This is a genomic window from Saccharothrix obliqua (genome assembly GCF_019375475.1).
Lineage (GTDB): Bacteria > Actinomycetota > Actinomycetes > Mycobacteriales > Pseudonocardiaceae > Actinosynnema > Actinosynnema obliqua.
Genome location: NZ_JAHXGQ010000021.1, coordinates 1 through 51249, shown reverse-complemented (window position 1 = coordinate 51249; position 51249 = coordinate 1). Strand labels below are relative to the sequence as shown.

Below are 51249 nucleotides of genomic sequence, written 5' to 3'. Positions count from 1 at the left end.
CGGTGCTGGCCCAGCTCGTGGGCAACACGGTGGAGAAGTTCTGCCACACCGCGGACATCGAGATCACCACCCACCATGTGCCCAAGGTCAACGGCGTGGACGGCGCGGCGCGACAGGACCTAGCCGAGTGGGTCGTGCCGTACGCGCAGGCGATGTGGCGGGACCTGCAAGGCACGTCCGGCCGGCTGAACTTCCGGCACGACCACTACCTGAAGATGTGGGCGCTGACCGAGCCGAGCCTCAACGCGGACGTGATCTTCTTCGACGAGGCGCAGGATGCCGACCCGGTCATCGCCAAGGTGGTGCAGTCCCAGCGCGACGCGCAGCTGGTAGCCGTAGGCGACAGTAACCAGGCTATTTACGGATGGCGAGGCGCGATTGACGCCCTGGCCAACTGGCCCGCCCAGGCCCGGCTGCGGCTGACGCAGAGCTGGCGATTCGGGCCTGAGATCGCGGACGAGGCGAACAAGTGGCTGACCGCGCTGGAAAGCCCGTTGCGCCTGACCGGCACGCCCGGCATCACCTCGAACCTGGCCCCGTTGTCGCACCCGGACGCCATCCTCTGCCGCACCAACGGCGAGGCGATGGGGCAGGCGATGAAGGCCCTGGACCGGGGCGAGCGGGTCGCCCTGGTGGGCGGTGGCCGGGCCATCGGAGACATGGCCAAGGCGGCGCAGGCCCTCCAGTCCGGGAAGGCCACCCAGCACCCCGAGCTGGCCGCGTTCACCACCTGGGCCGAGGTCCAGGACTACGTCGAACAGGACGACGCCGGGTCGGACCTGCGGGTGTTCGTCCGCCTGGTCGACGACCACGGTCCCGACGAGCTGATCCGTGCGACCCGCCGCCTGGTGGGCGAGGAGACCGCCCGGCTCACCATTTCTACTGCACACAAGGCCAAGGGCCGCGAGTGGCATCGGGTGCTCATCGGCGACGACTTCCGCCAGCCCACGGCCACCGACGACGGCAAGCCCGGCAAGCTGCCGAAGGCCGACGCGATGCTGGCCTACGTGTCGGTCACCCGCGCCCAGCACGTACTCGACCGCGGTGGCCTGGCGTGGATCGACGACCACCTGGCTGGTGTTCCCGGCCCGCCGCCGCGCCGCGCTCGGCGCATGACCGACGACGACGCGATGGCCTGGTCCTGACCACAACCGGACACCGTCATGCGGAAGCGTCACGTCACACCGGTGTGACGCTTTCCGTGTTCCGGGCGCGATGCGCGGGCCGGTCTATCCTGACCTGCGAGTACAGCGTGCGAGACGGAGGTCGGGGGATGGCGGACGAGGACAAGGGCACGGCCCGCAGGCCGCGCAAGAGCGCCGCGACGAAGGACGTGCTGGCCCGGTTGCTCGAAGGCCGGGACAAGGCCGACGCCGACGCGGTGAAGCGGCGCCAGGAGGAAGAGGCGGCGCTGACTGCGTTCGCCGAGGCCGAGGTCGAGGCCCAGGAGATCGCCGCCGAGACCGATCGGCGGGTCAAGAACCTGGAGGCGCAGTTGGCCACGGTGCGCAAGGACGGTGAGCGCAAGCTGGAGGGCGTCGAGGCACGCAAGGCCGACGCCCTGCTCACGCTCCAGGTCACCGGTCTGCGACGCAGCGCCGAGGAGCTGTCGACCATGACCGGCATCGGCGTGAAGCGGGTGCGGGCGATGCTGCGTGACGCCCGCGAGGCCCACGAAGCCCGAGGACAGGGCGTGGCTGAGGCCGAGGACATGCCATCTGCGGACACCGAACCGGGCACGGATGCATCTCCTGATGTTGTGTCCACCGCGCTCCAGCTCTCGCTCGCCAGCGACCGCGAACCGGAGCCCGAGGAGGCCAGCGCCACGCCCAAGGCGTGAGCGCTCCGGCTAGCCGCGGGGCTAGCCGGTTCACGGCACGGGTCCGCGCCGTGGGCACCGCCCGACGGGCGACGTGCCAGCGATGCATCACCTGATGTTGTGTCCCCTGACCTACGTTCCCCGGTCGCCAGCGACCGCGAACCGGAGCCGAGGTGAGGAACATAAGCGCGCCCTGTGAGGGCCGCGTGACGAAAACCGGGCGGAGCGGTGCCGGGCAGGCGCTGTTCCGCCCGGTCGCGTTTCCGCTTCCGTAGGTCTGGGGGAGAAGGCTCTCCCCCAGACCCCCTCACATCGTCCGCCGCCGGGTGGAGCGCCGCTGGCGGACCGCGTGGCACCGGCGAAGGATGCATCGCGGATGTCGAGTTGTGGAGGCCCCTGGCCGCGGCACGGCCAGGGGCGAGGTGTGGCGGGGCGCGTGGCGGATGATGGGTGGTCGCCACGGCAGAGCCGAGCGGACGGCCGGGAGGCGAACCCGGCCGCGTGTTCATGACCGGGCACGAGCCCTGGACGGCCTCCTGCCCGTGACCCGGTCACCTTCCTCCGTGGTCACCACAGGCTCACCCGGCACCTTCCTTCTCCTACCGCACTTCCTACTCCCAGCCCACTCGACTCAGCCTTCCACTTACTCCTCTGCCCACTCACTCGCTGTCACCTCACCTCGTTTACTTGCCGCAGCCAACCATCCACACACCTATGCATTAGTTAATGATCATGGTTGGGTCGTGTCCCGTTCCTGTCCACTTTCTGTCATGATCTACCCATGCTCCGTATCACTGCGGTCGGCGCGAACGCGGTGGATTACCTCGTTCGCGGCTCGGGCTGCGCGGAGCACGAGCACGGCCGCGAGCCTGGTCAGCAGGCCGGTCCGGAGCGCGATGGAGCCGACTACTACCTGTCCGCCACCTCGCACGGCGAGGCCGCCGGCCGGTGGATGGGCAGCGGCCTGGCGATGCTCGGTGTGCGCGACGGCGACGTGGTGGACGAGGAGGCCGTGCGCGCCGCGTTCGGCCGCTTGGAGCACCCCACCGAGGTCGACGAGAACGGCGAAGCCAAGGCGTTGGGGCGTCGGCCGCGCCGGTTCAAGGACTACGAGCAGCGCCTGGCCGAGGCCCTGGAGCGCGAGCCCGACGCGACGCCGGACCGGCAGCGCGAGATCGCCGACCAGGTGCGCGGCGACGCCCGCCAGGCGGTGGCCTACTACGACTGGACCTTCTCCCCGCCCAAGACGTTCAGCACGCAGTACGCCGCGTTGATCGAGGCCGGTCGGATGGAGGAAGCGGCCGTGCTGCGGCGTGTCCAGCACGAGGCCGTGCAGATCACCATGCGCTACGCCGAGGGGCACGCCGCCTACACGCGCACCGGCTACCACGGCCGCACCAAGAACGGCCGCAGCGTCGGCAAGTACGAGAAGGTCGACGGCCTCACGATGACGGTGTGGGAGCACTCGACCAACCGCGAGGGCGAGCCGCAGTTGCACACGCACGTGGCCGTGTTGAACCGGGCGGTGACCAGCTCGGACGGCAAGATCCGCGCGCTGGATGGCAGATCGTTCCGGCCGATCAAGGAAGCCGCTGCCGCTGTCTACGAGCGGGCGGTGGAGGACCTGTCGCGGTTGTACCTGGGGTACGAGTGGGTCACCCGACCCGACGGCAAGGCCCGCGAGATCGCCGGCGCGGACCTGGAGTTGGCGAAGCAGGCGAGCACGCGGCGCGAGCAGGTCGAGGAGCGCGCGGCCGAGCTGGTCGAGGCTTACATCGACCGCCACGGTGTGGCGCCGTCGGCCGCCGCGTTGAAGGCCATCCACCAGGCCGCGACGCTGGAGACTCGCAAGGCCAAGCAGGCCGAGCAGGGCCCGGCGGCGGTGAAGACCTGGGCCGAGCGGCACCGCGGCGCGCTGCTGGCGCAGCTCGACAGCGTCGAGGCCGCCGCCGCCGAGATCGCGCTGACCGGGCACCCCGACGCACGGTGGCTGCCCGACCAGGCCGACCGCGAGGCGATCCTGGCCCGCGCGGTGTCGGAGGTGCAGCACCAGTACCCGACGTGGACCGTCGGCAACCTGGTCGCCGCCATTGACAAGCAGCTCCTGAGCGTCCCCGGCCTGCCCGAGAACCGCTTCAAGGTCCTGGAAGCGATGGCCCGCGAGGTTCTTCAGCCGGGCAACAAGTTCGGCGTGCTGTCGCTCACGCCGCAGGACCCGGTCGAGGTTCCGGCGGTGCTGCGCCGTACCGAGGACGACCGCAGCATCTACCGCCCGCACATCGACGAGGTGTACTCCACCGAGGAACACCTGTCGACGGAGCGGCGCATCGTCGCCGGCGCCGCCCAGCGCACCGCGCCGAGCATCACCGGCCCCGAGCTGGAACTGCTGCGCACCGAGGTCGAAGCCATCAAGATCGGCACCAAGCCCATCGGCAGGGACCAGGTCAACGCCATCCTCGGGATCGCCTCCTCCGGCCGCGCCGGTGACGTGCTCATCGGCCCCGCCGGCGCGGGCAAGTCCACGGTGGTCGGGGTGCTGTCGAAGACCTGGGAGTCCCGGTTCGGCGGCCGCGTGCTGGGCCTGGCCACCTCCCAGCGCGCCACCCAGGTCCTCACCGAGGAGGGCCTGGAGGCCATCAACACCAGCCAGTTCCTCATGCGGTTCGCGCCGGACGCCGACGGCGTCGCCCAGGACTACGTGCGCCCCGGCGACCTGATCGTGGTCGACGAGGCTGGCATGTCCAACACCTACGAGCTGGCCAGGATCTCTCGGCTGGTCGAGGCCGGTGGCGGCAAGCTGCTGTACACCGGCGACCACCAGCAGCTCAGCGCGGTGGGCGCGGGCGGGATGCTCAACCTGCTGGCCACCGACAACGGCAAGTTCGAGCTGGACGAGGTGCACCGCTTCCGCGACACCAAGGACCCCAGCAAGCCCAGCACTTGGGAGGGACAGGCGAGCCTGCGGCTGCGCGCCGGCGACACCTCGGTCGTCTCCGAGTACGAAGACCGCGGCCGACTTCACGGCGGCACCATCGAGCAGATGCACGCCGAGGCCATGCGCGCCTACCTGGCCGACACGATCGCCGGACGCGAGTCACTGCTGATCGTGGGCACCAATGCCGAAGCCGCCGAGCTGTCCCAGGCCATCCGCCGCGAGCTGGTCATGATGAACCGCGTCGACCCGGTGCCGATCGCGGAGCTGAAGGACCGCACACCGTTGAGCGTCGGCGACGTCATCCAGGCCCGCCGCAACGACTGGTCGATTCAGGTCGACGGCGAGGGTTTGGTGACCAACCGGCTGACCTACAAGGTGCTGGGCCGTGACGAGCGGGGCCGGCTGCTGGTCGAGGACTCCAACGGCGTCACCGCGCACCTGCCCGACTCCTACGTACGCGAGCACGTGACCCTTGCCTACGCCTCGACCGTTCACGCCGCCCAGGGCCGCACCGTCGACACCGCGCACGCGGTGCTGGACGGCCGGTCGCTGCGCGAGGACGCCTACGTGGCCCTTACACGCGGCAAGGCGCAGAACACCGCGTACCTGGCCACCGAGCGCGCTCCCGACGCGCACGAGCAGGCGCTGGACGTCACGCCGGGTGAGATGATGGCCACGGTGATGGAGCGCACCGGCGCCGACGTCGCCGCCGAGCTGGAGATGCGCGCCAGCCAGGACGAGGGCAAGAGCCTGGCGTGGATCGGCACTCAGTGGGACTTGGTGGCCAAGGAGTACAGCGCCGACCGCTACACCGACGCCCTGGCCAGCCTGGTGGGTCCGGAGAAGGTCGACGAGCTGCTGGCGGAGGAGGCGTACCCGGCGCTGATGCGCGCGGTGCGCTCCGCCGAGCTGGCTGGCCACAACGCCGAGGCGCTGCTGGCCGAAGTCGTCACCGAGCGGGAGCTGGGCACCGCCGACAGCTTGTCGGCCGTGCTGCGCTACCGCCTGAACAAGCAGGTCGACCAGCGCACCCCGGAGCAGCAGGTCGACGGCCGCGACTGGACCACCTTCCAGGCCCCGGTGGACGGCCCGGTCGGTGAGTTCATGCAGGGCCTGGCCGTGGCCAGCAGCGACCGCCAAGACGAGCTGGCCGCGCAGGTCGCCGCCGACATGCCCGCGTGGGCCCAGCAGTACCTGGGCGACGTTCCGGACGAGCCGGGGCAGCGCGAGGAGTGGATGCGCCGCGCCGGTGTCGCCGCCGCCTACCGCGAGCTGCACGCCATCCCCGACGAGCAGGTCAGCATCGGCCCCGCGCCGTCCCCGGAGAACGAGTTCCACAGGATCATGTGGCGCGAGGCCCACCGCGCGCTGGGCAACCCGGCCGACGCGATGGACTTCCAGTCCGCCAGCGAGGCGGAGCTGCGCGAGACGCGCGCCCGCTGGGCCCGTGAGCAGAACTGGGCACCGCGGTTCGTGGCCGAGGAGCTGCGCGAAGCCAACCAGCAGGCCGCCGAGTTCAGCCAGGACGCGGTGCTGTTCCGCGCCCGGCTCGACTCGCTGCCCGCCGACAGCCCCGAACACGCGCGCACGCTGGCCGACGTCGAGCGCGCCGAGCGCCTGGCCGCCCACTACACCGAGCTGGCGTACCAGCTCGACGAGGTCCACCGCGCCCGTCAGGGCTGGTACGCCGCCACCGAGCCCTATCGGGTGGCTGACCAGCTCGCGGCCGAGGAATTGGAGCGGCGCAACCTGCCGCTGAATCCCGAGCCCGCGCCCGAGCCGGTGCAGACGTCGTTGTTCGACGTCGTGACCGACGACGAGGTGGGCTCGGCTCCGGAGCCCGAGGACGTCGAGCCGCCTCGCGCTTGGGAGCTGGACCCGGTCAACCAGCCCGGTGTCGACGCCGAGCCGATCGAGCACGTCCGGTGGTGGCAGCGGTGGGCCGAGGCCCTGCGTGGCCCTTCCGTCGAGGAGCCCGGCGTCGACCCCAACCAGGGCGTGCTGTTCCGCGTCGAGCGCCCCGCCGGTGTCGCAGCCGTGACGGCCGTCGAGCCCGTCGCCATCGAGGACCAGGCCGTCGCGGTCGACCAGGAGCAGACGGCGCTGTTCACCGCGGCCAAGGTCGAGGAGGCGACCCGGACCTGGGACTTCACTCCGACTCCCGAGTCGGACCCGCAGCTGCGCCTGTTCGAGGTCGACCAGGCCGTCACCGCGAAGACCGGCGAGGCCGAGCAGGAGCTGGCCATCGACCAGCCCCGGGCCGAGGTGGACCCGGATCAGGGCGCGCTGTTCGACGACGAGGTCGACCACGCTGCCGACGCGCAGGGCCCGCAGGCAGAGGTCCCAACGTCCGCGTCGGTGGTCGACGTCGAGGTCGACCAGGACCAGCAGCTCGCTGTCGACGATCCCGACCAGATCGACCTGTTCGCCCTGCCCGAGTCGGCGGTCGTCGAGCAGCGCGTGCTCCGCCAGCCCGTGGACGACGTCCAGGTCGAACGGGTCGAGGTCGCCGCCGAGATCACGGCCACCGTGGACGAGGGGATCGAGCCTGCGGCCACGCCGGAGCCGACGCTGGAGGAGCGCGTCACCGTGGCCGAGGCGCTGCGCCAGGCCCGCGCCGCCGACGCACAGCGGCTACGCCGTGAAACCGCCGAGGCCGCACGCCAGGGCCGCCAGGAGCAGGCGGAGCACACCGCCGAGCAGCAGGCCGAGGCCGAGCGCACCCGCTACGACCGCGACCGTACGCAGGACCCCGGCCCCGAGCGCACCCGCCAGCCCGAGCGCGAGGTCGACGAGCCGCAGATCGAGCTGGTTCCCCAGCCAGCCCCGCAGCGCGAGGACCCGGCCCAGGCCGCCTCGCGCGAGCGCACACGTGAGCTTCAGCGGACCATCGACAACCAGCGCCGCCGGATCGACTCCGAGCGTGAACGCCGCCTGCGCGATGACTGGCACCGCCCTGGTCCCGGGCACGGCGGCCCCGGCATGGGCCGCTGACCGGTGCCATCAGCCAGCCTGGCGGCGCTCCGCCTGAACCCGGACCTGGGACTCGGCGATGCCGATGCGCCACTGATGGTCGGCCAAGACACGCTCCAGCGGCCCGTACCGGCCGGGGCACACCACGGCGTTCGGCACGGCGTGCTGCGCCACGTGCGGCGCGAACGGCGGCTCGACGATCTCGCGATCCGCCGGATGGTTGTCGGGCAACGCTCCCCAGACCAGGCCGAACTCCTCCGACGTGGCCTCCTCCAGCTTGCCCAGGTAGGTCGTCCACACGTCACGGACGAACTGGCGCAGCCAGGTGAGGTTCACCGGGTGCTGCTGGCCATCGGCCAGCGAGGTGGCGGTGCGGCCGACGTAGAGGTGGCCGTGAATCCGCATGATCGACTCATTGGGCACGGAGTTCTCGCTGATCGCGGTGATCGCCAGGCGAGCCGCGGCGCGCTGGCCGTAGGTCGGGTGCACCACGTAGCCGCAGACCCGCTGGACCTGCACCACCGTGGCCAGCAGGACGTTCTCGTAGACCTGGCCGAGCTTGGGCAGCAGGTGAGCCATGTCCGGGGTGCGCGCGACCGCGTCGCCGAACAGCGACAAGCTGGTCGGCACCGGGAAGTGCAGGTCCAGCGCGTCGGCTGGCGGCACTTCATGCTGCGGGTCGAACAGCCGCACCGGGTCGACGTGGTTGTCGCCGTACACCATCGGACCGACCTCCTGGTGGCACCGTGGCGGTCACGGGCTGGCTACTGATGGTACGGGCACGTCCAGTCCTCGCCGAGGGTGAACCAGAAGGCGCGATGCCGAGAACCGCAGGTCAGCCCGTAATAATGCGGGTTGGTGCCCCTCCCCCGTTGGTCACGGTGCGATGACTGTTGGGCACACTCTGTTCCCATGACCGACTCCCCACCGGCAGCCGAGCAGCAGACGCTGCCGTTCGAACTCCAGCCCACGACCCGGTTCGGCCAGTGGCCGTCGGTGCGCAACCGCGTGCGCGACGCTGTGACCTGGCCGGGCCTGTTGTCACCCACCACCGGCATCCACCCCGAACCCATCGGGCTCGCCACGCCGCACGGGGACCTGTTCGGTCTGGAGTGGTTCCTCGGGCAAGCCGAGGACTTGCGCGTCGGTGTCGTCTACGCCCAGGTCGTTCCCCCGCCGGGAACGAGCCTGGACCCTGACGAACAAGTCGTGGTCGGGCAGGACCTGGTGGTGCAGTTCATGTACGCCGGGGTCGTGCACACCTGGTCCGGGGCACCGCACTACCGGCTGCCCAACACCGCAGCCGAGGCTGCCGTCGACCCGCACCCGACCGGTGAACAGCAGGAGGTCATCGACCGCCTGGTCGCCCAACTGGTCGACGACCCCGAGTACCGGCGTCAGCACCGCAAGGGTGTGCGCGACGGCTACGCCCGCACCACCCTGCCGGACCTGGCCGAAGCCGCTCGCGGAATCCACCCCATCCTCCCGGCCCGGCTGGTGTGGCGCGTCCTGCAGGGCGCGCACGACCAGGTCGAGCACGACACCCGTCAGGCGTACACCGACGCCGACCTGGACGGCTTCGCCCAGCAGCTCGACGACGACCGCGACTTCCGCGCGCTCTACGACAAGCCCGCCCGTCGCCAGTACGTCCGTGACGCCCTGTTCGAGCACACCGGGTACGCACCCACCCCGGCGCTGGTCAGCCAGATCCTCGACGAGACCACGCCTCCACTGCGGCGCTGACCCGAGCATCCGCCGGACCGGCCTAGAACGGTGGTTCGGTCTCGCCCTTGCGACGCGGTTGGAGCGCGGCCTGGTCAACGTAGTGCTGCACGGGCACGGTGTGCAGGTTGGGCGAGGGCGCGTCGTAGGTGACCAGGCCCAGCCAAGTCCCCGCCACCGTGCAGGCCCATGCGTGCAGCTCGCCACCCGCCTGTCGGTCCGGTGCGCTACGGTCGGCTCCGGCTGCCGCACGTCGCTGCCGGAATCCGAGACGCCCGCTTCCCCACGCGGAGCGACGTCGACGAGGACAAGGGTCGATGCCCACCAGGTGGTGCTGGGGACTCACGTGCACATCGTGACCGTCCTGACCGTGGTCGATCGTGCCGGTTGGATGGCGTGGGTTCCGACCGTGGAGAGGCGATCATGACCAGCAACGCGGGCAGCAAGCGCAGGCGGCGGGACCGGGCGCGCGGCTCCGACGTGGCCTACAGCCAGGCCCGACCGAGCACCGCGGCCGAGAACGGCACGCGAGTGAACTCGCTCCTGTCCGGCCTCTCGCGGGAGGACCTGGAGCAGCGCCTGGACCAGGCCGAGGCCGCTTACGGGCAGGCCGACGACCCGTGGCGCAAGCAGGCCGGGTACGACGCAGCGTCCACGCTCTACGACGAGCTGGCCGTGCGGGCTCAGGACCCGACGACCAAGCACGCGATGAAGCTGGCCGGGCTCATGATGCGCACGTTCGGCGCGCGGACCCGGTGGGCCCACGGCATCCCGACCATCCACCCGCAGACCGAGGCCCACCTGCTGGGCCTGGCGTGGTGCACGAGCTGCGGGCGGGCGAGCAACGCTGTGGACGGCACCACGCCGTGCGAGAAGTGCCCGCAGCTCCGGTTCGGGCCGACGCCGTACGACGCACAGGACGCCGATCAGTACGGACCAGGCACGCCGGTGGACCTGGAGGCGGTGCTCACCGCGCTGTCCGGCCACGGCCGCCCGGCCGAGGAGAACTGACCGCCGCGCCCCTGGCGACCCTGCTGGCATCCAGGTAGCGCACGCGGAAAACCAACGCTTCGCTGGTTTACGGTGGCGAGTTCGGCCGTCCGCGTGGTCTCGTCGTGGCGGTGCGGCCAGCGCGGCCCCGACGAGGTCCGCGGGTGGTCGGTCAGGACACCGGCCGGACCGACCACCCGGACGGTCAGGACACCAGGCTGCGACGCCACCCAGGGCGGCGGGTCACCTGAGGCTCCTGGACCTGTTCGAGATCGTGTGTCCGCCAGGGAGACCAGTGCAGAAGGTGGCCCCGCGCGGGCCGTCATGCTTTCCCACCTGTGATCAGGAGAAGCGCGATCGTCTATCGAGCGCCTGGCGGAGGTCGGCGGCGAGTGCCCGACCCTTTGAGTGAGGGACCAAGGTTCCGCCTGGCTGGTGGTCCATCAACTCGGCGAGTGTGCTGTACATGGTTTCGGCAAGGGGTGCAGGCCAGGTGAGGATGGCCGAGGTAGCGGTGGCGTGATCGACGTCGAGCAGGTGTCTGGAGGCGCTGTCGAAGTAGCCGAGGTCCGACAGGAAGCGGGCAGCGAGAGGCGACGGGAGCGTCTTCAGGGCGTGGACGCCCCACCAGCCGTAGCGAGCTCGCGGGTTTCTGCTGAGCCGCAGTTTCCTGTTGTCCTTGTCCCCGATGCGGTACGCGAGGGCGATGTGGTGGCGGTTCATGGCGAGCATGAGCACGGCGACCCTCGCGGGTTGGGCACAGTTGTCGAGGATCGCGTGGACCAGGTGCGGGTCGGTGCTGTCGAGCAATCGGGCGGCCCATGCGGTCGGCAGGGACTCGACCAGTGCCGCAGCGGTGCGGGGTGTGGTGCGGGCGATCTCGGTGAAGGGCCAGACGGCGTAGTCGAGTCCCATCGGCTGGAGGCGTTCGGCGGCCGCGACGGGGTTCATGGCCTGGAGTACGAGAGCGGCGGTTCCAGCGGCCAGGGGCAGCAGGTGCTCTGCGGCTTGGAGCGGCGGCAGGCGGGCCAGTGCGGCGGCGATCTCGACCGGGTCCTTGGTGTGCAGCTCGTATCCGAATGCGTGGTCGTCCCGTTGTGCCCGCGCGGTGTCGAGTTCGGCGCGCGCTGACTCCAGCTCGCCGTCGACGTGTAGTAGCCGGACCTGCAGGTCCGTGACGAGGAGGCGCGCCTCGGCGAGTTCCCGCCGGGTGTCGTCGTGCCGATCGCGTTCCTCGTTCAGCTCGGCCAGCACCTGGTCCGCGGTGACCCGCAGCGGCAGTTCCCTGGCCAGTCGTGCCCGCACGGCCAGCCACGGGCCAGCCTCCTGCTCGCAATTCGTGACGATCTTGGTGACGGTGTCCGCGCTCGGCCGGTGGTTGGTCCCGCCGTCGGGCCGATCGCTGGCCTCCAGTGCGCCCAGCGCCGACAGCGTCGTGAAGGAGACTTTCACGAGAGGGGCCAGGTCGCGCAGCGAGAGGTGGCCATGAAAGCCGTGGTAGAGCCGCCGTAGTTCACGGGCGAACGCCGGCCAACTGGTGGCCGCCCTGTCCAGATCCGGACGTTCCTCGTCCCCCTCCACCACGCCCCCCAAGCAACCTCTGACCCGCTGTTCGACGCCGTTCGACGGATTCGTCGAACACCGTACCCGACCAGGCACGGAGCGTGTTCGAGGTTGGATCCCGTGCGATGTCGATCGAGACCGCGACTTCTCCGTGCCCAAGGGGCGACTCTCGTGTCCATGACCAATAACGACGCTGGCGGGGCGCGGAGCAGCGGCCGGGACACCGCGTGCCCGTGCGGGAAGGAGCACCCGCACGGCTGGCTCGGCTACGTGGTGTCCGACCCGTATCGCACGGCCAACACGGTGCGCCTGCTTCGCCCGCTGGTCGTGGTGGCGGTGGTACTCGTCGTGGCGGCGGCGGGGACGATGGTGGTACTGGGCATCGCCGCGCCGATGGCACTGGTGGGCCTGGCCGGCGGGGGAATAGTCGGCACCGCCAGCCACGTCGTCATGCGGGCACGACGCGCGGCCCGCGGGACGCGGACGACTCGGCGACGCGGGTAGGCCCCAGGACATAAACCCGCTCCCACAACGGGACCGCACGCGGATCGGGATCACTTGGGCCACCCTGACGACACCGGCGCAACACCGCCCGCAAGTCGATAGCCAGCACCAACCCGGCTAGACATTGTTTTCTGCACGCCTGCTACCGGAAGGCCCTGCTGGCCGTCGATCACCGGTTCGGCCGGTGGCCGTGCAGACAACAGGCCCTCGACCGGTGACCGGTCGAGGGCCTGTTCGTGCTGGTCCGGCTACGTGCTGGACGGGTCGGCGACCGCCGCAGCGGCCAGGCGGGCATCCCGCTCGCGCCGCCAGGCCAGGTCCAGTTCGCGCGCCTGGCGCAGGTACTCACCCCAATACTTCGGGTCGGTGACCTCGTCCTCCGCCGCCACCCCGGTCCAACCCGCAGCCTGACCCGCCGTGGCCGCGGGCTGCGCCGCCGTGCCTGCCGTTCCCGCGGCGTACTGGGGGATCGAGTACGGACTGCCCGCACCCGGTTGCCCGGCCGCCGCAGCCGCCGCAGCAGCTTCACGAGCCTGGCGGGCCGCCTTCATCGCTTGGGCCTCCGCGATGACCTGGGGAACCTTGCGGGCCGCCGCGATCCGCGCCTGCTGTTCGGCCTGCTGACCGGCCACCAGGTGCTGACCGGGTCCGCCTGCCACCGCCCGGCACATCGTGTCCGGGATGGCGTCGGCGATCTTCTTCAGCGCCGCGTCCAGCCAGCGGGTGTTCCACTCGATCATCCCCAGCGGCGAGGCCCGGCCGCTGGTGTGCGCGTCCTCGTACATCAGCCGCAGCGCCCACAGCTGCAACAGCGCCGAGCGGTGCAGCGGCCAGCAGTCCGGAAGCTGCTTGCGGGTGACCTCGAACCAGTAGCCCATCGTGGTGTGGACCCACTGTCCGAGCTGGTCCCAGGCTTCGGCGGCCTCGTCGGCGGTCAGGTCGGGCCAGTGCAGCACGACCTCTTCGGCCGCGCCGCCGGGTTCCTCCATGAGCGCGTCGACCAGGCCGCGCAGCTCCGCGACGTCGGCGCGCAGCGTGCCCAGGTCCGGGCCGATCACCTCGGACACGTCCCGCACCAGCCGGCCGTGCTTGTCCTGGAACTCGCGCAGCTCGGTGCGCATGGCGCGCAGTTCCTGACCGAGGTCGATCAGCAGCCGGTCCCGGCTGGGGACGCCCGGACCGGCGGTTCCGGTGTCGGGACCGGTCATGCGCGGACCCCCGCGCCCAGGCCGTGCTCGTCGACCAGCTCCACCTCGCGCGCCGGCGCGTCGCCCAGCGCCCGCCGCAGCCGCCGCTTCTCCCGCGCGACCCGCTTGTGCCCCAGCTCGAACCGCACCACGCCACCGCGCGCACCCTCGTACGCGCCGTGGACGAACGCGTAGCCCAGCGGCATCCCCAACAGCACGTTCTCGTGCATCACGGGCTCCTCGACCGTCTGGGTGTGCCGGCTACGGGACTTGATGATGCCCTTGCCGTGCGTCGACTCGCCCTCGCTGGTCCGCGCCACCCGGCGCGTGCCCGCCAACGCGGCGGTCTCCCGCCGTGCCGCCGGGTCGGCGATGCCGCCCATGAACACCTTCGTCGGCAACGACTCCTTGATCGTCTGCGCCCCGTCCGGACCCCAGGTGATGCGCGGCTGCGCCTCGCTCTGGAACACCGCGGCGATGGTGATGTTCGCCCCGCGGCTGTCGGCCGCCATCTTGTCCAGCTCCACCGGGGTCTGCTGCGCGATCTCGTCCATCAGCATCGCCGCGCCCAACGGCAACCGGCCGTCCTTACCGATCGCCTCACCGTGCTTGTTGCGCGGCGCCACGTACTCCGCCGCCACCCGCTTGATGCCGTCGAAGATGTACTCCGTCAACGCGGTGAGCAGCGGTGCGAGCTTCGTGCTGTTCTGCGAGCCCACGGCGTAGAGGGTGCCGCGCTGCGCGATGAACTCGCGCACGTCGAAGGAATCGGCGGCCCGTGGCCGGCACGCCGCCGCGACGATCGGGTTGTCCATGAAACCGACGCAGGAGGTCACGGTGGCGATGTAGCCGGTGCGGGTGTTGTGCGAGGCGTCCATCGAGGACTCCAGCGTGCTGACCCAGCCGTGCGGCACGTGCATCGGGTGCGCCTGGAGGATGCCGACCGGGGTGCGGTCCTCGAAGTTCGTCGCCCAGTAGTGCACCGCGCCCATGTCGTAGCCCGCCAGCGCCGCCGCCATCAGGTAGCAGCGGATGATCTCCACGCCCTTCTTCGCCCAGAAGTCCGACCGGTTGATGCCTTCCGCACCGCCGCCGCCCCGGACCAGCGCTTCCGCCCGTGCTTGGGCGACCTCGCCGTTCATGCAGCCCGACACCGGGTCCCAGCCGAACGTGCTGGGCACGTTGCCCAGCCCGGTCGGGTTGAACAGCCACGTCGGGCCGAGCAGCCCGCGCACCGCCGCCGTGGCCTCCCACAGCTCCAGCTTGGTCGACGTGATCACCGCCGCGCCCGGGAAGTCCAGTGCGAGGTTGGTCAGGTACTCCGACTTACCCGAGCCGGGCCGGCCGATGATGCGCACGCCCCGCCCGTAGGGGCTGTAGATGTGCTGGCCGTGCCGCCCCAGCGGGTGCCGCCAACACCGGCCGGTGTGGCCGCTGACCAGCCCGCCCAGGTCGAACCCGTACTCGGTGGGCACCTGGTGGCGGCGGAACGACCGCCGCGCCGGCAGCTCGGGCCGGTGGTACGACGCGTTGCGGTACAGCGCCGCGGCGCCGACGGCCGCGCGCAGGTCGTGCTGGTTGATCCACCCGTCCTCACCCAGCGCCCGCACCAACTGCTGGTGTTCACCGAAGTACCAGCGCCGGTGGGCGTAGGCACCCGCGATGGCCAGGCCGCCTGCGGTGTAGCCGGGCACGACGAGGTAGTCCAGGGCGTTCTCGATCCCCGAGCCGTCCTCGCCGATGGTGTCGAGCAGGTAGGCACCCGCAAGGCCCGCGACCCCCAGGGCCGTAGTCTTGCGTTGTCCCCACCTGACAGACTTGTCCGTACGCACGTGGAGTCCCTTCGCTTTAGGACGTGCTCCGTGTGCCAGCGGCCGGGGACGGGAGGCCGAATCCTGTCCCCTGCCGTGCTCCTGGCCGGTGCAGGCGCACCCGGCACGGTTCCCCCGGTCAGGGGAACCGCCCCGCCTACGCCCAGTCCAGTGCACTCGTTCGCACCGTACGTGCCGACCCCGACACCCCGCGGCGCTTTTCACTCGGTGACCAGCGCTGATCACGAGACGTGTGCGGGTCGTCACCATGATGCCAACGCCACCAGCCACCTGAAATATGTCCAGGTCCGGAGGCGAACAGCCCAGCCGCCCGCCCCCACCGACCTATAGGCGGTCAGGCCCGAGCCGGGGCCGGTCGGTTGATCACTTCGCGGACCAGACCGGCGTCGCCCTTGCGGATGTTGAGGTATGCGGCGATCTTCGTCGCCGAGGGCGAGACCTTGCCGTCCTCCGGCTTCAGCTCGCCCCGCTCCACGGCCGCCTTCACCAGCTCCACGTTGTCGAGCAGCCTGGCCGTCTCGTCGCCCAGCCGGCCGCCGTCGACCTGGCCGGGGAACAGGTCGACCAGCAGGCCGCTGAAAAACCTGTTGGCCAGCGTCATCAGCACCACCGCGACCACGATCAGCATGGGCGGCAGCAGCTTGCCCAGAAACACCGGCGTGCCCCCCCAGGTGCCGCCGACCAGCGGGAGGACCGGGCTGACGTTGACCGCCACGATCGCCACGCCCAGGCCGATCTCCAGACCGTGGACCAGGATCTTCTGGCCCGTCTCCCCCTTGGCGGGGAACTGACGGCCGAACATGGCGGCGATGGCGTGCAGTGCCATCAGGACCAGGAACGACACGCTGGCCAGCGGTTCCACCACGTAGGCCACCGGGTTGCCGCCCTCGCCCACCAGGGCCACCTTCACGCCGTGCGCGGTCCAGGCGATGCCGCCCAGCGCCAGCAGGCCCAGGGCTCCCATGACGATCCACTGCGTGCGGTACAGCAGGGCGAGCTTGCTGGCCGGGTCGGTCAACCGCTCCCACTGCGCGGCCGCCCGCGCCTTCCACAGCTCCACGCCCAGCGTCAGGTCCGCCATGCGGTCGTCGAACCGCTGCCTGCGAACCTCGCGGCCGATCTTGGCGTTGTCGGAGGCGACGTCCTGCTTGGTGCGCTTCTTGCGGACCTTCTCCTGCTTCCCGATCCGCGCCAGGTCGACCTTCTTCTCGCTGGCGATGCGGGCCAGCTCAACCTCCAGTTCGGCCGCGCGCCGCGCGTCCGCGATCTGGTCCTGGACCTTCCGATCCTCGTCGAGTTCGTCGTCCAGCTCCTGGCCCCAGCGGGCTTCGCGCAGCGCCTTGTCGTTCTGCAGGGCGACGCGTTCCTGCGCCGCGGTCACCCGCTCCCGCAGCCCTTCGTTGTCCTCGCGCAGCGAGGACGTCGGCTCCCCCTGCGTGGTCACCACCCGGCCGCGCGCCGCCGCCTTGTCCACCGCCTCGAACGGCGCTGTGTCGTCCAGCGTGGTCACGTAACCGCCGGGGCTACCAGACGGTCCCCCGTTGGTGACCAAAGGAGTGCTGTTTGCGGTGGCCCCGAGGGCCCTACCATTGGTGTCGGACATAGGGTGTCAAGATCCAATCTTTGTCCACTCGGCCCCGGCCGGTGTTCGCCGCACCGCCCGGGGTCGCTTTGCTCTAACGGTCCTTCTGCCTGCTGTTCTTCCTGGTCCCAGCCTTACGGCCGGAGACGCGGACCGGCGCGATCGTGTAGATCCACGCCTTGGTCACGCTCCACATCTGCGCCAGGTCCTCCGTGGAGACCCCGGCAGCCCTGGAGTCGAGGATCGCCTGGAGGTTGCCTTCCGCGATCTCCTTGTCCAGCCGGGCCCGCAGCCTGCGCTTGCGGGCCAGCGCTTCCCACGTGGTCTCCCCCGCCACCGGCACCGCGTCCGGCTCGACCCCACCGACCGCGGCCTCCTGGTCGAGGTCTTCCCCTCCGTCCGCCGGCTGGTCGCCCACACCTACCCCCTCAGTTAAGTCAACTTATCTTATGTGTACTCGCCGGGGTGAATCGCGCAACCGCCTAGCGTGCCTGCCGGCGTTGCCCCAGCAGCGCCCGGACCTGCGGCGAGAACGACGCACCGGCCCGCGCTTCGGCCTGGACCAGCGCGGCCGTGATCAGCTCGACCGGCGTCCCCGCGGCCAGCGCCTCGCGGATCGAGTCCATGACGTGCTGTTCGCGTTCCGCGATCTTCCGGACGCTCGCCGCCCAGCTCAGCGCGTCGACCTCGACCTGCTTGCGCTCCTCTTCGCCGCGCAGGCTTACCACCGCACCCGTGGCCGGCGCCGGTTGACGTCCTGCCCGACTCCGCCCGGCCGCCGTCGTCCGTCGCCGTCCGCCGTCGCCCGCGGTCGGGTTCGGGACCTCCGGCTTCGGCGCGGGGATCTCCGGCCTCGGCGGCGCCGGAACCTCCCTGGTGTCCGGTGCCGGAGGCGACTCCTCGACCGGGACCGCGGGCTGCTCGACCACCAGGACCTGGGGCTGCTCCGCCGAGCCCGGCGTCCCGGTCGTGTCCGCGTCGGCGGTCTCTGGTGAGGCCGGCGGTTGCTGGCCGGCCGGCGGGTCTTCCACTTCGCCCTGGTCCGGGCCGGTGTCGGTCCGGGGGTGACGGGGCTTCGGCTTGTTCCGGGCCCGCTCCGCGCGCTGCTGGCGCATCTTGTCCAACCCGTTACCCGACACGGTCGGCCACCTCCGTCGTCACGGCCAGCATGGCCCGGATGAACGGCTCGTACCGCGGCCCAATCTTGCCCTCGCCCCACAACGACATCGACGACACCGCCGTGCGCGCCCGCCGCCGCTCGATCGCCACCGCGTGCGGTACCGGCGAGGTCACCGGCAGGTCGTGCTCCTTGGCGATCTTCTCCAAGTAGTCGAGCTGCCCCGCTGGCGGCACGCGCGGCACCATGTTCGGCACGACGATCAGCGGGTAGCCGGCCATCAGCCGCACCCATCCGGCCAGCGCGTCCAACTCCTTCTGCCGCAGCGGGACCGGCGTCACCACCGCGTGCGCGGCCTCCGCAGCGCCGTTGGCGGCCTCACCGCCGCCCGGGTGGGTGTCCACCACGATCGGTCGGCCGTAGCTGGCCGCCCACGCCGTCAGCGCGTCCGCCATCACGGACGCGGGCGGCTGGTTGTGCTCAAGCTCCGGACCTGCGGCGACAAGGTCCGGCCGCATCGTGCCACCGCTGATCGGCCGCGGCACGAAGCCGCCCTCGATCGCCCGCAGCATCGGCGACTGCGCCCTGGTCTCGTGACGCCAGCCCAGCGAGCGCGCCGCGTTCCCGTCGTGCCAGTCCGCGTCCACCAGCACCGCGTCCAGGTTGTAGGCGAGTTCCACCGCGATCGTGGTCTTCCCCAGCCCGCCCTTGTCCGACTCGACCGCGAGGATCTTCCCCGCCAACGCCGTGCGGAAATGGGCCCGCATCGCGGGGACCAGCTCGAACAGTGGAGCCTCCTCCACCTCGAAGGTCTGCATCCGGGCCCGCCCTCCCACTCCGGTGCCCGTCCGACCGGGGGCACGCGTGCACGTACCTACACCCATACGTGCCCGCGATCAAGCACGGACACGCGCTCGGGCCCGCATTCGCGCCCGGACTCGGGCTTGACCCCAGGCCCGCAACCGCGTACCCGCGCGGACGCGCGTACGGGCGCGCGTACGGACGCGCGTCCGTACGCGCGCCCGAAGGCGTACCTGGTCGGGTGTCCGTAGTTGACCAAGGACGCTATATAACCTAACTCGCCTTATATATCCGAGAACAGGCCCGGACCAGCATCTTCCCGCTAAGAACGCCACTGGCCGGGCCTGGACCCCTGAAAGAGTTCGACACATGTAAATCACCGCCACCCTTCTCGTCACCGCCGCCCCGACCGCCAACGACGACGACGACGCGATCGGCTGGACGGCCACGGCCGAGATGCTGGGCAAGAAGATCGACGAGAACGGCCTCACGGCCGACTGACCGCGGATCCGGTGCTCGGGTCCGGGGGACGACCTGGCAGTGGACGTCCCCCAGACCCTGCCGCAAGTGCCCCGGACCAGCGTAAGGGGCCCGTCTGCCCACGCCTCCCAGACCACCTCGCGGGTGCGGCCGGCGCAAGCCCCCGACCCGCGCCGGACCCCGGGAACCCCCGGGACACCTCCCCCGCACCAGCTCATTGAAACACCCGAACGGACGAAAATCTCTCGATCACGTCCGGCGTGCCTCCGTCGTTCCTGACGTCAACCACGGTATGAATCCGCACATGGCGAAGAAGAAGACCTACAAGGGAGAGCGCGACAGGCACACGCTGCGCCTGCCGGTCGACTTCTCCGCAGCCGTGCGCGCCAAGGCCAGGGCAGCGGGGATGTCCCTGAACGACTACATCGGGACCCAGCTCGCCGGCGTCGTAGGCGTGCCCTACGACCCGCAGGAGGGACTTCAACTGAGCGCCTGACAACCAGCGCCTAGACACGACGAAAGGCGCCCGGCGGAGTAGCTGCCAACTACCCCACGTGCCGAACGCCTTCGTCACAACCGAATACGACCGTTGCGACGTCCTGTGGTTTAACGGGCCCAGACGTCGCGGTGGTCAGTTCCACTGGGAGAAATCATCGCACAGGTCTCCCGGTGCGGCGAAGCACTGCCTGGCGACACGCCGGCCGTGTTCACCCCACCGGTCTCATCTTCACCCGCTCGGAGCAGCGTTTCCGCTGGTCCCGACGTTTCCTCGCGTTCGCTGCGGGCCCGCTACCTCAAGCTCGACGTGTCCTTGTTCACGGGACCGTTCGTGCTCATCGACCCGGACAACCGGGCTGTCGGCACCGCCGGCGGTCGCGCGCTGCGCGACCTGTTCGACGCCCTGGCCGCCCTGCGCAACTCCCGGCTGGCCGTCGCCCTGGTCGGCACCCTGCGCAGCGAGTTCGCCGGGGTCGACGTCGACCTGCGCCCCGACGCCGAGCCCGTCGCCGGCCAGGCCGCGATGGACCGCCTGGTCGCCTGGTGCGTCGACCACGACGCCCCATACCTGGTGCGCGAATCCGGCCGCCCCGGCAATGGCCACCTGATCGTCCACCTGGGCCGGGACCAGGCCAAACGCCGCGCCCTGCGGCTGCTGTGCCGCGAGCTGGAACGCGCCTTCCCACTCACCGCCGAGCCGCGCCGCCCGCTGCGCGTGCTGTCCACCGGCCACCGCCACGGCCTGCCCGACCGCGTTCTCGGCGGAACCCTGACCGCCGCCACCGCCGCGGCGTTGCTCGCCGACGTCGACGAGCACCAGGACCACAGCCAGGAGCACGTCGACCGGCCACGCCGCCGCAGCCGCGCGGGATCGTCCCGGCCGCGCCGAACCGCCCCGGACCAGCAACGACAGGCCACCCGAAGCGCGGCCGCGACCCAGACCCGCACGCCCGTGCAGCCGGCCGAGGACGTCGAGTTCGTCGAGCCCGCCCCGGACGACACCCCGTCCGGCGAGGCGTTCGGCATCGCGTGCGCGATGCTCCGCGCCGGGTTCACCCCGGCCGAGGTCTGGGCCGCCACCGAGACCTCCGGCGTGGCCGAGCGCGGCGAACGGGACTGGCGCGACTACCTGCTGTTCGCCGCCTACACCAAGGTCGCCGCCGAGAAGGCGCTCAAGACTGGCCGCGACCTCGACGGCACCGCCGCCTGGACCTGGCTGACCCGCGAATGCCCAGGTAGGACCGCCAAGGACACGGGGGAGTGGGTCGCGCGCACCTGGCCGCTGGCCCTGGCCGAGGCCCGCAGCGAACGCCGCCGCCGCTACCGCCTGCCCGGCACCGCCCAGGCCCTCCGCCCCAGCCACCTGGACTCCGTCCAGCACGAGCTGGTCCGCGAAGCCGTCCACCAGGCCGCCGCTGCCGACCCCGAGCTGGCCGCCCGCCGCCCGCAGGCCCGCCGATCCCTCGCCGCGCTCATCGACACCGTGGTCGAGGCCATCGCAACCACCGCGGGCCGCATCAGCCGCCGCCGCATGGCCGTGGAGAGCCGCCTGTCCACCACCACCGTCCAGGCCCGACTCGCCGACGCCATCGCATCAGGGCTGGTCCGGGTGGTCGCCAGCCACAAGCTCGACGGCCAGGACTGCGACGTGTTCACCCTCGGACCCGCCGCCCAACGAGTGCTCAACAGACTCCGCGAGCAGGCCGCTGGCGAAACCTGGCACAGGTCTTGTACACCCCCCCGCCCCCGCACCCACGGGCACTCCGACCCCTCCCGCCTAGCCGCCCGCCACACCCTCGAACGCACCCGCTGGCCCTCCCCGGCCCCGACTTCAGCTCACTCTGAAGGAATCAAGGCGACTTACCCTGAAGCCCCCCGCGAGGTGGCCGCCGTGGCCTCCAGTCGATTGCGCCAACGTGCCTGGTGGGCGGCTCTGGCCCCCGGCGAGCAGGAGCAACGTCGGCAGGTGTGCCGCGACCGCCTGGAGGCCATGAGCCCCGACGACGTCGACACCTGGCGGGCCTGGCTCGCGCGCCGCGACGAACTCGACGCCACGATCGACCGCTTGGTCGACGGCACCGGTGACAACGACGACCTGACCACCGTGGCGAACGCGCCCATGACCGTCCACCACGGCCGCCAGGACCCCCTCTGGCGCGTTGGCGGCACACCCGCCCGGACCAGGCACGCCAAGTCCTCAGCGGGTCGCTCAGGACGTCCGCCACGAGCGACCGCACCCAGCGGCCGATAACGTCACAACGAACGCCGTGACGCTAACCATGCAGGTCGTACGGACGCCCCGACGCCGCCAAGTCGACCAGCTTCACCAGGTGAGCCACCAGCGCGTCCATCTCGTCCCACAGCTGCGGATACCGCTCGCCCTGCCGATGGGCGTTCTGCGCCAGATACTCCAGTTGGCGCCCCATCTCCGGCGCGACCAGGTACGGCCGGTGGTGGGCGTTCCCGACGCCCGGGTGCATCGCGTACAGCGGGAACCGCCGCGCCGCCTCTACCAGCCGCTCCATCTGCTCCGCGGTCGTCCGCAACGCCGTCGCGGCCCGACCCTCGCCCAGCTCGGCCGCCTTGGCCAGCGACCGCTTCGCACGCCGCGCCCACGAGTTGACCTCCGCCAGCTCCGCCTTCGTGAACGCACGCTTGCGTTTGCCCAGGTCCGACCGGTTGCCCTGCCCCGGCCGAGCGGCCAACGCCGCCTCCGCCTGGTCCCGCGAGTACAGCTTCGCCCCGGTCTCCATGTCCCGGTCGACCGCCGCCAGGCCCAACGAGCGCACCAGATCCCGCGCCGACTGCGGCGCCCGCCCGGCCGCCACCGCGACCTGCTTCGCCGTCCACGTCTCCACGGCCCCGGAGAGTACGACCCCCCGTAGGGAAGTCGCCGGGTGCCGACCCGGCCCGCCCAACGGCCGCTCGGTGAATCGCACTGCGCCGATCTGTTCCGGCCGAACACCGGCGCACGACTAACACCGTTCGGGCAACGGTCAACCCGTTCCCGTCGGCCGGCCCGGTGGCCGAGGGTGAAGCCATGGCCCGACCAATCACCGCGACATGCTTCCCGACCCCGCACCTCGCGCTCCGCACAACCTCCCCACAACGCCGCCGCCTGGTCGCCGAGTTCGCCCAGCACCAGGCCACCGAGGCCGAACGGCTGCGCGTCCGCCTGGCCAATGATCTCCGCGACACGACGTCTCCCCAGGCCCGGGCCATGCTGCTGTGGACCGCCTACGCCGAGGCCCACGCCTGGCGCTACTCGCTCGCCCTGAACACCCCCGACTCGCGCGGCACCCTCCTGGAAGCCCAACGCGTACTGCTCAGCCTCGACAAGGCCGGCTCGAACGCCGACCGGTTGGGCTACGTCGGCCGCCACCGCGACGGCGCGGACTGGGACGACCAACTCCGCCAGTACGTGGGCGGCACGCCGACCCCCGCCCACGACGTCCTGCTCCACTACGGCCAACTCGCCCACGCCCGGTTCGCCGCCGAACACGTCCACCGCGACGTCCTGCGCAACCCCGTCCAGCTCCCCGACGGACACACGATCACCGGAAACGCCCTGGTCCGAGGCCGCGTCGCCACCCGGATCGCCGAGCACCTGGCCGCCCGCCGAGCAGCCCGCGGCCACGACGTCTCCCGCATGGAGACCGGAGGCCAACCCATCTACGCCGTCAGCGCGCCGACCTGGTCCCGCGACCTCTGCTGGGGCGCCGGGATGGGCCTCCTGGGCGCCGCCGAGCCGGAGGACACCACCGCCTGGTGGAACGCCGCCTACCTGCTCTACCAGGGCATCCGCCACAAGCGCGGGTCCGACGCGACGCTGCGCGTGTTCCTCGTCGCCGCCGGCGCGGTGCTACTCGACCAGCCACCCGTGCTGCCCCACGACCTCGACCTGCGGTGCATGGTCCTCGACCAGGAGACCGTCACCTCCGATGGCGCGTTCGCCCAGGTAGACGCCATGATCGGTTAACGTCACGGCCGGTCGCGTGACGTCGGCGAGGCTTCTCGAACCTTCCAAACTCAAGATCTTTATTGGCGTACTACCAGCCCACCGGACCGGCGTCGCTCCCGCCGTCTCCCGCGCCCGGCAACACCGGACGGCACCACTGCCCGCACCCGTCCCGAACGTGGCGCGGCCGGTCGACGCGGCCGGCGGCGGGCGGACCGCAACGCCCACTGGTTAGCGTCACACGGCATCCGGTGACGCTAACTGTGCTGGTCCCCGCGTTGTGCACGCAGCTCCGCCAGGGCTGCGGGTCCGCCGAACACCGCGGCATCGCAGTGGCGGCACAGCAGCCGCACGCGCCGACCCCGGCCGGGAAGCCGTTCCCCGGCCACCGCCGGCCGCCCGTCCATCCAGCACCGCCCGCCGGCGCTCACCTCCACCCGCACCACCCCGGCCACCCGACCGTCACCTCCCGCCCCGAGCCCGTCGACCACCACGGCGATCGTCCCCCGCCCGACGCCGCCGACCAGGCCGCCGCGCGGCACAACCACCCGGTCCGGCGACACCCGCCAACCCACGTCCGCACGGCCGGGACCAGGCAATACACCGACCATCCACAATCCACGGACACCGGTGTGCCGCGACCCGGGCCGGTGCACCGGACGACCGCGGCCACGCGATCACCGTCGCGCGAAGCGGAGCTTGCGGCGCCGACCTGCGCGGTACCAGGGGGCTCAGCGCCCCCTGGACCCCGCCAGGCCCGGCGGCACGGCCCGCGCACCCCGCTGCGTAGCGGCGCAAAACCCGTCGCGCGGGCCGCACCACCGCGAACGCAACCACCACCAGTCACCTGGACACCGACAGGGGAAGAACCCGTGGGCCCTGCCGCCGTCGGGCGCGGCCGATGCGGTGCTCACCGGTCGACACAGCAGGGGACCAAGGAGGTTCCGGCAAAAGGTTCCCGCTGGTCCGGGGCTTGAGCAGCGTCCTGCCGGCCGGGAACGAGCGTTCTGCAGGAGGAGGTCGACGAACGAGCCGGGAGCCCCACCGGCCAGGCGGGCGGGCGCGGCCGAGCTGGTGGTCGGCGGCGGGCACACCGGAACGGCAGGGCCGTCTCCCCGCGGCGCAGGCGAGCCTGCCACACCCCGGACCGCTCCACGCCAGGGAACGCGCCTGGCGCTCCGGGTCCGGGCCGCGGCAGCCCCTTCGGGGTGCGCCGCGAGGAGACGACCCACCACACACCACCCCGGTGTGCCCGCCGCCGGGTTCAGGACACCGGCCTGCCGGCCGGACGGGCTCTGCCCGAACCCGCCGGGCGCGGCCCGGACCCGACACCGCTCGAAGACCCCCAACCCATCCCGCGACCCTCGGGTCGCCCGACCGACGTCACCCGTTCGCGCACCCCTGACCCGCACTAATGCGTTCATGTTCAAACGCTAAAACCAGTAGACTGGGGGCTACAACAGGAACACCGCCGAGATCACCGGGAGAGGCCATGGCCACCAGCACCGCCACCCGCACCGCCACCCGCACCATCGAGGACATCCTCCGCATCCGCCGCCGCGCCGCCGAGGTCCGCGTGGTCGAGCGCGCGGCCGCGGCGGCACGGATGCGGCAGCAGGTCGAGACGGCCATCGTCAAGGAGGACCGGGAGAAGGACCTGGTCGAGCTGGTCAACGCGCTGCGCGTCGCCCGCGAGGCCCTGGCCCTGGTCGACCGGGAGATCGCCGCCCAACAGGGCCTCGACGTCGAGCCCGTCCCGTACTCGCCCGCCACCTCCCAGAGCGTGGACCGCTACGCGGGCGTGCTCATGCTCGACGACCCCGAGCTGCCCCTGGACCAGGCCCGCGCCCAAGCCCAGACCGACGAGAACACCCGGTTCGAGGACTACTACGCCCGCTACCACGCCGACCGCGACGACGACGAGGACACCGAGAACGACGAGGTCTGACCACCCGTCGGGGGCGCGCCGGAACGACCACCGGCGCGCCCCCGACGCCGGACCAGCACGAACACCCACACGAGAGAGGCCCGCATGAACACCACGATCGTGCCGCCCGCGGGGCACAGGGCGGCCGCCGCCCTGTACGCCACGCTGGTCGGCCTGTACCTGTCCGACCAGGACGACGCCGCCCGCTACCTGCTCGGCCGGCTCGACCCCGACCTGGTCGCGCAGCTCAACGCCCTGGCCGACCGCGACATCGACCGCGGCCTCGCCAACGCCGTGCGCGCCGCGTCCGCGACCGACACCGCGGGCAACCCCGCCCCGCACGCCGCCGCCGGCGAGCCGACCTGGGAACAGCGCACCCGCGACGCGCTGCGGCGGGTGCTGACCGGCATCACGCCGGAGACCGTCACCGGGTCCGCGGCGTACGGCGCGCTGGTCCACCGGGTGCGCGAGGCGTGCGACCGCGACGACGTCGACCCCGCCGAGGTCCTGACCCGGCTCGGGACCGGCAGGCTCGCCATCGCCGCCAGGGTCGACGACCCCGCCGCCTACCTGGCCGCCAAAATCCGGGACTGGCACCCCGACGACCCCGACAACGCCTGAGCAACCGAGGAGGAACGACATGTCCGTGCTGATGGCCCTGACACCGCCGGCGGCAGCCGGTGTGGTGCTGGGCGGGGTGATCCTGTGGGACCGGCTCCGCGAACCGCACCGCGACCCCGCGAAGCCGTTCGCCGTGGTCGACGCGCGCACCTTCCGCGACGGCCGCCGCCGCTACGACCGCCTGGTCGCGGCCGGGGACTGGTCGCACGCCCACGCCGTGGCCACGGCGATCTGCGTGTGGCTGCGCCACGAACGCCACCACGGCCGCGCCGCGCGCAGGCGACGCCTGGACGCCCAGTTGGGCGTCTGGACGGCCCGCGCCCAGGAAGCGAAACCCTGGTGACCGCGCGGGAGGGGACGGGCCAGGGACTAGCTGGCCCGTCCGTCCGCGAGTCTAGGACCAGGACCGACGCCGGACGACGCCGGCGACCGAGGACGGGGAACACCCTGGGCGCCCAGGGCGCGGACAACCGGGCCGTGCGGGCGCTGGCCGTGTACGCCGCGGTACAGGCCACCTGGTCGGACGTCCACGCCGCCTGCGACCAGATCCTCCAACGCGACGCGGATGCCCGGCTCAAGGGCGGCCACGGATGGAGCGCCCGGAAGGCGTGTGCCCGCCACGTCGCGACCTACTGCGCCGGGCAGGCCGCCGCCACCGTCGCCGTGACCCGCGCGCTGGGCTACCGGCTGCCGTGGTCCGGCCTGATCGTCGGCACGACGATCAACGGGCTGACCCACTACGTGATCGACCGCCGCGAACCCCTCAAGCGGCTGCTGCACTGGGCCGGGAAAACCTCCTACCTGCGGCACGCCACCGTGCAGCGCCGACCGGGCGTGGTGGACGACGCCGGACCCGGAACCGCCCTCATGGAGTGCGACCAGGCGGTCCACCGGATCATCGGCGTAGCCGCCGCGGCGGCCGCCACCTGGTGGTCGATGCGGCGGCCACCATCATCCTGACCACCCCGCGTCGTCCCTGGTCCCGATCCGATCCAGGGCCGGGACCAGGGACGACACGCCCCGGCCGACCGGGCCGGCGACGAACGAGGGAGAAGGACACCGCGATGCGATTTCGTGTCACCACGGTGAACGAGGCCGGGAGCACCATCACCGAGCACGACTCGGAGACCGACGCGTACACGACGAGGGTCACCCCCGCCGAACGGGGCGGCACCGCCGTGCGCGTCGAGCAGGACGTCCACGAGGACGGGCCAGTCGGTACCTGGCCCGTCCTCCCGGCACCCTACTGTCAGCCAGAACGGGAGAACAGCATGATCAGCAACGTGTGTCGCCACGTCGACGAGATGCAGGTGCTCGTGGCCACCAGCAACTCGCGCCTGCGCCGGCGCGCGCCGGTCGTGTCGATGGAGTCGCTGGTCGACGTGGCCGAGGAGGTCCGGCGACGGTGCCGGACCGAGTGCGGCGACGCCAGCCCGTACCTCGCCGACATCCGCCACGTCGACGAGGGCCAGGGCGACCAGGCCGAGCAGGAGGCCGGGCGATGACCAGCGACGACACCCTGGAGACGCTGCGCCTGGCCCGCCACCTGATCGCCGAAGGCGGTGCCGAGGCGCTGCTCGCCTAGCCCGACGCCAGCGCGGCCACCGGCCCGGCGATGCGCCACCAGGTGCCGCCTGCCGGGCCTGGTGGCCGACATCCGCACCGCGCCGGCTCTGATGGTGCAGCAGGGCACCGCCCCGCGGTTCGCTGCCACCGAAGCTGCGCGACATCCGACCCCGAGGAGCACAGGTGACCCCGACCCCCGAGACCCCGGTCGCGCCGGGGGAGTCGGTCAGCGAGCGCCTGGTCGCCGCGCTGGCCGGCACCTGGCGCGCCATCCAGGCCCGCCACCCCGACGTGCCCGACGTCGCCATCGTGATCGGCTCCGGCACCGGCGGGCGCCGCAAGGTCGCGAAGTTGGGCCACTTCGCCAGCCGCAGGTGGCTGCGCGCGGCCCAGGCCGGGCGGGACCAGGCCGCCGGCGTCGAGGGCCAGGAGCAGCCCGAGCAGTACGTCCACGAACTGCTCATCGGGGGAGAGGGCCTGGCCCGGGGCCCGCTGGCCGTGCTGGCCACCTCGCTGCACGAGGCCACGCACGCCCTGGCCGAGGCCCGCAGCATCAACGACACCAGCGGCCGGGGCGTCTACCACAACAAGCGCTTCAAGGTGCTGGCCGAGGAGCTGGGCCTGGAGGTCGCCGAGGCCGGCCACCGGGGCTGGGCCGTCACCAGCGTCCCCGACACCACCGCCGCCCGGTACGCCGAGCAACTGGCGGCCCTGGAAGCCGCCCTGACCGTCTACCGGGTGCCCGAGACCACCGGCGCCCCCGGCGACGCCCCCGTCGGCCGGTCGCTCGCCGCGGTGTGCGCGTGCACGCCCGTTCGCCGACTGCGCATCGCCCGCGCCACCTTCGAACTGGGACCGATCATCTGCGCCGTGTGCGAGCAGCCCTTCACCCTGACCGGATGACGCTGTTTGCGCTGGTCCCAGCCATGCGATAGCGTCAACGACCACACCACGGCGGACCACCGCGAACGCGGCTGACACGCCCCACAACTCCACACGCGCGGCACACCGACCGCCAGGACGTCGACCACCACGTCGACACCGGCGAGTCACCGGAACCGCGCACCAGGTCTCTTCGAGAAGCCCCCTTGCCACCACCCGGCGAGGGGGCTTCTTCGCGTCCCAGTTATGGCGTTTAAACACTAGATCCGATTCATTACATTACTTACATTCGTTTGATAACATGAGTGAACGTAATGTTTGACATGTTTGGTATGATTTGGCCATGACGATGAGCCCGGTTGCCCCTCCGGTCGACACCTGGACCCTGGACGCGGCCCGCGCGGCGGTGCTGCGGGCCCTCTCCGACGCCCACGAGGCGGGCGCGGTCACCGACGACGCCGCCGAACGCTGGCGCGAGCAGGTCGAGCAGGTGGCCGACGTCGTCACGCTGCACACGCTGGTCGGCCAGCACGCGGCCCTGGACCAGCGCATCTGCCGCTACCCCGTGTGCTTCCACCCGCCGAAGCCCTACTCCGGGTCCGGCCGGCGGGCGAACTACTGCGAGGTGGTGCGCGACGGCAGCGGCCACGACGCGCACACGCCGCAGACCTCCCTGCGTGAACGTCGCCGCCTGGAGCGCGCCGCCGGCTCCGGTGTCGAGGTGGCGGTGGTCAAGCCCGCCGGGCCGGTGGAACCGGTCACCGCGGCCCGCCGGACGCTGCCCGAACGGGCCGCGCGCCTGGAGGCCGTGGTCCGAGACGCGGTCACCAGCATCAGCGGCGGCATCGAGGAGCTGAAGACGCTGGTCCGCACCATCGGCGACGAGGAGTCGCTGGTCGAGGAGATCGAGGCGATCCGGGAGCAGGCCGACACCAGGGTCAAGGACGCCGAGACCAGGGCCCGCGCCGCCGAGCGCCGGCTGCGCGAGGTCGAGGCGGCCGCGCAGGGCCTGGCCGGTCAACTGGAGGAGGCCAAGGGCGCGGCCGAGGAAGCCGACGAGACGTCGCAGCGCATCGAGACCGAGGCCCGCGAGGCCGCCGAGCGGCACGCGCGGGAGATCGACGCCGCGCACACCGCCGTGCGCACGGCGCACGACGAGGCGCAGGCGGCGATCGAGCAGGCCGCGCTCGACCTGGAGCAGCACAAGGCCGACCTCGACCGCGAGTACCGGCAGAAGCTGGACCAGTGGAAAGCCGACCACGACGCCAAGATCAAGGAGATCCGGGACGACGCCGACGCCAGGGCCAAGCAGGCCGAGGAGACGGCGTCGCACCGCGTCCGGCAGGCCGAGGACGCCGCGGCCCGCAGGGTCGAGCAGGTCGAGCACGACGCGGAGGCGAAGGTGGCGGCCGCCGAAGCCGACGCCGCCGACGCCCGCGGCGAGGTCGACCAGGTCACGCAGGAGATCCAGCGGGTCCGGGAGACCGCCGCCGCCGACCGGGCCACCGCCCAGGCCGCCCACGACCTGGCGGACAGCCTGCGCGCCGAGCTGAGGACCACCCGCGAGACGCTCACCGACCTGCGCGAACGTCTCGACACCCAGGCCGCCGAGCACCGCGCGACCGTCGACCGGGTCGAGCAGCGATACGAGAAGCAGCTCACCGACCTGCGGGAACGCCTCGACACCCAGGCCGCCGAGCACCGCCAGACGATCACCGCCCTGGAGACCCGGCACACCCGGCAGATCGAGCACGAGCGCGCGGCGGCCGAGGAACAGCGCGCGCGGGTCGACACCGCCACCCAACAGACCCTGGACGCGCTGCGAGCCCAGGTCCGAACCCTCACCGAGGCCCTGGACACGGCCCGGACCAGCGCGGACGCCACCAGTGGCGGGCCGGAGAAGAAGGGCGCGAAGCGATGAGCCGGACCGTGACGATCGCCGAGGAGGTGGCCGGGCAGCTCGGTGACGAGCAGGTCGCCCGGTTGCGCGGCCCGCAGTGGGCCCGCCGCGTGCAGTGCTGGGAGTGCGCGGAGTGGCTCGCGGCCGACGAGGACGCCGCCGTGCTGCTGCTGCGCGTGGCCGATCCGGAGAACACCGGCACCGGTGCCGGGGCGTCGTTCGTCCTGCACGTACACCCGTCCTGCCGGTCCTCGCAGGTCCTGGAGCTGACCCGGGACCAGATCGCGGCCCGTGCGGCCGCCGCGCCGACGCACCGGGACGACGACCCCGGGCAGGTCGACGTCGTGGCCACCGTGTTCGACACCGGCCGTGGTTCCGCGTTCCCGGTGGTGATGCTCAGCTATCGCGCCGACCTCATCGCGGACCGGCCCGGCGCGGACCGCGTCGACCTGCTGGCCGGCGAGCTGCTCCGGATCGGGTGGCACCCGATCCGGAGCCTGGACGAGCCCCCCGCGGCCGGTCCGGCCGGGTACCGGCTGCGGTTCCGGCACGACGAGCCCCACGCCGCCGCGCCGGGCGTGCTGGAGGTGCTCGACCCGCACGGGCGGGTCGAGACCGTGGCCACGGTCGACCCGGCCCGGCTGTGGCGGCCCGCGGTGGTCCGCACCGGACGGTGCGCGCTCATCCAGGGCAGCCAGTACCTCACCGACTGGGCCGCGCGCGGCCGGGCCGGGGTGAAGCGCGCCGTGCGCGCCGGCCTGTTGGTCGGCGGGTCCGTGCCGGTCCACCTGCACGGACCCGGCAACGCCGTGCGCGGGTCGGTGTACCGGTGAGCCTGACCGGCCAGCTCCACCACGGCGAACTGGGCCGCTGGTGCGAGACGACGTTCACCGGCACCGCCAGCGTGGTCAACCACGTGCGCACCGTCGCGGCCGCGGGGGGACCACCGGTCCGCCCGGTCGGCGCCGTCGGCGAGGACCACTGGGCGGACGTCGGCGGCGCGGCCGGCCAGCGCCTGGCCGACCTGGTCGACCCCGCCCCGCCCTACGGCGCGATGCTCGGGATGATCCGCGCTGGCTGGCTGTCCTGGCCCCAGGCCCACGCCCAGGCCGCCGCCTACCCCAGCCACGCCCGACTCCCCGCCCCGCAGCGACGCCGGGCGCTGGCCCTGCGCCGCACCCCCGACGGGTGGATGGACCTGGGAACCGCCGAGCACCGCGACCCGGTCGACCCCCACGCCGAGGCGGTGATGGTCGACCTGCTGGAACGCACCCGCGCCTACCAGGCCGCGCACGCCCCCCACGGCCGGTGGGGCGCCTCCCCCGGCGTCGAGGCGGGCCTGGCCCGATCGGCGTGGGTCCTGGGCGTGTGCGAGGGCGTCTACCGCTCCGGCCGCGTCGACCCGCGGCTGGCGTCGGTGCTGCGCGCCGGCGGCGGCGTCGCCGAGCTGCGCGCCCTGGCCCCCGACACGGCGGTGGCCGACCTGGTCGACCTCGCCGCCCGCGCCCGCCACGCGCGCCTGGTCGACAAGCTGCGCGCCACCGGCCACCCCGACGGTCGCCACGACCTCCGCGCACCGCTCGGCGTGGCCGCTCCCGTGCTGGTCCCCGGATGGGCCGACGGGGACCTGCTGGCCGGCACACCCGAGACCACCATGCTGATCGACGTCAAGACCGTCCTCACCCTCGGCGACCCGCGGCGGGTGGCCCGATGGTGCTGGCAGATCCTCGCCTACGCCTGGCTGGACACCCTCGACCTGCACCACATCCGGTCGGTGGCCCTCTACCTGGCCCGCCACGGCACCCTGGTGACCTGGAGCGCCCGCACCCTGGCCGGCGCGCTGCTGGGCAACAACAACCCGGAGTTGGTCGCCCGCGCCCGCGACGCGTTCCTGCAGACCGCCACCCGCGTCATCCGCGCCGAAGGCGGCACGTTCCCCATCGCATAGGAAGTCCGCGGTGACGCCGCACTGGTCCGCACGGGTTGCTTCGCCGACACGCCCGACGCCCACACCCGGACACGTGTAATAAAGCCACTTGTCGTTCGCCGGTGACGTGGCGGTTTCGCAGGTGACGTGACGGTCCCCGAGGGACTGGCCCGCCCTGCCGAGTTGGCGGTGCCAGCGGACGGAGTCTCACGCGCCGGCGACGCCGCCACCGGCACCCGCCTGCCCGGTCGCGGGTGGGGCTCAGCCGTCGGCGGGGTCGGTGGCCGAGTCCTGGACGCCCGACGGGAACGTCTCGCGGTCGACGTGGACCAGGCGGTGCCAGACACCCTCCAGGCCCTCGAGCGGACCGTGCTCGCTGGCGGGCTCCCAACCGCGCGGCCAGGTCGAGCGCTTTGGCACCGGATGGATGACCAACGCCTCGTCGAAGATGGCGTGCCCGGTGAACGTCGCCTCGCCGAACACGGTGTGCCCGGTGAACGTCGCCCCGTCGAACACGGCGTGCCCGGTGAACGTCGCCCCGCCGAACGTCGCCCCGTCGAACATGGCGTCCTCGGTGAACGATGCCCCGCCGAACATGGCGTGCCCGGTGAACGTCGCCCCGTCGAACATGGCGTGCCCGGTGAACGTCGCCCCGTCGAACACGGTGTGCCCGGTGAACGTCGCCCCGTCGAACACGGTGTGCCCGGTGAACCTCGCCTCGCCGAACATGGCGTCCTCGGTGAACCTCGCCTCGCCGAACATGGCGTCCTCGGTGAACGTCGCCCCGTCGAACACGGCGTGCCCGGTGAACCTCGCCCCGCTGAACATGGTGTGCCCGGTGAACCTCGCCCCGCTGAACTGGGTGTGGCGTGGTTGGCAGTGGCTTAGGTCGAGGTTGATGAGGGTGGCGCCGGTGAGGTCGAGGTCGGTGTCGGGCCAGAAGGTGTCCGCGGGGTGGTCGGGGTCGTTTCCGGGGTGCAGGTGGGTGGCGAGGATGCGTTGGGCGGTGAGCCGGACCTCGCGTTCCTGCACCTGCTGCTCGTGGCGGGTGCGGGTCGGCTCGTCGGCGTCGTCGGCGGGTGGGGCGCCCGGCACGGCGTACGGCATTCTGAGGTAGGCGCAGAGGACGTCGACCACGGTCTGGCGCAGCATGGGCCGGTCGAGGTTGTCCTGGGTGGCCAAGCGTTCCAGAGCGTAGAGGCCGCCGAGGCGGACCGGGGCCTTGTCCGAGCCCAACTGCTCGACGCCCTTGCCATACAGCTCGGTGACCCGGCGCGCGGCGGCGTCCCGCTCGGTCGCGGCGGCGACGCGTTCGGCGTGGGCCCGGTTGTGCTCGGCGACCTGCTCGGAGTGGGCCTGGACGCGGTCGCGCTGGGCCAGTTCGGCCTCGCGGTGGGCCAGTTCGGCGTGCCGTGCCCGCAGCTCCAGTTCCTGGGTGCGTTGCCGCCGTGCCGCGAGGTAGAGGGCGAACAGTCCGCCGCCGCCCACCGCGATCGAGGCCGCGAGCTTGACCGCGTCCAACTGCGCCGCGGCCCGGTCCTTCTGCCCCGGGTCGGCCAGTGCCAAGCCGTCGATCCACCGCCACAACAGCCAGCCCGCTGCCGCCGCCGCGAGCAGCACGACGGCGGCCACCACCGGCACCGTCCAGCGCGGCAACGGCTCCCGCTGCGACGGTGGTGTGGGTCGGGGTAACGGGTCGGGGTCCGTGGGACGGCCGGCGTTCATGGTGGAGATCATGGCCGCCGTCCCGCTTGTGCGTCCCGCACCACGCCGGGCCCCGCTGACACTGGAAGTTCCGCACCACGCCTACTGGTACCTCGTCGTCGACGGGTACGACGACGACATCACCGTCACGTTCCGGGAACTCGACTGACCTGCGGGATCGGCGCGCCGGGTCGGGGGTCTGCCCGCCGCTCAGGTACGCAGGTCGCGGACCTCGGCGAATCCTTCGCGGTGGAGCCGGTCCGGTGTGAGCGTCCGCACGGCACACCACATCCGCACCAACACCAGCGTCGGAACCCGCCTTTCCCGACCGCGGTTGCGACGCAGCGCAGTCCACAGAGGACACCGTAGACGGATCGCGACCGGCACCGCCCCGTGCGCGGCGGCCAGGACAAGCCATCGGGCACGATCCCGGCGGCGGGCGCCGGTGGCGTCGATCGTGACGTCCCGCCCGGCCGCCAGGTGCTCGGCGGCGCGCGACGCCACGAGATCGAACACGCGCGCCGAGACACCTTGGTCGTGTTCTCCGGCACCGATCTCGGCACGGGTCCGGTCGGTCGACAGCACCACGCCCAGGAGAGTGTTCTGCCTGCCGCACCACGTGGTCTTCCCCGTCGCGGGCGATGCGACCAACACCCTCAGCCGAACCACATCGGTGCCCTCTCCGTTCGCATCCAACGTTCACTCCGCAGTCCGAAGCCGACGACGATCGAGCATGGCCGCCTCTTGCCCGCGGCTGTTCGTGGTGGGCGCACAGCCACCTGTTCGTGGTGGGCCGGGGCGTGGATCACGCCACGCGGGCCGAGTGCGGGACGTGCAGGTGACCCGCGACGTCGCGCAGTTCGGCCAGCAGGCTCCGGCAGGAACCGCAGATCGGCAGGTGGCCGTGGACGACCGCGGCGGCGGGTCCGACGAGGCTGCGGCGGACCAACGTGCCCAGTCGTTCGACCACCGGTCGACACGCCGTGGCGGAAGCCGCGGCGCGATCGAGGTGGGCTTGCAGGTATGCCAGGCGCAGGCCCTCGCGGGCACGGTGGGCCAGCGCGGACACCCCGTTGGCGCTCAGCCCCAGCACCGGGGCGATCTGCGCCGGTGTGCGGCCCAGCACCTCCACCTGCCACAGCACCGTCTGCCAGCGCGGTGAAAGCCGGCCGAGCGCGGCCGCCAGCAGCGACCGCTCCAGTTCTCCGATCAACCGGCTGTCGTCGAACGGCACCCGCACCGCCGCCGGTGCGGCCAGCTCCAGGTCCTCGACGGTGTCGACACGGCCGTCCAGGCGCGCCCGGTCACGCAGGGCGTTGCGCACCACGGTGAACAGGTAGGCGCGGAAGCCCGCGTCGTCGGTCGGTCCGTGGCCGCGGCGCAGCGCGTCGAACACGCGGAGGAACGCGTCGGCGACCACGTCCTCGGCGTCGGCCGCCTGGCGTGCCTGCCGGCGGGCATGTGCGAGGGCGGCGGACCGGTGCAGCAGGTACAACTGCGCGTAGGCCGCGGTGCTGCCCGCCCGTACCCCGTCGACCAGTTCGTCGTCCTCGCGCGCCTGCTCGGGCGTCCGGGGCATGACGACCACACCTCTCCACTCGATCCGCAAAAAAAGGGGGGGCGGCACCCGATTCCGAGGGGGTCGGTGGAATCGGGTGCCGCGAAAGGAGGGGGCGCGTCCGGCGGGAGCGTCGCGCTGCCACACCCTCCGGGTCAGACTGGGTGGCCGCGCCGGCGCTCGGGGTTCACGTCCCACCCCGAGCCGTGCGTCCACCTGCTGCTCTCCGGACGCATGACGCCCGGTTTGGCAAGCCGCTGTTGCAACATCGCGGTCACCGCGGCCGGGTTCTCCTCCAGCGCCTTGAGCAGCGCTGCGGCCTGCTCCTCGGCGGGCATCTCGTCGAACTCCGCCAACCCGCCGTTCACGACGTCGTCCCGTCGTCGCGCTGCACCGGCGCGAGAGCCAGGCCCGCCAGGTCGACCAGCCGACCGGGTTGCCACACGAGCATCTCGCCCAGCAGCCGGCTCGGTTCCTCCGGCACGCGGAGCACCTCGGTGCGCAACCACGCGCACGGTCCGAACGTCGGCACCACGATCTTGTCCACCACGTCGGAGCGCCACCGGAACAACCCGAGCGCCACACCGCCGTTCCAGAACACCGGTGCGGGTCGGAAACCGTGGGCGCCCAACCGTTGGATGGTGCGGTCGCGCCCGGTGTGCGGTCTCGGCCGGGGCACGGCCGCGTTCACCGGGTCACCTCGTCGGTGGACGCCGTCGCCGCGGCCTCCTCGGCGACGAGCAGCTCGGCCGACTCGAACAGCGCCGCTTGGAGGCCGGCGCGCAACCGGCCGACTTCCAGGGGGCTCAGGATCAGCACCCCCAGAGGGGTTCGCAGTTCGACGCCACAGCCGCCTGATCTCGGTACCGGGATGATCACACCCCGGTACCCGTACTCGTCGCGGCACGCCACCTTGGTCCGCCGGGCGCGCCACCGTTCACGCAAGGTCATGACCGCCTCCGATCCGCTTCGGAGGGACGGACGGAACGGGCCGCGTCCCGCACGGCCCAGGCACCCGCCGCGAGGGCGAGCGCGAGCGCGGGCCAGTGGTGGACCACTGCCTGCCACATCCCCACCACCTCCAAGCCGTTGTCGGTGTGGAGGCGGGCCCCGCCCCAGGGGGAGATGGAGCGGGGCCGCCAGCACGTTGCGCGACCCCGGCTGACCGAATACCGGGCCGAAGCCCGAGCCGGGGGCGCTCCCCAGGGACCGGGACGGCCGCCCTCTGCCCCTGAGGGAGGATGAGCGGCACGTGTGGTCGGACATACGAGCCGCGCGAGGTCGACCGTCCCGGCCAACTGCGCCGGTACGGGCGATCCCGTCCGGCGTATGTAGACACTACAGTTAGGGAGTGTCTACAGGTACGCGCCCGTTTGGGTGGAGTCGTGCTACTGGGAGTGACGTCTGCTCTGTCGGCTCCCGGGAACGGCGCTGCCTGGCTATCGGAAGGGGTGAGGGTGGGAGAGCAGTCGGCGACACCGACGTTGTGTCGGCGCCGCGTGGCGATGGAGCTGCAACAGCTGCGAACGGCCCGAGGGCTGAAACTGTCCACGGTCGGCACGGAGTTGGGCTGGTCGAAGTCCAAGGCCGGGCACTTCGAGACCGAGGAGCGGCTGCCCTCCTACGAGGACCTGGAGAAGCTCACCAGCCTCTACCGCGCGCCCGAGGGACGGCTGGAGGTGCTGTGGCAGCGCGTCGGTATCGCCCAACGCCCCGGCTGGTGGGAGGACCAAGGCAGTCCCGACCAGTACGGTCCGGCCAACTTCGGCCGGTTCGTCGGCCTGGAGCAGGGTGCCGAGCAACTGCTGATCTGGGAACCGTTCGTGGTCTCCGGGCTGCTCCAGACCCAGGACTACGCCTGGGCGATCATCCGGGCGCTCAGCCCGGACCAACCCGAGGTCGTGATCGACGACCGCACCGCGCTGCGGATGCGTCGTCAGGCCGTGTTCGACGTCGCCCGGGTGCACGTCGTGCTCGGCGAAGGCGCGTTGCGTCTGCTGGTCGCGGACCCGGCCGTGATGCGGAGCCAGCTATCGCGCCTGGAGGAGCTGCTGGGGCACCCCAACATCACCATCCAGGTGCTGCCCTACTCCACAGGACCGCATCCCGGCCTGCACGGACCGTTCACCGTCATGGCCTTCCCCGACGACCCCCAACTCGCCGACCCGGGCGTGGTCTACCACGAGGGGCTGCTGCGCGCGTCCTGGTACGACACGTACCAGGAGGTCAAGCGCTACACCGAAACCTTCGCCGAACTCGCCGACAGGGCCGACAAACCCGACCACACGGCAGCCACCATCCACAAGGTCATCAAGGAGCTGTCGCAGTGAGTACCGCCAACCCCAACCCCGAAGGCGCCACCGGCAGCCCCACTGCCGCCGACTTCGCCGCAGCCCGATGGCGCAAGAGCAGCCGGAGTTCCACCGGCCAGTGCGTCGAGGTCGCCGTCCTCGACCACCACGGCCGCACCTACATCGGGGTAGGCGACACCAAGGCCCACGAACCCGATCACACGCCCGCCGAGGTGCTGGCGTTCCCCAGGGCACAGTGGGCCCGCTTCATCGCCAGCCAGCAAGAGCGCTGACCGACACGGCGACGACGGCCGCTGCTTCTCCAAAGAGGGCCGCGGCCGTCGCCTTCCCGCCGGGCGTCGTCAGGTGGACATCGGTCCCCAGCGCCCGTCGAGGCGTTAGGTTGCCTGAGGCGGGTCGGATACCGGATTATCCGGGTCGAACCCGATCTCCAGGTTGAGGGAGTGTCGATGCCGACCGTGCGTCCGCAGGCCAAGCGCCGTCGCGAGGACGGCCAGTGGGTCTACGACGCGCGCATCCCGGCGGAGGTGACGTTGGAGCAGGCGGCGACCGCGATGGCGCTGGTCGAGGGCGCGCCGACTCGGGCCCGGCTGGCGGCCGACGCGCTGCCCCGCGCGCTCCAGGGGATGGTGCGGCTTCTGTTGGCCGGTGAGACGGTCGCGCCGCCGCCGTCGCTGGTCGAGGCGTGGTGTGAGCGCCTGGTCGCCGCCGGCGTCTTCCCCGGCCCCGGCTCCTGACCCGCTCCCCGCGGCGACGATCTCCACTCTCGCGGCCCCGACCTGTCCAGGTCGGGGCCGTCGCGCGTCCGGGGGTCGGCTTCACCCAATCTAACTAGGGTTCAACCCTGGTTTTTCGGGGTTGAACCCTAGTTAGATTGGGTTGTCGGTGGACCCCGCCCGGCTTCCTTGGCCGGATCGGGCGGGGTCCTTCTCCCCTCACGAGGAGCAGGAGATGGGTACCAGGAGAACCACGGAGTTGACCACCGGGGACCGGGTGACCACCCCGGACGGCGGGCGGACCGGGATGGTGCGCCGCGTGCACGAGGGCGGTCCGATGGGCAACCAGCCCGGGCGGTCCGCCGTGCAGTTCCAGCGCGGGTCGGTCGAGGTCCACGACCCGGACACGGTCGGCGGGACCCGCCACTGGGTCACCGAGCCCGACGACGCCGAGTGGACCGTGCGGTGAGCGCCGGCCGCGTGACCGGGCCCGAGCAGCCCGACGCGGGCGAAGCGGCCGAGGGCCGCGCGCTCACCGACGGCATCACCGCCGACCAGGAGTCCGGCGACCTCTACGAGTAACCCCGCCCACCGGCCCGGCCGTGTGGGCGGGCCGCCCCCGAACGGAGAACACGATGACCACCTCCCGTCCCGGTGCTGCGGAACTGCGCGCCGCGCTCACCAGGGCTGGCAACGCCACCGGCGCCGACAAGGCCCGCGCGGTCTCCGACGCCGGCCGCCTCGGCATCGAAATCACCCGCGACGTCCAGCAGGCCGCCGGCCGCGACACGGCCAGGCAGTTCAGCGACGCCTTCGAGGACGAACTGCGCCAAGCCTGACCGGCGGACACGCCGGCCCGGCCGCGCACCACCACCCGGCGGGGTGCGTCCTGGATGATCGGGAGGCACCCCAGCCGTCGTCGCATCCCGGAGGCCCCGTCGTGGACACCCCCATCGAGGTCGGGCCCCGCGACGACGCGCCCTTCGGCATCACCGAGATCCGCGAGCAGGTGGCCGCCCTGCGCCTGGCGCACCCCGACAGCGAGCCCGTGCAGGACGTGCTCAACGTCGTCGACGCCATGCTCGCCCTGCACGACTGCGACCATCCGGAACCTCCCCGCCACGGCCTGGCCCCGGTCCTGCCCCTCCATCGCGCCTGACCGGCCCCCACCGGCCGCCCGTCGACGTCCACCGCAATGCCACCACCGCGGTCCGCGCCCCTCGCCTGCCCCGCGCTCGCCCCGCACTTTCCCCGCGCCGTGCGGCGAGGCTGACCTTCGCCCGTCTCGCCGACCCGGCGTACCGACGACTCCGACCCCGGAGGACACCGTGGACACGTCCACCACCACGCCCGAGCACGTCAACCCGTTGATGAACCCGTCCGCCTGGCCGTCCGCCTGGCCGTCCGGGTGGCCGCCGCTGCACCTGGTCGCCGACCACCACATCGAGCCCGCGGTGCGCGCCGGCATCCAGGCCCGCGCCGCCGAACTGGCCGCCGTGCGCGACAACCCCGAACCTCCGTCGATGGCCGATATCGTGGCCATCGAGCTGGCCCACGACCGGCTGTGGACGACCCGCCAGGTGTGGTCGGTGCTGTTCAAGACCGCCGCCACCCCCGCCCGCCGGGCGGTCGACGCGGTGGTGTCGCCGCTGCTGGCCGACGCCGACACCGCCGCCTGGCTCGACCCCGCGCTGGCCGCCCGGGTCGCCGAGGTCCACGGCCGCCGCGACGAACTGGGCCTGAACCCCGACGACGTCCGCCTGCTCGACCGCGTGCACCGGCAGTTCCGCCGCCACGGCGCCCACCGCGACCCGGCCGCGCGGGAGCGGCTGCGGGAGCTGACGACCCGGGCCGACGAGGTGGGCGCCGAGATCGAGGCCCGCCTGGCGGGCGCGCTCGACGCCGCCGCGGTGCACGTCATCGACCCCGCCGAACTGGAGGGCCTGGACGACACGGAGCTGGCCCGCGCCGTCCGAGCCGCCGCCGACCACGGCCTGGCGGGGTGGCTGCTGCCCCTGGCCGCCACCACTGTCCAGCCGGTGCTGGCGCACCTGGCCGACCCTGGGCTGCGCCGCCGTGTCCACACCGCCTCCACCACGCGCTGCTCCCGAGGCGACGAACACGACACCCGCGAGCTGGTGGTGGAGCTGCTGCGGTTGCGCGCCGAACGAGCCGACCTGCTCGGCTACCGGCACCACGCCGACTACGTGCAGGAAGTCCAAACCGCCGGATCGGTCGACGCGGTGCGCCGGCTGCTGCACGAGCTGGCCCCGCACGCCGTGCGCCTGGTCGCCGACGCCGACGCCGCCCTGCCCACCGGCGGCCGGCAGGTCACCGCGTGGGATCGGCCACGCCTGGCACACCTCGCCGAGCGAGTCCGCACCGGCGAGGACGACGGCACACACGGCGTCGACGCCCGCGACCACCTCTCGTTCGACACCGTCCTGCACGGCGTGCGCGACGTGCTCAGCGACTTGTTCGACGTGTGGTTCCGCGAGCGCAGCGACCTCGCCGCGCACGTGCCCGACGCCTGGGTATGGGAAGCCGTCGACAGCGACGACCAGCACCTGGGCCTGGTCCTGGTCGACCCCTACCGGCGCCCCGGCAAACGCCCCGGCGCGTGGACCACCGAGATCGTCGCCCAGTCCGGGCTGCTGCGCCGACGCCCCGTCGTCGCCCTCAGCCTCAACCTCCCCGAGCCCGACTCGACGCTGTTCGGGGACGTGCTGCTGACCCCGGCGCAGGCCGCGCAGGTGTGGCACGAGATGGGCCACGTCGCCCTCGCCATGCTCTCCAACGTCCACTACCCCGGCGACGCCGGCCACGCCCGCCTGCCCTGGGACATCGTCGAGGTCCCGTCCGTGGTGGTCGAGACCTGGGCAATGGAGCCCGACGTGCTGCTCGACTACGCCCGCCACCACACCACCCGCGACACCATCCCCGCCGCCCTCGCCGACCGCCTGGGCGCCGCAGGCCCGGCCCGCGGGCTCCAGCTCCACCAGGACGTCGCCGCCTCGCTGGTCGACCTGGAGCTGCACAGCCTCACCCCCGACCAGATCCCCAGCGCCGACGAGCTGGACGCGTTCGCCGAGCGGGTCCTGGCCGAGGTCGGCCTCGACGCCGTCGACGCCCCGCTGCGCTACCCGCTTCCCGCCTTCCGGCACGTGCTGGTCGGCGGCTACGACGCCTCCTACTACAGCTACCTGTGGGCCGACGTCCTGGCCGCCCAGATCCACGGGCACCTCGGGCCGATCGACGTCCCCGCCGGCGAACGCCTGCACGCCGTCCTCGCGCAGGGCAGCGCCCGGCCCGAGCTGTACCTGGGCCTGGCCGGCGGTCGACTCGACCCCCGTCCGCTGCTCGCCCGACTCGGCGCGACCACGTAGCACCGCCGACCTGCTGTTCCCCGGCTGGGGCCGCCACGCGCGGTCCCAGCCGCCGCGTCTCTACCGCCCCGGCCGGAACCGCCGCCCGCGCAGCACAATGTGATGCTCATGATTACCTCAGTGTTGACCAAAATTACGCGGCACCGGCGACAACCGCCGGTGCCACACCACCTAGCCCTGCCGGGCCTGTCCGGCAGGGGCGATGCTGACCGGCCCGAGGTCCAGCCGAACCGGGGCGACCAGCATCAACGTGACGAGCAGACCCGCCACGACGACCAGGACCAGGACCAACCTCAGCGTGCCCGGCCACGTGCCGAGCTGGCGGAGGACCGTCCGACCTGGGGATTCGCCGCGACCGATCGGAGCCTGCCGGTCGTCGCACACAGGTGTCGCGTCGGCGCACCGACAGGTGCCGCGGCGGCGGGGTCGACCTAATCTCATTCTCGCGTCCTCGAATCGTTGATCGGTGAACGCGGGGCGACCGGACCTTCCTGAACCGGTTGACACCGGCCGCCCCGCCGGTACCCGGAGACGCGACCGACCGGCCCGTTGCAGCGGGTCCGGATGGCAACGGGCGGCTCCCTCGCGGGGCCGCCCGTTGGCGTTGTGCCAGGTACCGGAGTCGACGCTAAGGCCGGCGCGCGCGGTGACGCAGGGTGGTGGCGTCCGGCGGTCCCCGTCCCACGGTAAGCGGTCAACGGTGTTCGGCCGGGCCGATGACGATCGTGCCCACCCGACGCTCGTGAGCGTATTTCCCCTGGTGGCAGGCCGAAGTGCGCCCGCGACGGGGATGACGGTGGGCCACGCGTGCGATCGACCGGTCGCGGTCGCGGCCGCTGCCCCGCGGTGCCCGTGGAGGGCGGGTCATCGTTCGAGGGTGGCTGTGTCGACCCAGCGTGCGAGGACGCTCAGGGCGGCGAGTTGTTCGAGGGCCTGGTCCTCGGTGAGGTCGCCCTTGGTGTGGGCGACGGGGTTGCGGATGGCCGCGTAGCAGCCTTCTGCGAAGCATCGCACGCCGCGGTGAACGCTGGAGAAGGTCTTGGAGCCGTCGTCGGGCAGGACCCGCAGGCGCGGCTTGCCGGGCTGGGCCGGGTCGACGCTGAACGCCTGGTTGAACAGGTCGGTCTCGGAGATGTCGCGACGGTCGACCTTGTTCTGGGTCTCGGCGTTGAGCTTGACGCAGGCCGCGTGCACCGCCTCCCGGTAGTGGCCGCTCTGCCAGAGCGAACGCGCTCCCTCCCAGATCCAGGGGTGCAGGCGGGCGGCGTCGAGTTGAGGCGCGTTGTCGCCCAGCCTCTCCCGGATCTCGTCCTGCCGACGCAGGGCCGTCCGCGCGCGTTGGGCGGCTTCGATGTGCTGGCACCAGCGGTTGACCGACTTGTTCCGGCTGTCGGGCACCTCCGTGCGCCAGTTCGGCAGGACCCGGTCCAGGATCTGCTCGACCACCTGCGCCGACGCCACGATCTCCTCGAGCCGGCCCCGGTTGCCCTTGGCGGCGCCCATGAACCCCGCGTACGGCTGGAGTTCCGCGAGCGTGAGAAAGCCGTCCAGTTCCTGCATCGCCCAGGTGGTGTCCATGGTCATGAGCGCCATTGTGCGCCGTTTCCCGGGCGGGCGGAAGCGCGGTCCGGGCGTGTCGAAACAGGCCCACGCCCGGACCGGCTCGCCTTTGACGCGCCGAGATTACCCGGCTATTCTTCGGTTGCGCGACGACCTGCCAGGAGGCACCCTGGTCAGGCCATCGGGCTGGGTTCGGTTACGCGCCGAGCGCCCAGTCCCAGCCGTGGCCCTCGGCCAGTTTCGCCAGCTCGTGAAGGAGGCGGGCGAGGGCGCGAGCGGCTGAGCACCAGCGTGTGAAGCGTCGCATGCGAGTCCTTTCGCTAGTGATGTCAGAGATCAGGGTCGACCCTCCCGCTTTTCCCGGAAGGGTCGACCCTCCCCGCTTTCAAAGAAAGTCGGGGAGGTGGTCCAGTATAGCGCGCGCGAAACCCCCGCCCCTGCGGGTATTCACGAACCGAGTTATCTCGGTAATTCTTTCCGCGCGGAGCCTGGCGCTTTTGTGAGTGTTCCTGTGCCATTCGACGGCCGACCGAGTGCGGGTGTGCTCCGCGCAGGGCTTTGATCAGCGGCTTCGCAGGCCCGTGGCGGGCCCGCGGTGCGGACGCGTGCGCCTGGCAGGCCGCGCTCTACCGGGGTGCGCGGTGACTCGGAGTCGGGGCCGGCCGTGAGCGGCCGGGTGGAGCGGAGCGAACCTGCGGGTGTGATCGCCTCAGGTGGCTAGGCTCTGCCGCATGGCTTCGTCACTGCACACCCTGGAGCTTCGGATCCAGGCGCTCGAAGCCCGTCTCGGGGAGATCGAGACCGGGTACGGGTCGAGCCTCTACGACCTGCGCAGGTCCAGCGTGCGCACCGACCTGCGGCTGGCCAGGCTGCTGGACCACTTCGGAGTGCCCGACGTGACCGACGCCGAGGTGGACCAGGTGCTGGACGAGGTCGAGGACTCGGACCCGGCCGAGGAGTAGCCGGTCGGGCCGGTGCCTGGGGCGGTCCGCCGCGGTGCCGGCCTCGGACTTCGCGGGTATCCCGACGGACTCCGGGCAGGGAGGCGACGGCCCGGTGTAGCGCCGCCGGGCGCAGGGTCGATCGTGACGGGTCGCCAGGTGGTGGGGCCCGTTCGGGTGCACCTGTCGCGGACCCGTCGGACCGGGCGCGGGTGCCGGGCAGGATCTGCGGCGTGCCTGACGACCGCGTTCCCGCCGCCTCTTTACCCGTCGATCCGCCGGTGCGGCGGCCGCCGCTGCCCCGCTGGGTGATGCCGGTGGTGGCCGTGGTCCTGCTCGCGGCCGCCGGCACGACCGGGTGGCTGTTGTGGTCGTGGATCGAGGGCCGGGGCCTGGCCGACGTGGACCGGAGGACGACCGCGCAGTTGGACGCGGTGAAGATCGCCGCGTCGGTCGCCGCAGGCGGTGGCGCGCTGTTCGCCCTGTACCTCGCCGCGCGGCGGCAGCGCACCCAGGAACAGGAACTCGACCATCGGGAACGCGCGCAGGCCGCCACCGAGCACGACGCCGCCGCGCGCCGGGTGACCGAGCTGTACACCGCGGCCGCCGAACAGTTGGGATCGGACAAGGCCCCGGTCCGGCTGGCCGGCCTGCACGCCCTGGAACGTCTGGCCCAGGACAACGAGCGCCCCGCCTACCTGCGGCAGACCGTGGTCGACGTGCTGTGCGCCTATCTGCGGATGCCGTTCACCCCACCCGGCGACCCCCCTGACGACCAGGCCGACGACACCGCCCGCGCCCGACACGACCAACGCCGCCAGGAACAACAGGTCCGCCTCACCGCCCAACGCATCCTGCGCGACCACCTCCGCCCCCGCACCGACACCGACCACCCCGCCGACACCTTCTGGCCCGACACCGACCTCGACCTCACCGACGCCACCCTCGTCCAGGTCGACCTGTCCAACTGCCACATACGCAACGCCCAATTCGGCGGGGCGTCGTTCGCCGGGCATACCGGGTTCGACGGGGCGTCGTTCGCCGGGCCTGCCGGGTTCGACGGGGCGTCGTTCGCCGGGCGTGTCTGGTTCAGCGGGGCGTCGTTCGCCGGGGAGGCCGAGTTCGAGGGGGCGTCGTTCGCCGGGCCTACCGCGTTCAGCAAGGCGTCGTTCGCCGGGCCTGCCGGGTTCAACGGGGCGTCGTTCGCCGGGGAGGCCGTGTTCCGGGGGGCGTCGTTCGCCGGGCCTGCCGGGTTCAACGGGGCGTCGTTCGCCGGGCATACCGCGTTCGGCGGGGCGTCGTTCGCCGGGCCTGCCGGGTTCAACGGGGCGTCGTTCGCCGAGAGTGCCTATTTCGGCGGGACGTCGTTCACCAGGAAGGCCGACTTCCGGGGGGCGTCGTTCGCCGAGGCTGCCTGGTTCAACGAGGTGTGGTTCGCCAACGGTGCCGGGTTCATCGGGGCGTCGTTCGCCGGGGAGGCCGGGTTCAGCGAGGCGTCGTTCGCCGGGGAGGCCGAGTTCGCGCAGGCGTCGTTCACCGGGCCTGCCAGGTACGGCGAGGTCTCCCCTGCGGGCGTCGACTTCCGTGGCGCGTCGGTCGCCCACCCGCTGTCGCCTGAGTCGATGTGGCCGCCGAGGTGGCGGCCTGCCGACGAGCACCAGCCCGTCGACGACCGCGAGGGGACCTGGCACCGGCTCATCCGGATCGACGACCACCCAGCCCCGGAACCCCCGGACGCCCCGCCCGGCGAACCATCGCCGGTGCGCGGCCCGCGGTGACCCTGCCTGGAGCCACCCGCGTCGCCGCCGCCGAGCCTGGTTGTCAGATAATGGCGTATTATCTGACAAAAGCGCCCGCGCGGGTCGCCGGCCCCGCTGGTGGCCGGTTCCGGGCGGCGCACCTTTCACGCGTGTTATCTGACAAAGGGGGGTCCGGGTGGCCGAGGACCGACACCTCCACGCCGTCGCCGACCCCGGCGCCGGGGTGTCCACCGCCGAGGCGCTGGCGTCGTTCCTGCGGCACCTCGCCGCCCGACGCGGCCGGTCCGGGCGGATCACCTCCCCGGAGACCGTCCGCTCCTACACCTCCGCCCTGCCGGTCGCGTTCGCCGGCATCGCCGACGTGACCGACCTCGACTCCCCCGGCCCGACGCGCGAGCGGCTGCACGCCAACGTCCGCACCGCGTGGGGAGCCAAGGCGCCGTCGACGTTCAACGCCAAACGCGCCGCCGTCGCCTCCGCGGCGGCCTACTTCGCCGAGCGGGAGTGGATCGGCGACGCCGCCGCGGTGCTGCGCGGGCTGCGCCGCGAACACCAGCCCAAGCCCGACGGCGAGCGGGTGCGCGACCGCGCCGCGATCGACCGGCTGATCGGCGACCGCCGGTGGCCACTGGAGGACCGCACGCTCTGGTCGATGCTGTACGCCACCGCGGCCCGCTCCGAGGAGGTCCTGCGCCTGGACGTCGAACACCTCGACCGCGCCAACCGCCGCGCCCGCACGATCCGCAAGGGCGGCAAGCACGACACGCTGCTCTACGACGTGCGCACCGCGCGGATGCTCGGACAGTTCCTCGGCCGCCGCCGCACCGGCCCGGTGTTCCTGTCCACCCGGACCGCGCCCGACGACGGCACCGTCCCGGCACACGACGTCGACCCGGCCAGCCGACGCCGGCGGATGACCTACCGCACCGCCGAGCGGCACCTCGGAGCCGCGACGAAGGGATGGGACCCGCACGACCTGCGGCACTCCCGGCTCACGCACGCCGGCGAGGACGGCGCCACCGAGGCCGACCTGATGAACCTGTCCGGGCACGAGGACCGCCGCACCCTCCAGCGCTACCTCACGCCCTCCAAGGAAGGCACCCACCGCCGCCTGGACGAGATCGACGCGCGCCGCCCGGAGCACACGCCCGACGCCGCCGAACTCGCCGCACGGATGGCCGGTCGCTGAACCGGCACCGGCCGGCGGACACGGCGCACGCCTGCCGTCTGCGGACGACCTGCCGGTCCGGCTTTCCGCGGACCGGCCTTCCCATAGGAACGTGCCGACATCACCGCCGAGCGCGGTAGCCGGCGGCGGGCGGCACCGCGTGGAAGGCGCCAACGATCAGCCGACCCGCGCGACCAGGAGTCTGGACGCGGCACGCGCGGCGAACCCACAGGTGATCTACACGGTGATCCCTGGGATCAACAGAACGGCCTGAGGCATCCGCGTCGCAGACCTTGCAGAGTGGGACAACCCAGGCGGCCGCCCCCGACGCCCCTGAAGCCGCCCGCAGGCCCGGGGCAAACCTCGACACCCGACACGAAGAGTTGGGTTGTTGCAGGTCAAGGCGCCTCTGCGCGACGTCTCTACTCTTAGAAGAGAGGAACCGGAGATGCACCTCTACCCCCCGCTTGATCACGGGGGGTGAGCTACGCTACGATTCCTCGTCAGCGCGCCTGTTACAGCAGGAGCGCTACGGGCACCGCGAGCGGTGGTCTTCAATTGCTTTCTCGGCGATTCGAAGGCTAGCCAACTCAACTCGGTGCGTCAAGTCAACAGCCCCAGCTCAGGAGGTCCGACGACACGCGTTCCCCGAGGGCGCAGGGGGACATATCCCTCTGCGCCGCGGTGCTCCACCTACATCAGGATGTGGAGTAACCGATGTACGACAACGAAAGCACGCCCGAGTACGCCCAGACGGCAGACTGCGGCGTCTGCCAGACGACGATCAAGATCGTCTCCGACGCGGGCGAGTGGAGGACCCAGTGCGGGCACCGGACCTGGCGCAGGCGGCCGCGACACACCAGTCGTCCGCCCCGCACCAGTCGCTAAGGCCCAACGCTGCACCGCCGGTCCGCCCTTCGGGGCGGACCGGCTCCACTACGCGTAGAACCGCGAGGCCGTCCTCGCCAGGTCGCGTGCCCCCTCCCCCCGACGTGAGGCACTCCTGCCTCGGCACACCGGGTCGTATTCCTACGCGTGGGGCGGGACACCCGACCGTCGTCGGGGTCCGCGCCGTGCGATCACTCGGGCGGCAGCAGCCGTTCGACCGCGAGCGCCAGGCGCTGGACGACTGCGGCACGGTTCTGCCCGGTGGCCTCGGCCAGCCAGTCGATCAACAGGCCCTCGACGAGCAAGGTGACCCCGGCCTGGCGGGAGCGCACGTCGGCATACCAGGCCAGCGTCTCGTCCAGGACCCGCGCGTCCTGCGCCGAAAGCCGCGTACGGAGCCGTACCCGCACGGACTCGGGCTGGTTGACCTGGTTGACCTCCGCGACCAGTCCTCCGCGAGCGTGCGCGACGACGGCCGCGGCACCGACGATGGTCCCCCCGCACCGGCCACGCGACCGTCGTCGGAGCCCGATCGTCGTCGCCACCACGTCATGGCCCCACCGTAGGGCCGGACACGCGGAAAGCCCGGCACGTCGAGGGAGCGAGCGTGCCGGCCCGCGGCCTCACCCCGACCGGCCACCACCGGGAAGCAGCGCCTGGTATGAGGTCCGCACGACCATGAAGTACGGCTCGCCGTTGCTCGCCAGCAACACCGCCTCCAGCACCCGCCTGAGGGACGCGGACGACAGCCCGGCCGCGTCCCGCTCCAGGCGCACCGGCACCCCAGCCGCCCACCCCGCCGCCAACGCGACCAGACGCTCATCCTGACCGGTCAAGACGTCCAGGTTCTCGTGTCGGGCCAGGCGCTCCCAGTCCCTCACGAACGCCCCCAGCTCCGTACGGCCGGACAGGTGTGTACCAACCCGGATCTCCACGTGCCCGGCGAAGTCGCCCCGACCGGGCAACGCGGTGAACGTGAGCAGGTGGACCGCGGCGTGCACCCCAGCACTGCCGACCGTGTCCGCGCCCGTGAGCAGCAGGTGGCACAGCTCGTCACGGCCGTAGCCCCGGGCATCCACGAGGCGAGTGTGACGCCGAACCCCCGCCCCGGCAGGACGAACGGCAACGGCACTCGCGTGAAACGCGTTGATACGACTCGTTGAATGCCCCTTATAAGACGAAACCTCGGAAGTTCACCGTGGCTGAAGGCTTCTCGGCCGGAACACCGGCCGAACTGCCTGCCGCTTAGCCGCCCATCGTCACACCTGCCGATGTGACGCTTTCGGTCGATCTTGTGTCAGCGGCCTCTCGGTTCAGTACGGCTTATCCGCAACCTGGAGTGCCAGTCGCGTCGGCCCTGCACCGGCCTGCGCTGTGGTTCTCGTCGTGACCCCTGGACGCCAGCGACCCGCACTGTGCCAGGGCTGCCCGCCTTGATCTCCCACAGCCGGTGAACACTACCCACTTCCGCAGTTCTGCGGTTGCTTGGTCACTCGATCGCGGCTTGTGGCCGAGCACAGTTTTTCATCACAATTATCAGTGTGAGGAAAAACGCAACGGTGCGGGCCGGTGCTCCGGTGAAGCGCGAGTGCGTGCGCTGCGGGACGTCGTTCGGGGTGCGGCTGTCCGGGCCTGGCCGGACGATGAGGTACTGCTCGCGGGCGTGCCAGCAGGCCGCGTACCGAGCGCGGCACGCAATGCCAGTCGAGGAGCAGCGGCGCGAGGTCGAGGCCGCGCTGCGCGAGCTGGGGTTGCGCATGGCCTCCCTCGGGGTGGACGCGATCACAAAGGACAAGCTGCCCGCAGTGACCCGGCAGGTCCGCGCGCTGTTGGACGTGCTCCCGCCGACTCCGAGCACTGCTGGCGGTGCGGTGGTGGCACCTGTGCGCACCGCACTGCAGGCCGTGGTCCATGCTGAGCCGGTCACCGTTCCCCGGCAAGCCGAGCGAGTCGAGGCACCGGTGGCGACGGACGTGGAGCCGCTGGTTCCGGACGTGTCCGAGGTCGACGTGACGCTCGCCGAGCCAGACGACGACCCGGCACCCGATGCGCTGTTCCCCGAGCCCGGTGCTCGGCCTGCGGCTCCAGCCTCGCTGGTCGGTGGCTTGAGCCCGACCGGGGAGCAGACTGCGATCATCGAGGCGTGCGCGGCAGGGAAGGACCTCGTGATCGAGGCCGGCGCAGGTACGGGCAAGACCTCCACGCTGCGCCTCGCCGCGCTCCAGATGCCAGCACGCCGGCGCGGCATCTACATCGCGTTCAACCGGTCCGTCGCCAACGAGGCCAAGAAGAAGTTCCCGCGCAACGTGCTGTGCTCCACCGCGCACGCCTTGGCGTTCGGGGCGCTGGGCAGGCAATACCGCCACCGCCTCGACGCGCCGCGCCTCCCGGCCCGCGAGGTGGCCAAGATCCTGCGCATCGCCGGCGACCTGGAGGTCACCACCTCCTGAGACCGGCGGACGTTGTCGCCGT

50 protein-coding genes are annotated in these 51249 nt (G+C 72.1%); 30 read left to right on the top strand and 20 right to left on the bottom strand.

The annotated features are described in order from the left end of the window. From KZQ38_RS35115 to mobF, 3 genes are all read left to right on the top strand, one after another. Positions 1 to 1145: UvrD-helicase domain-containing protein (locus KZQ38_RS35115; RefSeq protein ID WP_219448346.1), on the top strand; the 1145-nt coding region annotated here is incomplete at its 5' end. 128 nt (positions 1146 to 1273) lie between these two features. Continuing rightward, a complete protein-coding gene (locus tag KZQ38_RS35110) occupies positions 1274 to 1840 on the top strand; it encodes a hypothetical protein (RefSeq protein ID WP_219448345.1) in 567 nt (188 codons plus the stop codon). A gap of 760 nt (positions 1841 to 2600) precedes the next feature. After that, positions 2601 to 7748: a MobF family relaxase gene (mobF, locus tag KZQ38_RS35105; RefSeq protein ID WP_219448344.1), complete on the top strand. Its 5148-nt coding sequence runs from the start codon at positions 2601 to 2603 to the stop codon at positions 7746 to 7748. A gap of 9 nt (positions 7749 to 7757) precedes the next feature. Here the strand turns inward: mobF and KZQ38_RS35100 are convergent, their stop codons facing one another. Continuing rightward, positions 7758 to 8450, bottom strand: a complete 693-nt coding sequence (locus tag KZQ38_RS35100) for a hypothetical protein (protein ID WP_219448343.1) — start codon at positions 8448 to 8450, stop codon at positions 7758 to 7760. Positions 8451 to 8639: 189 nt separating this feature from the next. On the opposite strand from KZQ38_RS35100, the gene KZQ38_RS35095 reads away from it, so the two are divergent. Then, the gene (locus KZQ38_RS35095) at positions 8640 to 9470 is read left to right on the top strand and encodes a hypothetical protein (protein WP_219448342.1); all 831 of its coding nucleotides are present in this window, start codon (positions 8640 to 8642) and stop codon (positions 9468 to 9470) included. 22 nt (positions 9471 to 9492) lie between these two features. On the opposite strand, the gene KZQ38_RS36810 is transcribed toward KZQ38_RS35095, so the two are convergent. Beyond that, on the bottom strand, positions 9493 to 9627 hold the full coding sequence (locus KZQ38_RS36810; protein WP_257902952.1) for a hypothetical protein: 135 nt from the start codon (positions 9625 to 9627) through the stop codon (positions 9493 to 9495). A gap of 245 nt (positions 9628 to 9872) precedes the next feature. On the opposite strand from KZQ38_RS36810, the gene KZQ38_RS35090 reads away from it, so the two are divergent. Next, a complete protein-coding gene (locus KZQ38_RS35090; RefSeq protein WP_219448341.1) occupies positions 9873 to 10460 on the top strand; it encodes a hypothetical protein in 588 nt (195 codons plus the stop codon). Positions 10461 to 10781: 321 nt separating this feature from the next. Here the strand turns inward: KZQ38_RS35090 and KZQ38_RS35085 are convergent, their stop codons facing one another. Next, positions 10782 to 12023: a hypothetical protein gene (locus KZQ38_RS35085; RefSeq protein ID WP_219448340.1), complete on the bottom strand. Its 1242-nt coding sequence runs from the start codon at positions 12021 to 12023 to the stop codon at positions 10782 to 10784. Positions 12024 to 12179: 156 nt separating this feature from the next. On the opposite strand from KZQ38_RS35085, the gene KZQ38_RS35080 reads away from it, so the two are divergent. Then, positions 12180 to 12506 carry a hypothetical protein gene (locus tag KZQ38_RS35080; RefSeq protein WP_219448339.1) on the top strand — a complete coding sequence of 109 codons (327 nt, stop codon included), beginning with the start codon at positions 12180 to 12182 and terminating at the stop codon, positions 12504 to 12506. A gap of 248 nt (positions 12507 to 12754) precedes the next feature. Here KZQ38_RS35080 and KZQ38_RS35075 read toward each other — a convergent pair whose 3' ends face one another. The 6 genes from KZQ38_RS35075 to KZQ38_RS35050 all read right to left on the bottom strand — a co-directional run bounded on the left by KZQ38_RS35075 (position 12755) and on the right by KZQ38_RS35050 (position 19042). Further along, positions 12755 to 13714 (bottom strand): hypothetical protein, encoded by a 960-nt coding sequence (locus KZQ38_RS35075; RefSeq protein ID WP_219448338.1) that lies wholly within the window; start codon positions 13712 to 13714, stop codon positions 12755 to 12757. After that, entirely contained in the window at positions 13711 to 15525 is a 1815-nt protein-coding gene (locus KZQ38_RS37400) for a type IV secretory system conjugative DNA transfer family protein (protein WP_219448337.1), read from the bottom strand. The genes KZQ38_RS35075 and KZQ38_RS37400 overlap by 4 nt, the downstream gene beginning before the upstream one ends. Before the next feature lie 334 nt (positions 15526 to 15859). Continuing rightward, positions 15860 to 17035 carry a hypothetical protein gene (locus KZQ38_RS35065; RefSeq protein WP_219448336.1) on the bottom strand — a complete coding sequence of 392 codons (1176 nt, stop codon included), beginning with the start codon at positions 17033 to 17035 and terminating at the stop codon, positions 15860 to 15862. 166 nt (positions 17036 to 17201) lie between these two features. Further along, positions 17202 to 17525: a hypothetical protein gene (locus KZQ38_RS35060; protein ID WP_219448335.1), complete on the bottom strand. Its 324-nt coding sequence runs from the start codon at positions 17523 to 17525 to the stop codon at positions 17202 to 17204. A gap of 64 nt (positions 17526 to 17589) precedes the next feature. Further along, positions 17590 to 18246: a hypothetical protein gene (locus KZQ38_RS35055; RefSeq protein ID WP_219448334.1), complete on the bottom strand. Its 657-nt coding sequence runs from the start codon at positions 18244 to 18246 to the stop codon at positions 17590 to 17592. Then, on the bottom strand, positions 18236 to 19042 hold the full coding sequence (locus KZQ38_RS35050) for a ParA family protein (protein ID WP_219448333.1): 807 nt from the start codon (positions 19040 to 19042) through the stop codon (positions 18236 to 18238). The genes KZQ38_RS35055 and KZQ38_RS35050 overlap by 11 nt, the downstream gene beginning before the upstream one ends. Positions 19043 to 19809: 767 nt before the next feature. Here KZQ38_RS35050 and KZQ38_RS35045 point away from each other — a divergent pair. Both KZQ38_RS35045 and KZQ38_RS35040 read left to right on the top strand, forming a co-directional pair. After that, complete coding sequence (locus KZQ38_RS35045; protein WP_219448332.1) at positions 19810 to 20001, top strand: hypothetical protein; 192 nt, start codon at positions 19810 to 19812, stop codon at positions 19999 to 20001. Between the two features lie 309 nt (positions 20002 to 20310). Next, on the top strand, positions 20311 to 22254 hold the full coding sequence (locus tag KZQ38_RS35040) for a hypothetical protein (protein ID WP_219448331.1): 1944 nt from the start codon (positions 20311 to 20313) through the stop codon (positions 22252 to 22254). A gap of 22 nt (positions 22255 to 22276) precedes the next feature. On the opposite strand, the gene KZQ38_RS35035 is transcribed toward KZQ38_RS35040, so the two are convergent. After that, positions 22277 to 22861: a hypothetical protein gene (locus tag KZQ38_RS35035; RefSeq protein WP_219448330.1), complete on the bottom strand. Its 585-nt coding sequence runs from the start codon at positions 22859 to 22861 to the stop codon at positions 22277 to 22279. A gap of 182 nt (positions 22862 to 23043) precedes the next feature. Between KZQ38_RS35035 and KZQ38_RS35030 the strand changes: the two genes are divergently transcribed. Further along, the gene (locus tag KZQ38_RS35030) at positions 23044 to 23982 is read left to right on the top strand and encodes a hypothetical protein (RefSeq protein ID WP_219448329.1); all 939 of its coding nucleotides are present in this window, start codon (positions 23044 to 23046) and stop codon (positions 23980 to 23982) included. A 236-nt stretch (positions 23983 to 24218) separates the two neighbouring features. On the opposite strand, the gene KZQ38_RS35025 is transcribed toward KZQ38_RS35030, so the two are convergent. Further along, positions 24219 to 24572 (bottom strand): hypothetical protein, encoded by a 354-nt coding sequence (locus KZQ38_RS35025; RefSeq protein ID WP_219448328.1) that lies wholly within the window; start codon positions 24570 to 24572, stop codon positions 24219 to 24221. Positions 24573 to 25453: 881 nt separating this feature from the next. Between KZQ38_RS35025 and KZQ38_RS35020 the strand changes: the two genes are divergently transcribed. From KZQ38_RS35020 to KZQ38_RS34980, 9 genes are all read left to right on the top strand, one after another. Next, a complete protein-coding gene (locus KZQ38_RS35020; protein WP_219448327.1) occupies positions 25454 to 25909 on the top strand; it encodes a hypothetical protein in 456 nt (151 codons plus the stop codon). Positions 25910 to 25993: 84 nt separating this feature from the next. After that, positions 25994 to 26509 (top strand): hypothetical protein, encoded by a 516-nt coding sequence (locus KZQ38_RS35015; protein ID WP_219448326.1) that lies wholly within the window; start codon positions 25994 to 25996, stop codon positions 26507 to 26509. A 19-nt stretch (positions 26510 to 26528) separates the two neighbouring features. Next, positions 26529 to 26852, top strand: a complete 324-nt coding sequence (locus tag KZQ38_RS35010) for a hypothetical protein (RefSeq protein ID WP_219448325.1) — start codon at positions 26529 to 26531, stop codon at positions 26850 to 26852. Positions 26853 to 26986: 134 nt separating this feature from the next. After that, the gene (locus KZQ38_RS35005) at positions 26987 to 27469 is read left to right on the top strand and encodes a hypothetical protein (RefSeq protein WP_219448324.1); all 483 of its coding nucleotides are present in this window, start codon (positions 26987 to 26989) and stop codon (positions 27467 to 27469) included. 104 nt (positions 27470 to 27573) lie between these two features. Further along, a complete protein-coding gene (locus tag KZQ38_RS35000) occupies positions 27574 to 28014 on the top strand; it encodes a hypothetical protein (RefSeq protein ID WP_219448323.1) in 441 nt (146 codons plus the stop codon). Positions 28015 to 28258: 244 nt separating this feature from the next. Next, positions 28259 to 28978: a hypothetical protein gene (locus tag KZQ38_RS34995; protein WP_308258738.1), complete on the top strand. Its 720-nt coding sequence runs from the start codon at positions 28259 to 28261 to the stop codon at positions 28976 to 28978. Between the two features lie 322 nt (positions 28979 to 29300). After that, positions 29301 to 30878 (top strand): coiled-coil domain-containing protein, encoded by a 1578-nt coding sequence (locus tag KZQ38_RS34990; RefSeq protein WP_219448322.1) that lies wholly within the window; start codon positions 29301 to 29303, stop codon positions 30876 to 30878. After that, positions 30875 to 31690, top strand: a complete 816-nt coding sequence (locus KZQ38_RS34985) for a hypothetical protein (RefSeq protein ID WP_219448321.1) — start codon at positions 30875 to 30877, stop codon at positions 31688 to 31690. Before KZQ38_RS34990 ends, KZQ38_RS34985 begins: the two co-directional genes overlap by 4 nt. After that, positions 31687 to 32805, top strand: coding sequence for a hypothetical protein (locus KZQ38_RS34980; RefSeq protein ID WP_219448320.1), 1119 nt, complete (start codon positions 31687 to 31689; stop codon positions 32803 to 32805). The genes KZQ38_RS34985 and KZQ38_RS34980 overlap by 4 nt, the downstream gene beginning before the upstream one ends. Positions 32806 to 33045: 240 nt before the next feature. Here KZQ38_RS34980 and KZQ38_RS34975 read toward each other — a convergent pair whose 3' ends face one another. Then, the gene (locus KZQ38_RS34975; RefSeq protein WP_257902951.1) at positions 33046 to 34509 is read right to left on the bottom strand and encodes a pentapeptide repeat-containing protein; all 1464 of its coding nucleotides are present in this window, start codon (positions 34507 to 34509) and stop codon (positions 33046 to 33048) included. 10 nt (positions 34510 to 34519) lie between these two features. Between KZQ38_RS34975 and KZQ38_RS34970 the strand changes: the two genes are divergently transcribed. Then, positions 34520 to 34657 carry a hypothetical protein gene (locus tag KZQ38_RS34970; protein ID WP_219448318.1) on the top strand — a complete coding sequence of 46 codons (138 nt, stop codon included), beginning with the start codon at positions 34520 to 34522 and terminating at the stop codon, positions 34655 to 34657. Positions 34658 to 34698: 41 nt separating this feature from the next. Here KZQ38_RS34970 and KZQ38_RS34965 read toward each other — a convergent pair whose 3' ends face one another. The 5 genes from KZQ38_RS34965 to KZQ38_RS34945 all read right to left on the bottom strand — a co-directional run bounded on the left by KZQ38_RS34965 (position 34699) and on the right by KZQ38_RS34945 (position 36997). Next, the gene (locus KZQ38_RS34965; protein ID WP_219448317.1) at positions 34699 to 35142 is read right to left on the bottom strand and encodes an AAA family ATPase; all 444 of its coding nucleotides are present in this window, start codon (positions 35140 to 35142) and stop codon (positions 34699 to 34701) included. 151 nt (positions 35143 to 35293) lie between these two features. Beyond that, the gene (locus KZQ38_RS34960; protein ID WP_219448316.1) at positions 35294 to 36067 is read right to left on the bottom strand and encodes an RNA polymerase sigma factor; all 774 of its coding nucleotides are present in this window, start codon (positions 36065 to 36067) and stop codon (positions 35294 to 35296) included. A 134-nt stretch (positions 36068 to 36201) separates the two neighbouring features. Next, positions 36202 to 36414 carry a hypothetical protein gene (locus tag KZQ38_RS34955; RefSeq protein ID WP_219448315.1) on the bottom strand — a complete coding sequence of 71 codons (213 nt, stop codon included), beginning with the start codon at positions 36412 to 36414 and terminating at the stop codon, positions 36202 to 36204. Continuing rightward, positions 36411 to 36677, bottom strand: a complete 267-nt coding sequence (locus KZQ38_RS34950; RefSeq protein WP_219448314.1) for a hypothetical protein — start codon at positions 36675 to 36677, stop codon at positions 36411 to 36413. Before KZQ38_RS34950 ends, KZQ38_RS34955 begins: the two co-directional genes overlap by 4 nt. A gap of 56 nt (positions 36678 to 36733) precedes the next feature. Continuing rightward, entirely contained in the window at positions 36734 to 36997 is a 264-nt protein-coding gene (locus tag KZQ38_RS34945) for a hypothetical protein (protein ID WP_219448313.1), read from the bottom strand. A gap of 506 nt (positions 36998 to 37503) precedes the next feature. On the opposite strand from KZQ38_RS34945, the gene KZQ38_RS34940 reads away from it, so the two are divergent. The 7 genes from KZQ38_RS34940 (at position 37504) to KZQ38_RS34910 (ending at position 42460) form a co-directional block, all read left to right on the top strand. Continuing rightward, positions 37504 to 38376, top strand: coding sequence for a helix-turn-helix domain-containing protein (locus KZQ38_RS34940; protein WP_219448312.1), 873 nt, complete (start codon positions 37504 to 37506; stop codon positions 38374 to 38376). Then, entirely contained in the window at positions 38373 to 38630 is a 258-nt protein-coding gene (locus KZQ38_RS34935) for a DUF397 domain-containing protein (protein WP_219448311.1), read from the top strand. Before KZQ38_RS34940 ends, KZQ38_RS34935 begins: the two co-directional genes overlap by 4 nt. 177 nt (positions 38631 to 38807) lie before the next feature. Continuing rightward, entirely contained in the window at positions 38808 to 39095 is a 288-nt protein-coding gene (locus tag KZQ38_RS34930; RefSeq protein ID WP_219448310.1) for a hypothetical protein, read from the top strand. A gap of 214 nt (positions 39096 to 39309) precedes the next feature. Next, the gene (locus tag KZQ38_RS34925) at positions 39310 to 39543 is read left to right on the top strand and encodes a hypothetical protein (protein ID WP_219448309.1); all 234 of its coding nucleotides are present in this window, start codon (positions 39310 to 39312) and stop codon (positions 39541 to 39543) included. Between the two features lie 166 nt (positions 39544 to 39709). After that, positions 39710 to 39913, top strand: coding sequence for a hypothetical protein (locus KZQ38_RS34920; protein ID WP_219448308.1), 204 nt, complete (start codon positions 39710 to 39712; stop codon positions 39911 to 39913). Positions 39914 to 40014: 101 nt separating this feature from the next. Beyond that, on the top strand, positions 40015 to 40233 hold the full coding sequence (locus KZQ38_RS34915) for a hypothetical protein (RefSeq protein WP_219448307.1): 219 nt from the start codon (positions 40015 to 40017) through the stop codon (positions 40231 to 40233). 169 nt (positions 40234 to 40402) lie between these two features. Next, positions 40403 to 42460: a M3 family metallopeptidase gene (locus KZQ38_RS34910; RefSeq protein WP_219448306.1), complete on the top strand. Its 2058-nt coding sequence runs from the start codon at positions 40403 to 40405 to the stop codon at positions 42458 to 42460. Between the two features lie 864 nt (positions 42461 to 43324). Here KZQ38_RS34910 and KZQ38_RS34905 read toward each other — a convergent pair. Beyond that, positions 43325 to 44044 carry a TIGR02391 family protein gene (locus KZQ38_RS34905; RefSeq protein WP_219448305.1) on the bottom strand — a complete coding sequence of 240 codons (720 nt, stop codon included), beginning with the start codon at positions 44042 to 44044 and terminating at the stop codon, positions 43325 to 43327. 707 nt (positions 44045 to 44751) lie between these two features. Between KZQ38_RS34905 and KZQ38_RS34900 the strand changes: the two genes are divergently transcribed. The 3 genes from KZQ38_RS34900 to KZQ38_RS37395 all read left to right on the top strand — a co-directional run bounded on the left by KZQ38_RS34900 (position 44752) and on the right by KZQ38_RS37395 (position 47910). Further along, on the top strand, positions 44752 to 44982 hold the full coding sequence (locus tag KZQ38_RS34900; RefSeq protein ID WP_219448304.1) for a hypothetical protein: 231 nt from the start codon (positions 44752 to 44754) through the stop codon (positions 44980 to 44982). Between the two features lie 212 nt (positions 44983 to 45194). Continuing rightward, the gene (locus KZQ38_RS34895; protein WP_219448303.1) at positions 45195 to 46739 is read left to right on the top strand and encodes a pentapeptide repeat-containing protein; all 1545 of its coding nucleotides are present in this window, start codon (positions 45195 to 45197) and stop codon (positions 46737 to 46739) included. A 157-nt stretch (positions 46740 to 46896) separates the two neighbouring features. Continuing rightward, positions 46897 to 47910 carry a tyrosine-type recombinase/integrase gene (locus tag KZQ38_RS37395; protein ID WP_219448302.1) on the top strand — a complete coding sequence of 338 codons (1014 nt, stop codon included), beginning with the start codon at positions 46897 to 46899 and terminating at the stop codon, positions 47908 to 47910. 1058 nt (positions 47911 to 48968) lie between these two features. Here the strand turns inward: KZQ38_RS37395 and KZQ38_RS34885 are convergent. Both KZQ38_RS34885 and KZQ38_RS34880 read right to left on the bottom strand, forming a co-directional pair. After that, a complete protein-coding gene (locus tag KZQ38_RS34885; RefSeq protein WP_219448301.1) occupies positions 48969 to 49322 on the bottom strand; it encodes a hypothetical protein in 354 nt (117 codons plus the stop codon). A 78-nt stretch (positions 49323 to 49400) separates the two neighbouring features. Further along, positions 49401 to 49856 carry a hypothetical protein gene (locus KZQ38_RS34880; protein WP_219448300.1) on the bottom strand — a complete coding sequence of 152 codons (456 nt, stop codon included), beginning with the start codon at positions 49854 to 49856 and terminating at the stop codon, positions 49401 to 49403. 618 nt (positions 49857 to 50474) lie between these two features. Between KZQ38_RS34880 and KZQ38_RS34875 the strand changes: the two genes are divergently transcribed. Beyond that, positions 50475 to 51227: a DEAD/DEAH box helicase family protein gene (locus tag KZQ38_RS34875; protein ID WP_219448299.1), complete on the top strand. Its 753-nt coding sequence runs from the start codon at positions 50475 to 50477 to the stop codon at positions 51225 to 51227. The last annotated feature ends 22 nt before the right edge of the window (positions 51228 to 51249 follow it).

Bases quoted from the DNA above. Each gene is read 5' to 3' on its own strand.
- KZQ38_RS34925 (WP_219448309.1), top strand. From the start codon at position 39,310: ATGGGTACCAGGAGAACCACGGAGTTGACCACCGGGGACCGGGTGACC.
- KZQ38_RS34970 (WP_219448318.1), top strand. From the start codon at position 34,520: ATGGCCGCCGTCCCGCTTGTGCGTCCCGCACCACGCCGGGCCCCGCTG.
- KZQ38_RS35000 (WP_219448323.1), top strand. From the start codon at position 27,574: ATGCGATTTCGTGTCACCACGGTGAACGAGGCCGGGAGCACCATCACC.
- KZQ38_RS34920 (WP_219448308.1), top strand. From the start codon at position 39,710: ATGACCACCTCCCGTCCCGGTGCTGCGGAACTGCGCGCCGCGCTCACC.
- KZQ38_RS35075 (WP_219448338.1), bottom strand. From the start codon at position 13,714: ATGACCGGTCCCGACACCGGAACCGCCGGTCCGGGCGTCCCCAGCCGG.
- KZQ38_RS35050 (WP_219448333.1), bottom strand. From the start codon at position 19,042: ATGCAGACCTTCGAGGTGGAGGAGGCTCCACTGTTCGAGCTGGTCCCC.
- KZQ38_RS35015 (WP_219448326.1), top strand. From the start codon at position 25,994: ATGAACACCACGATCGTGCCGCCCGCGGGGCACAGGGCGGCCGCCGCC.
- KZQ38_RS34875 (WP_219448299.1), top strand. From the start codon at position 50,475: ATGCCAGTCGAGGAGCAGCGGCGCGAGGTCGAGGCCGCGCTGCGCGAG.
- KZQ38_RS35080 (WP_219448339.1), top strand. From the start codon at position 12,180: ATGACCAATAACGACGCTGGCGGGGCGCGGAGCAGCGGCCGGGACACC.
- KZQ38_RS35010 (WP_219448325.1), top strand. From the start codon at position 26,529: ATGTCCGTGCTGATGGCCCTGACACCGCCGGCGGCAGCCGGTGTGGTG.
- mobF (WP_219448344.1), top strand. From the start codon at position 2,601: ATGCTCCGTATCACTGCGGTCGGCGCGAACGCGGTGGATTACCTCGTT.
- KZQ38_RS34945 (WP_219448313.1), bottom strand. From the start codon at position 36,997: ATGACCTTGCGTGAACGGTGGCGCGCCCGGCGGACCAAGGTGGCGTGC.
- KZQ38_RS35110 (WP_219448345.1), top strand. From the start codon at position 1,274: ATGGCGGACGAGGACAAGGGCACGGCCCGCAGGCCGCGCAAGAGCGCC.
- KZQ38_RS34975 (WP_257902951.1), bottom strand. From the start codon at position 34,509: ATGAACGCCGGCCGTCCCACGGACCCCGACCCGTTACCCCGACCCACA.
- KZQ38_RS34960 (WP_219448316.1), bottom strand. From the start codon at position 36,067: ATGCCCCGGACGCCCGAGCAGGCGCGCGAGGACGACGAACTGGTCGAC.
- KZQ38_RS35095 (WP_219448342.1), top strand. From the start codon at position 8,640: ATGACCGACTCCCCACCGGCAGCCGAGCAGCAGACGCTGCCGTTCGAA.
- KZQ38_RS35100 (WP_219448343.1), bottom strand. From the start codon at position 8,450: ATGGTGTACGGCGACAACCACGTCGACCCGGTGCGGCTGTTCGACCCG.
- KZQ38_RS34905 (WP_219448305.1), bottom strand. From the start codon at position 44,044: ATGACCATGGACACCACCTGGGCGATGCAGGAACTGGACGGCTTTCTC.
- KZQ38_RS34930 (WP_219448310.1), top strand. From the start codon at position 38,808: ATGCCGACCGTGCGTCCGCAGGCCAAGCGCCGTCGCGAGGACGGCCAG.
- KZQ38_RS35045 (WP_219448332.1), top strand. From the start codon at position 19,810: ATGGCGAAGAAGAAGACCTACAAGGGAGAGCGCGACAGGCACACGCTG.
- KZQ38_RS34900 (WP_219448304.1), top strand. From the start codon at position 44,752: ATGGCTTCGTCACTGCACACCCTGGAGCTTCGGATCCAGGCGCTCGAA.
- KZQ38_RS35020 (WP_219448327.1), top strand. From the start codon at position 25,454: ATGGCCACCAGCACCGCCACCCGCACCGCCACCCGCACCATCGAGGAC.
- KZQ38_RS34985 (WP_219448321.1), top strand. From the start codon at position 30,875: ATGAGCCGGACCGTGACGATCGCCGAGGAGGTGGCCGGGCAGCTCGGT.
- KZQ38_RS35090 (WP_219448341.1), top strand. From the start codon at position 9,873: ATGACCAGCAACGCGGGCAGCAAGCGCAGGCGGCGGGACCGGGCGCGC.
- KZQ38_RS35030 (WP_219448329.1), top strand. From the start codon at position 23,044: ATGGCCCGACCAATCACCGCGACATGCTTCCCGACCCCGCACCTCGCG.
- KZQ38_RS34990 (WP_219448322.1), top strand. From the start codon at position 29,301: ATGACGATGAGCCCGGTTGCCCCTCCGGTCGACACCTGGACCCTGGAC.
- KZQ38_RS35025 (WP_219448328.1), bottom strand. From the start codon at position 24,572: ATGGTCGGTGTATTGCCTGGTCCCGGCCGTGCGGACGTGGGTTGGCGG.